Below are 56181 nucleotides of genomic sequence, written 5' to 3'. Positions count from 1 at the left end.
GAGCAGATCGACAGCCAGATCGAGATCCTCAATGAGGACTTTCGCAAGGCCAATGCCGACGTCTCGACGGTACCTGCGCCCTTCGCGCCGGTGGCCGCCGATGCCAGGCTATTGTTTGCGCTGGCCACCAGCGATCCCGACGGCAACCCCACCGATGGCATCACCCGCACCCGCACCGACGTCAGCGGTTTTGTCGATGACGACAAGGTCAAGGCCGACGCCAGCGGCGGCAAGGATGCCTGGCCCGCAGACGAATACCTCAATATCTGGGTCTGCCCGCTTTCCGGTGGCCTGCTCGGCTACGCCCAGTTCCCCGGCGGACCCGCCGCCACCGACGGCGTGGTGGTGACCTACACCGGCTTCGGCAACATGGGCACCGCCCGGGCGCCGTTCGACCTGGGGCGCACCACTACCCACGAGATAGGCCACTGGCTCAATCTCTTTCATATCTGGGGAGACGACGGCACCGGCTGCTCTGGCTCGGACTTCGTCGACGACACCCCCAACCAGGGCGGCGCCAACCTGGGCAAGCCGACTTTTCCCAAGGTGTCCTGCGACAACGGCCCCGATGGCGACATGTTCATGAACTACATGGACTACGTCGACGACGACACCATGGTGATGTTCACCGAGGGCCAGGTGGCACGAATGCAGGCCTGCCTGGATGGCCCCCGCAGCGCCATCGGCGAGATGGTGTCGTGCACGCCGTTGCACCCCAAGGCGCTGCCGAAGGACACCCCCAAGGAGTTCACCAAGGAACCGATCAAGGAACCGCCAAAAGAGCGGCCCAAGGATAACCCCAAGGAGTTCGTCAAGGAGCCGGTCAAGGAGAGCGTCAAGGAGGGACCGAAGGACCTGATCAAGGATGGCGGCAAAGACGGGATCAAGGATGGCATCAAGGACGGCATCAAGGATGGCATCAAGGACGGCGGCAAGGAGTTGCCCAAGGACAACCCCAAGGACTTTGGCAAGGATCCAGGCCTGGAGCCGGGCAAATGGAAGCCGCTTGACCCGCCTCCCAAGCAGATCTTCGAAGTGCCGACCAAGCAACTGGTGGAAGGCCCCGTGGGCGGCAAGCAGGCCTTCGAGAATCCGCTACCGGGGGGCTGGGGCAACCAGCCCGTCCAGCCGATGCAACCAATGCAACCAGCCCAGCCGCTGCAGCCCTTTGTGCTGGCCACCGGTCAGGCGCCGTCGGGCGCCTCGCTCAAGCCGCCGGTGGCGGACGGCGGAGGCGAGCAGGATCAGAGCCAGGCGTTGCTTGGCGAGTACGCTCAACTGCTGGCGCAGTACGCCCAGCTCTACCAGCAGGGCATGCTCGATCAGCAGGGGATGCTGGCCTGGCAGCAGGCCTGGGCGGCCTACGTGCAGCTTGGTGGACGGTGAGCGATGACAGGACCCGCGGGCACCCTGTCGGTGCCCGCCTTTTTCGAGGGAGCCGAGCATGATCCTGATCCTGTCGTTTGCCGACAATGCCCATGTCGAGCGGGTACTGCCCCATCTTCACTCGCCGGTGGAGGTGATCGACGTCGCCGACTTCCCCCGGCGCCTGGGAATCCTGGCCTACGCAGGTGCCAGCGGTGACAGCCTGTGGCTGGAACTTGGCGACGGGCGCCGGCTGGCGCTGGACGAGGTGCGCTCGGTATGGAACCGGCGCATCCGTTCCTTTGACCTGGACCCCGCCCTGGGCGACGGCACCGAACGGCTGTTTGCCTGGTCCGAGACCCAGGAGGCGGTGCTTGGTCTGTGGTATGCCCTGGATAGCTTCTGGATGAACCATCCGCTGGCCGACGAACGCGCCCAGCGCAAGCTGACCCAGCATCGTCTGGCCCACCGGCTGGGGCTCGAGATTCCCGATACCCTGATCACCAATCGCCCGGACGCCGCTGCCGAGTTTATCGCCCGCCACGGCGACGGTGGAGTGGTACGCAAGGCCTTTCGCAATATCGTCGAGGCGCCGCGAGAGACCCTCAAGGTCGGCCAGGACGAGATGGCCAGGCTCGAGGCGGTTCGTCTGGCGCCGGTGATCTTTCAGGAATACATCCCGCTGGCGCTGGACCTGCGCGTCACCGCGGTGGCCGGCGAGATGTTCACGACCGCCTTCAGGAGCGAGCCGCAGTACGAGGTCGACTACCGCAGTGGCGTGGGTAGCGCCGAGGTTTTCCCCTATACCCTGCCGGATGAGGTGGAGGCGGGACTGCGCGCGCTGATGAGAGAGCTTGGACTGGCCTACGGCGCCATCGATCTAAGGGTCACACCCGAGGGGCGCCATGTGTTCTTCGAGGTCAATCCGGCCGGCGAGTACCAGTTCGCCAGCGAACGCAGCGGCCAGCCGATTCCCCAGGCCATCGCCGCCGCCCTGGAGCGCGGCGGCGGCGAGTGGTGACGTCCCCGGCCGGTGGCAGCAGGGCCCCCGGTCGGTGGGATCAGGGCCCCCGGCCGGTATCAGGTCAGTAGGGTCCCTGGGACCCGTCGCCAGGGCTGGTGGATGAGTCTTCCTGCGAATCGGCCGCCTGCGGGCCAAGCGCAAACTCCGATGCACGCTGGCGCACCGCCTGCATCATCAGGCTGACGTCGAGCCCCACCGCCACGAAGCTGGCACCAAGGGAGAGATAGTGTCTGGCAAGCTCCGGGTCACCGGTGAGCACGCCGGCGGCCTTGCCGCTGGCAACGATGCGGGCGATGGCCTCGTCGATGGCGGCCTGGACCTCGGGATGGCCCGCGTCACCGAGATGGCCCATGGAAGCGGCCAGGTCGGCGGGCCCGACAAAGACCCCGTCGACGCCGTCCACCGCGCAGATCGCCTCGAGGTTATCCAGCGCGGTCACGCTCTCCGCCTGGAGCAGCAGGCAGATCTCGTCGTTGGCTCGATGCACATAGTCAGGCCGTGCATTCCAGCGTGACGCCCGGACGATAGCGGAGGCTTCACCTCGCACCCCGTCCGGTGGGTAGCGGGTGGCGGCGACCATGGCGCGGGCCTGCTCCGGGGTGTCGATCATCGGCACCAGCAGGGTCTGGGCGCCGATGTCCAGCAGTTGCTTGATCCGCGCCGTCTCGCCGTTCACCACCCGAACCACCGGGTGGCTGTCGTAGGCGGCGACCGCCTGCAGCTGGGCGAGCATGGAGCGCACATCATTGGGGCCGTGTTCGCCGTCGATCAGCAGCCAGTCGAAGCCGGCGCTGGCGCACATCTCTGCGCAGTAGGGGTCGCCCAGCGACAGCCACAGGCCGATTCTGGCCTGGCCACTGGCCATGGCGGTCTTGAAGGGATTGCCGGCGGGGACACCCGCGCAGTGGGAAGGGGTCATGGGCAGCGTCCTTGATGAGTGTCAATCGTCCAGCATCGCCTTGAGCCGACGGAACACCCCGGGGTCCTGGCGCAGCCCGTCGTGCTCGTACTCGTTGGTGATCCAGTAGCGTAGCCGCGGGATCGCCTCGGCGGTGGCCAGCGACAGCTCGGCGTCCACGTACATGTCGTCGAAGTAGATCAGCGCCGCCACCGGCACCCGGTTGGCGGCGAGCTGTCTGGCGTCGTAGAAGGGGCTGGCCAGAGGTCGCCGGGCCAGCTGGTGTACCGCCCCACGGAAGGGCTTGAGGGCACGAATCTCGTCGAACATCCAGGGGTAGATCATCTCGCCGGTCAGCCTGAGCGGGCGATGACGCTCGTCGAACTGTGGCCCCTGCTGGCGCTCGGCGGCCCAGTCGCACAGGCGCTCAGGATTGGCGTAGATGTTCTCGTGGATGGCGCCGAACAGCGGATTCTCGTCGAAGCCGGTCAGCGTCATCACCTCCACCAGGAAGTGATGGTTGAGCGCGCTTCGCGTGTCGTCGCTGAAGGCCTCCTCGAGCAGCCAGTGGAGCTGCTCGGCGCCGTCACCCATGCCCAGCATCAGTCCCAGGCTCTGGAAGCGGCGCACGCTCAGTCGGTCGCCGTCGGGCAGGCGGACATCGTGGTCCAGCAGATGGTCGGCGATGGCGTCGATCCGCTCGCGATCATCGGGAAAGCGCGCCAGATACGCCTCAAGCTTGCGCTCCACCCGACGGTGGGTGCGGCGGTAGACCTCGTCGGGGTCGGCGTCGAGCGCCGGCAAGCCGCCGGTGATATAGCAGCGGCTCAGTCCCTGGGGCGCGTAGGACAGGTAGGTCAGGGTCAGAAATCCGCCGTAGCTCTGGCCCAGCGTGGTCCAGGTGGCGCCCTGGTAGCGGGTCTTGCGCAGGTGCTCGAAGTCCGCGACCACCGCATGGGCGTCGAAGCAGGCCAGGTAGTCACCGCCTGCCTCGTCACTGTCGAAGGCGGCCATGGTGGCCTCGGTGATGCGCGAACTGCGTCCGGTGCCACGCTGGTCGGGCAGGATCACCCGATAGTGCTTGAGCGCCTCGTGCAGCCATCCCGGTCCATTGGCGGTGGGGCGTGGCGACTTGCCGCCGGGGCCACCCTGCAGGAACAGCAACAGCGGTAGCTCCTCGTCGACAAGGTCTGACGCACAGACCTCGCGGTAGAACAGGCTCAGGGTCTCGCCGCTGTCCGGGTGGGACCAGTCCAGCGGCACCTCGAGGCGATGGTCGCTGATGGAAAGGCCCGGGATGGCGTGGTCGGAAGGCATGCCTGCATCCTGTGTCGAGAGAGTGTCGAAAGAGTGCCGAAAGAGACAAGGTCGGCCAGCTTCTTGTTGCCAGCGCTGGCCGACCCTGGCGGTAGCTCAGTCCGCGCCGCGCATGGCCCGGCGAATGAACGGCAGGCAGGCCGCCAGTAGCAGGGCGCTGACGCCACCAATGGCTGCCATGGCAATAAAGTAGCCGACTTCGGTGTCCTCGGTATAGAAGGCGCCGAGCTTGCCGCCGGCGGCGAAGCCGAGCGCCAGCGAGAGAAAGAACAGCGCCATCATCTGGGTCTGGAAGGCCCGCGGCGCGAGCTTGGTGGTCACCGACAGCCCGATCGGCGACAGGCACAGCTCCGAGGCGGTGAAGCCCAGCAGCAACAGCACCAGCATGGCCAGCGGCATGTTCGACCCTTCGCTGCCGAGAAACGGCAGGTAGCCGAGGAAGGTGGCGCCGATGATCGCCATGGCGATCACGAACTTGCCGGCCGACGACGGCTGGCGCTTGCCCAGCGTCGTCCACAACCAGGCGAACACCCCCGAGAACAGGATGATGGTCAGCGCCTGCACCGATACCAGCCAACCCACCGGAATCTCCCAGCCGAACAGGCTGCGATCCACGCGCTGATCGAAGAAGGCGGTGATCACGGTGTAGGACTGGCTGTACAGCGCCCAGTAGGCGGCGCTGGTCAGAAACAGCGGAATGAACGCCAGCACCCGGCTGCGTTCCTCGGGGCTTACGTGGGTGGAGCGCAGGATCACCGCAAAGTAGCAGAGCGCCGCTACAGCGATGATGCCAAGCATCACCCCGGACAGATTGTCGGCACGAATCCAGCCCGCCAGGGCCGCGCCGACCACGAGGGCGAGCACCACCAGGGCGATACCCAGGTAGCGCTTGAGGGTCGCTGGCGCGATGGGGTCCGGCGCGGCCTTCTGATCATCGGGCAGCCCCTTGCGTCCCGCCGTGTACTGGGCCAGACCGATCGCCATGCCCACGGCGGCGATGCCGAAGCCATAGTGGAAGCCGGCGTTCTGCTGCAGCAGACCTGTCAGCAGCGGGCCGACGAAGCCGCCGATATTGATACCCAGATAGAAGATCGAGAAGCCGGCGTCGCGCCGGGGGCTGCCGGGCTCGTACAGGGACCCCACTAGCGCCGAGCAGGTGGCCTTGACCCCGCCGCTGCCCAGCGCCACCAGAATCAGGCCGGCGGTGACGCCGTAGACACCGGGCAGGATGGCCAGGGCGATATGCCCGAGCATGACCACAATGCCCGAATAGAACAGGGTGCGTTCGGCGCCGAACACCCGGTCGGCGAACCAGCCGCCGAGGATGGTGGCCAGATAGACCGAACTGCCGTAGGCACCGACGATACCGATGGCCACCGACTGGTCGATCGCCAGGCCCCCACGGCTGGCCTCGTAGTACAGGTAGATCAACAGGATCGCCTGCATGCCATAGAACGAAAAGCGCTCCCACACCTCCATGCCGAACAGGGTGGCGAGAGGCCAGGGATGGCCGAAGAAGCGGCGTTTGCCGCTGTCGCCGTGCTGGCGGGCGGCGGCCTTGGTGGTTTTCATCGGGAGCTCCTGCTTTGACGAGAAAATCGGAACGAAAAATACATTTTCCGCCCATGAAAACCCTAAAGCGTTGCGAATTACAGGGCAAAACCCATGTCCGCGATCGGAAAGGCCACGACGAAAAACGACAAGCGGGAGCGAGGACGTTGGCTCACAGCAAAACGAGCGGAACTGCTGCTGCACAGTGATGCTCTGGAGACAGCCCGTCGTGGGGGAGAAGGCCTGCCTGGCTGGGCGGCACGGGCCCCGCCCCTTTCGACGCATAGCCCGCCCCTTTCGGCGCATAGGTAGTACACGTTTAGCGTGCTACTATCCGCGCAAATGTGCAGGGATAACGTCAGAAGGCGACATGATAAGAACGTTTTTCAAGAAAAAGGTGGCCGAAACGCCACTGGGGAGCATCACCGTCCAGGACCGGACCATCACCGATCTGACGCCTCTGGGCAGCAAGCATTCTCCCGGCATGACCAAGGCCGGCCGGCTGTCGTTTGCCGGCTGGATGAACGGTCGCAAGGTCAAGGTCTATAGCGCCTTCTCGCCGCGTCAGATCGCGTTGAGTCACGCCATTCGCGAACTGCCGGCGTCGGGGCTCAGCTTCCCGGCGATACTCGCCCACGACGACGAGCTGGTCGTCGAAGAGTGGATCCAGGGGCCGTCTCTCAAGCAGATCGAACGCTCCCGGGCAGACAAGGCGCCTATCGCTGCGGCGGCGGAGGCGGTGAATCGCTTTCTCGAGATGACGCAGTCGGACGAGCGTTTTCGCGCCCTGGCCGACGAGCACGCCGGGGCCTTCTGCTACATCGACGACTACCTGCTCAGACGGGTGGACGGCTGGAAGCACCTGGATGCGATCGGTAGCTTTCTGGCCCGCTGGCAGCGTGAGGACGACCGCCACCGCGCAGCGGTGGGCGCCAGGCTCAGCCATCCTGACCTGTCGCTGGCCAATATCGTGATGGAAGAAGGCAGCGGCCGCTTTGTGGTGATCGACAACGAACTGGTCGGAGTCGGCCCGGGCTGGGTCATCGACTGGCACAATTCCTTCCTCAAGCGGCGCAGCATGGCCGACGCCCCCGTCGTGCCCGAGGCCATCCGCCCCTTCATCGACCTGACCTGGCGCCTGCGTCTGCTTGGATCCGCGCTGTCCACCGGCAAGCTCCATCGCGCCATCGAGCAACTGGACGCCGAGACCGCGCCGAGCTGGTAATGCCCACAACAAGGCGCTGCAGGCCTCCGCCGGCAGTGCCTTCCCGCCTCTCGATTGCTTTCCTTCCCGTCGAGTCCCAGGCCGGGGTTCGACTACCTGCTCCGCAGGCCCCATACCCCACCATTGGCTAGTTGCCATTTGCGCTGCGAGTAAGGTTGTGCTTTATTGTTCACATCGCACGCAGAATTGCGTGCAATCCTGATAAGGCCGCCAGACGGTCGATAACAACACCAACAATCAGGGTCGTCACTTGCTTGGCGACCTCAGGAGAAACGGGATGCTCCCGCAGCGTGATCTGGTCGGCTACGCCGATACTCCCCCCACCGGGGCCTGGCCCAATGGCGCCCGCCTGGCGGTCAATATCGTGGTCAACTACGAGGAGGGCTCTGAAAGGTCCTTCGCCATGGGCGACGACGACCAGGAGTCGATGACCGAGTGGGGGAGTTACGTAACTCCCGCCGGCACCCGTAATCTGGCGATGGAGTCGATGTACGAGTACGGCTCGCGGGTCGGCATCTGGCGCATCCTCGACATCCTGCGCGAGGCCGACGTGCGTTCGACCTTCTTTGCCTGCGCGGTGGCGCTGGAGCAGAACCCCCGCGTTGCCCGTGTCGCCAGCGCCGATGGCCACGAATTCTGCAGCCACGGCTATCGCTGGGAGGAGGTCTTTCGCCTCAGCGAAGACGAGGAACGCGAGCATATCCGCCTGGCCATCGAGTCGATCACCGCCACCACAGGCAAGCGCCCGGTGGGCTGGTACTGCCGCTACGGACCCAGCGTGCGCACCCGGCGCCTTTTGGTAGAAGAGGGTGGCTTCCTCTACGACTCCGACGCCTACAACGACGACGTACCCTACTTCACCGAGGTGGCGGGCAGTCGTCAGCTGGTGGTGCCCTACACCACCGACATGAATGACTTCCGCTTCTGGCTTTCTCCTGGGCTTACCTCGGGGCGCGAGTTTCTCGACAACCTCAAGGAAGGCTTCGACGTGCTGTTCGAGGAGTCGGCCCGCGGCCCCAGGATGATGTCCGTCGGCCTGCATCCGCGCATGGTCGGGCGCCCCGGCAAGATTCGTGCGCTCAAGGACTTTATTGCCTATGCACAGGCCCACGAGGGCGTATGGTTCGCCACCCGTGAAGAGATCGCCCGGGCCTGGCTTGCCCGGGAAGGTGAAGCGACCGGCGCCGTCTGACGTCGCCGATGAACCCCGTGTTTTCTGCTGTACCCGCAACAACGACAATAACCAGAGGAAATATCCCATGAGCCTTTTCTACAAGACCTTCTCCAAGACCTTCTCCAAGCGTTCCCTGGTGCTGGCCACCGCCCTTTCCGCCGGTCTGGCAGCAGGCGGCGTGATGGCCGAAACCCTCAAGGTCGGTGCCAACATCGGCAACCTGCCCTGGGAGTTCCAGGACGACAGCGGTGACTACGTCGGCTTCGAGATCGACCTGGTCAACGAGGTCGGCAGCCGCCTGGGCTACGACGAGGTGGAGATCAGCAACATTCCGTTCAATGGCCTGTTCTCGGCGGTACAGTCCGGGCGTATCGACGTGGCGGTGTCCTCCATCACCATCACCGACGAGCGTTTGGAGTCGGTGTCCTTCGCCCAGCCCTACTACGACAGCGACCAGTCCCTGGCGACCCACACCAGCAAGGGCATCAGCGGGCTCGAGGACCTGGACGGCAAGGTGGTCGGCGTCGATACCGGCTCCACCGGCGACATCTGGACCAGCGAGAACCAGGAGCAGTACGGCATCAAGGAAATCCGTCGTTATGAAGGCCTGCAGCCGGCCATGCTGGACCTGTCCAGCGGCCGCCTGGATGCCTACATCTCCGACATTCCGGCGGTGCAGTACTACGTGCGTGACAAGCCCAGCCTCGAGGTGGTCAGCCGCATCCCCAGCGGTGAGCAGTACTCGATGATGTTCGCCAAGGACGCCGAGCTTGCCGCCAAGGCCAGCGAAGTGATCAGCGAACTCAAGCAGGAAGGCTTTGTCGCCGAGCTGCACGAGACTTGGTTCGGCGCCGCTCCGGATGCCGGCACCAGCACCGTCGAAGTGCGCGATATGCCTTCCGCCCAGTAAACCTGGCCCAGCAAGTCCCGTGGCCGCGGCGGTGACCGCCGCGGCCAGCGTATTACCCTCGATCGTGGAGACGATCCATGGACCTGGTCCAGACATTCTTCAACTGGGAGGTGCTGGTGCGCACCTTCCCGATGCTCCTGCAGGGGCTCGGCATGACCCTGATGCTGGGCTTTCTGAGCATCCTGCTGGGGCTGATCGGCGGGCTGGGGCTGGCGCTGTTGCGCCTCTACGGCCCCAAGCCGCTGCGTTTTCTCACCATCGCCTACATCGACGTCTTTCGCTCACTGCCGGTGCTGGTGTGGCTGGTTATCGTCTACTACGCGCTGCCGTTCGTCGGCATCACCCTGTCACCGTTCGCCGCGGCCTGTACCGCCCTGACCATGATCTCCAGCGCCTACGCCGCCGAGATCTACCGCGCCGGTATCGAGGCGGTGCCACGGGGCCAGTTCGAGGCCGCCCAGTCGATCGGCCTTAGCCAGTATCGGGTGATGTGCGACGTGGTCCTGCCCCAGGCGATCCGGCTGATCATTCCGCCGCTGACCAGCAACTGCATCAACGTGATGAAGGACACCGCCCTGGCCTCGGTGGTGGCCATGCCCGACCTGCTCAAGCAGGCCACCCAGGCCCAGGCGCTGGCGGCCAACCCGACACCGCTGATCGGCGCGGCGCTACTCTACCTGGCGGTGCTGCTGCCACTGGTGCGCCTGGTCGGTCTGCTCGAGAAACGCTTCGCCCAGGGCCGGGCCTGACAGGAGAACTGCCATGATCAATGAAACCCGGACAACCCAGGGCACTACCCAGGGCACTACCCTTCCCCCGCTCGAGGCTGGTCTGCCCGAGGCGCCCAGAGCGATCATCTCGCTCGAAGGGGTCAATAAGTACTACGGCGACTTCCACGCCCTCAAGAACATCGACCTCAAGGTACGCGAAGGCGAGGTGGTGGCGATCCTCGGCCCGTCGGGCTCCGGCAAGTCGACGCTGATCCGCTGCATCAATCATCTGGAGGCCTACAGCGCCGGCGACATCTACGTCGACAGCGTGCGGGTCCAGCCCGGCCCCGAGCTGATCGAGGTGCGCAAGGACGTCGGCATGGTGTTCCAGAGCTTCAACCTGTTTCCCAACATGACGGTGCTGGAGAACGTGACCCTGGGACCGATCCGGGTGCGTGGCATGAGCCCGGGGGATGCCCAGGCGCGGGCCAAGGAGTTGCTGGAAAAGGTCGGCATCGCCGAGCAGATGTACAAGTATCCAAGCGCCCTGTCCGGCGGTCAGCAGCAGCGGGTCGGCATCGCCCGGGCGCTGGCCAATGAACCGCGCGTGTTGCTGTTCGATGAGCCCACCTCGGCGCTGGACCCGGAGATGGTCGGCGAGGTGCTCGACGTCATCAAGACCCTGGCCGGCACCGGCGTGACCATGCTGCTGGTGACCCACGAGATGGGCTTCGCCCGCCATGTCGCCGACCGGGTGATCTTTATGGAGGCTGGCCAGATCGTCGAGGAAGGCGCTCCCGAACAGATCTTCTCGGCGCCGCAGGAAGACCGAACCCGCGCCTTTTTCCAGTCGGTGCTGGCTCACTGAGTCGTGGCGCCTGTTCGACGGCTGGCTCGGCTCTTGTTTCGCCCCAGCCTTGTCTCTCGACGTCCATGTATCGCCTCTCGATCCCTATTCAAGGACTTCCCATGTCACTCGATTCATCCTCAGACGCTCGCCTTGATCTGACACACGTCAGAGCCCAGTTTCCCTCGCTTGAAAGCGACTGGGTGTTCATGGACAACGCCGGCGGCGCCCAGGTGCCGAAGATGGTGGTGGAACGCATCAGCGACTATCTGCTGGGCGACAACGTGCAGCTCGGCGCGAGCTACGCCCCCAGCCAGAATTCCAAGGCCAAGGTCGACGCCGGTCGCCAGGCGGTGGCGACGCTGGTCAATGCTCGCCACGTGGAAGAGCTGGTGTTCGGTCCCAGTTCGACCATCCAGTTCCGCCTGCTGGCCGACGCCATGGCCAGCCAGTTCGCCCCGGGCGACGAGATCATCGTCACCAACACCGACCACGAGAGCCACGTCGGCCCCTGGATGCGCCTCGAGCAGCGCGGCGTCAAGCTGCGCTTCTGGAACTGCAATCCCGAGACCCTGGAGCTGGAGCTGGATACCCTGGCGGAACTGCTCAACGAGCGCACTCGTCTGGTCTGCGTGACCCACGTCTCCAACCTGCTCGGCACCATCAATCCGATCAAGCGGATCGCTGCCATGGCCCACGACGCCGGTGCTCGCATCTGTGTCGATGGGGTGGCCTTCGCCCCCCACCGAGCCATCGACGTCCAGGACTGGGATGTCGACTACTACGGTTTCAGTCTGTACAAGGTATTCGGTCCCCACCACGCGGTGCTCTATGTGAAAAAGGAGTGCCTGCTGGAGCTGGATAATATCTACCATCACTTCTTCACGCGTGAGCAGATTCCAGGAAAGATGGAGCCGGGAAATCCCAACTACGAGCTGACCTACGCCGCGACCGGTATCCTGGATTATCTGACCTCGCTGACGGGCGATAATGGTGAAGGTGACAAGCGGAAAAAGCTGGAAATATCCTTCGATGCCATCGCCAATCATGAAGCGATATTGAGCAAGAAACTGCTCGATTATCTCTCTGGAAAAGAAGGCGTTCGCATCATCGGAAGGCGGGATGCCGATATCGAACATCGCGTCGCGACCATCAGCTTTACTGTGGAAGGGCATCAGTCTGACGAGATCGTGCGCAAGATCGACGAGGCCAAGGTAGGAATCCGCTACGGCGACTTCTACGCCCGCCGCCTGACCGAGGACCTCGGTCTGATGGACATCCAGGGCGTGGTGCGGGTGTCCATGGTGCATTACAACACCGAGGCCGAGGTGGATCGACTGATCGAGGCGCTGGACGCAGCGCTCTGAGGGTGTGGGCCAGAAGCTGACAATGACGTCGTGGAAATGCACAAAAGGGGCTTCTGGCCCCTTTTCTGCTACGCATGTCCCATGCTCAGGGCCGGCCTTGTCTCCTGCTTACGCGGGTTTTTCGGTATGGCCGGCCCTTTAGCCCAGCGGATCGTCGATGTCGATATCGTAGATGTTGGCCTCGGCGCGGCGGCGCTCGGACAGGTCCAGGCTGTAGAAGATGTGGCGACAGTGCTCCATCATCGACGCGGCGGCGCCCTCGGCGTCGCGCTTCTCGATCAGGTCGACCAGGGACTGGTGCTCGTGGGTCAGGCACAGCACACCGGTTGAGCGTTCGTAGAGCGACTGGATGATACAGAAGCGTCGAATGATCGGACGCACGATGGCGATCAGCTCGTCGTTGCCGGTCAGCTCTGCCAGCATCAGGTGAAAGTCGCCGGAGATGCGATTGACGCTGGGTTGGTGCTCCTCGAACACCCGATGCTCCAGCGCCAGGTGGTGGCGCAGGGTGGCGATGCCTTCGGCGTCGATGCGCTCGCAGGCGATCCGCGCTACCGCAGCCTCGATATGCAGCCGTGTCTCGAAGATATCGTAGGCTTCCTTCACCGACGGCAGCGAGACGAAGGCGCCCCGGTGCATCTCGAAGCGAACCAGGCGTTCCGCCGTCAGCCGGTTCAGCGCGCGACGTACCCGGCTACGTGGCGTCTTGAAGGCGCTGGCGAGCTTGGCCTCGTTCAAACGCTCGCCAGGACGCAGACGCTTGTCGATCAGGGCGTCGACGATGCGATCATAGACGAGCTCCTCGGCCAGGGCTTCCGGCTTGGATGGTGCAGCGGAGGTGGCGTCACTCGTCATGGCATTGTCTCGCCAGAAGGCTCGCCCATCATCAGGGAAAAATCACCGGGATGGTTGAGCATTGTGAAAGGTGAAATAGCGTCAATTTACGGCCGTCGTGCAAGGGACAGATTATCACGATGTCGCTCGAACGGTAACGTTGGATCGACCAAAGTTCAGGCGCCCAGTGTGCTGCATTTTTGCCATCCGGTCAGCCAGGGCGTACTACTATGAGCAAGCTTCTCGATAACTCCGGACGAACCAGGAAGGATCGGGTAGCGTCCCTTGCCTCGTTCTGGCGCCCGGCTGGGGGTGAGGTTCGCTGTTCCGCTGCCACCAAGGACCGATCAGATGCACACATTGAAGCCTTCCAGCAAGGCCAGCGTGGCGGTATTTGACGACGCCCTGATGAGTCAGGTGCGCGCTCGCTTTCACCACGTCGACCGCTGCCCCTACACCGGCCCCCGGATATTCTTCGAAAACGCCGGCGGTTCCCTGACGCTAAAGGCCGTGGTGGCGCGCATGGCCGAGGTTGCAGCACTACCGGACAACGAGCATCGCGACAACGACGCTTCCCGGGCCATTTCGTGCATGATCGATGACGGTCGCGATGCCATGGCCAGCCTGCTGGGGGTGGAGGACGGCACCGTGTTTGGCGGCGAGACCGGGACCGAGTGCCTGTTCCGGGTGATTCGCGCCGCCGCCAATGCCGCGCCAGCGGGGGGCAACATCGTTGCTTGTGAGCTCGAGCATCCCGCCACCTTTGATGCCACCGCGCAGTGGGCGAGGCGCACCGGCAGGCAGCGGCTGACGGTGCCCTTCGATCCGCATCAGGGGCGCGCCACCGCCGAGGACTATGCCCGCGTCGTGACGCCAGAGACCCGCGTGGCCACCATTTTGCACACCAGCCCGGTGACCGGCATGACCCAGGACGTGGCCGCCATCACCGAGGCGATTCGCGCCATCGCACCGGACTGCTACACCATCGTCGATGGCATCCAGCATGCCCCCCATGGTGCCCTGGCGGTATCGCACTACGGCGTCGATGCCTACGCGGTGTCGCTGTACAAGGTGTTCTGCCCGTTCAACGACGGCTACGCTTGGGTCTCGCCGCGACTGGGTTGCGCCGATCACGACCGCCTGGCGGGCAAGCCGGAAGACGCCTGGGAGCTCGGTAGCCGCGATCCTGCCGCCTGGGCCGGCGCCCACGAGATGGTCCGCTATCTCGAGTGGCTGGGAGGACACTTCACCGAGGAAACTGGCCGCCGGCAGCGGCTGCTGGCCGCCGGCCAGGCCATGCATGATCAGGAGGCGGCGCTGATGGGTCGGCTGATTGATGGCGCCGATGGTGTCACCGGACTCAGGGACCTGCCCGGCGTGACTCTGATCGGCGAGGCGGATTCGCCCTGGCGGGAGGGGGCGGTCTCGTTTTGCGTGAAGGACCGAGACGCACTGGAGATCGTCGCCGAGCTTGGCGAGCGTGGTATCCGCGTCCACGCCCGCAAGGACGACGCCTACTCCGGCAATATTCTGCGCCCCCTGGGCTTGCCCTCGGTCACCCGGGTGTCATTGGCCCACTACAACACCCCACTCGAAGTGGACGCCTGTCTGGCGGCGCTGAAGGACGTCCTCGGAGCCTGAATCTGGCGGCCCCGCCGAATTGCCCATTCCGGGCGCCGCTGATCAGACCTGGCTTGCCAGGACACCGTGTTCAGGAGATGGCTTCGACGCGCACTCGCCGAAGACACGCTTGGCGCAGCCCTGGCAGACGTCTGGGTTCAGAACCGGCGTAATCGAGGCAATGGCCGCCTCGGGATTTTCGAAAAAGCGAGCTTCGCCGATTCTCTTCAGATCCCCGCGACGGCGCAGCTCATCCATCACCGTGCCCTTGAGCGAGCTGATCATCAGCTCGCCCCCCTGGTCCGTCAGGCGCCGGACCTCCTGCAGCAGCATCTCCACGCCCGCCGTATCGATGAAGTTGATGCCCTTGCCGATGATCAGCGCACGGGAGCCCGGCTCTGCGGTGAAGGCGCGAAGACGACGTTGCACGTGGTCGGTGGCGCCGAAGAACAGCGAGCCGTCGATGCGCAGAATCTTGAGCTGTGGGCACTGCTCGAGCTGGTAGCGCCTGACGTTGCGGATGATCCGCCGGGGATGATCCTGGCGCGGCGCCACTTCCAGCACGGTGGGACGAGAGGTGCGCTTTAGATAGAGCACCAGTGACAGCAGCACGCCGATATAGATGGCGAACTCCAGTGCCACCAGCAGGGTAGCGGAGACGGTAGCGACCAGCACCATCGCCTCGTGGCGACTGACGCGTACCAGATGGACGATGTGCTGGACGTCGATCAGGTTCCAGGCGATCAACAGGATGCCTCCAGCCATGGCGGGTAGCGGCAGGTAGGCGGTGATGCCCGGGGCGAAGATCAGGATCAGCGATAGCAGCAGGGCGGCGAACACCGAGGCCAGCGGAGTGCGGGCGCCTGCGTCGTAGTTGGCACCGGAGCGGGTGAAGGAGCCCGAACTGGCGTAGCAGGAGAAGAACCCCCCCACGATATTGGACAGGCCCTGGCCGATGAATTCCTGATTGCCGTCGATCACCTGACGCGAGCGCAGGGCAATGGCGCGGGCGATGGATACCGCTTCGATCAGCCCCAGCAGGGCAATGGCGAAGGCGCCGGAGGTCAGCACGCGCAGGCTGTCCGGCGTCAGTTCGGGCAGCGTAACGGGTGGCAGGGTCCCGGGCAGGGCGCCGACCAGCGCCACACCGTGGGCGGCGCCATCCATCAACCAGCAGGCCAGGCTGCCGGCGGCCAGGCCCAGCAGCAGGTGAGGACTACGACGATGGAGGCGTCGTGCTACCAGCGAGGTGATCAGCGAGATCAGCCCGATGGCCAATGCGTAGAGGTTGATATCCGGCAGCGCCCGGAACAGCGCTGACAGCTCGGCCAGGAATCCCTGAGCGTCGATGGACACGCCAAGCAGGTGCTCCATCTGACTGGTGGCGATCAGGATGGCCGCACCAGAAGTGAAGCCGATGACCACCGTGTGGGAGATGAAACTCACCAGATTGCCGAGGCGCAAGAGCCCCATGGCCAGCTGGATCAGTCCGACCAGGAGCGTGATGGTCAGCGCCGCTCCAAGGTATTGGTCGGGTGTCAGCGTGCCGAGGCCACCGATCACGCTGGCCAGCACGATGGAGAGCGCCGCAGTGGGGCCGGAAATCATATGCCAGGAACTGCCGAACAGCGCGGCCACCGTGGCCGCGACGATCGCCGTGTAGAGCCCGACCTCCGGTGGCAGTCCGGCGATGAAGGCATAGGCCACACCCTGTGGCAGTACCAGGATGGCACCGGTAAGGCCCGCCATCATGTCCGCCGACAGGGTGCGGCGGTCGAGGCCACGTCCCCAGCGCAGGAAGGGCAGATAACGCTTGGGGGACGACGCCATGGCGGAACCTCAGGTGGGCAGAAGTAGGGGGTCGGGCAAGCCTAGAGAAATGCGGGTATCCTGAAAAACAAAATTTTTTGCGCTTCACGAACAAAAAAACCGCATAGGTGAGCCGTGGATACCCAACTGCTGAAGACCTTTCTCGAGGTCAGCCGGCTGCGCAATTTCGGCAAGGCCGCAGAGAGCCTCTGTGTCTCGCCCTCGACAGTCAGCGCACGCATTCGTCAACTCGAGACGCAGCTGGGGTTGTCGCTGTTCAGCCGCGGCCATCACCACATCGGTTTGACCCCGGCCGGCGAGCGCATGGAGCGCCACGCCCGCTTTCTGCTCGACGCCTGGGAGCGAGCCTACGAGGACACCGCCCTGAGCGAGCGGCACCAGCGGCGGCTGGTGGTGGCGGGGGGCGCCAGCCTCTGGGATATCTTCCTGCAGGACTGGCTCGCCACCATCTACCGCGCCTACCCGACCCTGGGTGTTCGCGCCGAAGAGAGCACCCCGCTGCGCGTGGTCGAGAAGCTGGAGCGCAACATGGTCGACGTCGGCTTCCTCTACGACACCCCGCGCATCAGTGGCGTCGGGGTCGAGGAGGTGGCGACCATCCCGCTGGTGATGGTCTCAAGCCAGCCGGATAGAAGCGCCGAGCAGGCGGTGGGCGAAGGCTACATCCGGGTCGAGTGGGGCACGGCGTTTGCCAGCATCCACGAGAGCAGCTTTCCGCAGCGCCAACTGGCGCGAGGCAGGGTCAACAGCGGCCGCATCGCCCTCGGCCTGCTGCTTGAGTGTGGCGGCGCCGCCTACCTGCCGCAGGACATCGTCGCCCCCTGGTGTGACCGGCAGCGGCTGTTCGTGGTCAAGGACGCGCCCGTCATCGAGCTAAAGGCCTATGTGGCCTACCACTGGCACGGCGAGCACCGCGAATTGATCGGCGAGTTGATCGAGCATCTGGGGTGATCTGCTATGGAGTCTGTGTTGCTTGCGCAGGTCGCTGCGTCATCGTGCCTGGTGTCTTGGCATCATCACCCTGTCGGATCATCGAACCATGACCATCCGGTTCTCCAAAAACCGCTGGAACACGGTTGAGCCAAGTCGCCCCTACCCACACTGATCGACTTGGAAAAACGGTGGATACAAAAAGCGAAAAGTCCCAGTGAAACCACCGAGGCTGTAGCGCCGACCGGGAACTCCCAATCCACTTGATTCACAGTCAAGTGGATGCGCTAACCAGGGTCAAGGCGTCTTCTGTGCTGAATGCTCGGCTGGCCTTGGCGGATACAGCGGCCCTCACTCAATATTCTGAATCTGAAGATGTAATTTGATGTATTTTTTATTTATAAAACAGTTGGTTAGTTTTATTTTATGCATAGTTTTTTATTTGTTCCTACCCATCTTACTCCCCATCTGGTAGGAGAGAGACAGTCCTAGCTGAGAGCAAATGCAAACCTACCACAATCAGCTCAAGGTGACGCTCTCGCAGGGGGCTTCGTGCGTGCGATGAAATGTCCACCACCTCTGGGCTGGTATTGAGAGTAATGTCAGCAGCGTAGTGGTGAAAATGCCGCTACTGACCTTGGGGGCGTGCATGATGTCCTGTTCAAGGCTTCCCAGACACCGTTCGCTGCGGGGAACCTTCTTCTTGTTCTGTTGCTGAGCCTGAGCGACAGAAATCTGCTTCATCGGTTGGCTTTGGTCAGACAGTGGCAAGAAAGCCAGGTTTTACCCTGCGGTTGACTCTCCGTCAGCTGCGGAGGTGTTTACGCAGCGCTTCCCTAGCCCCACAGCTACTCACTCTGCGACGGAAATGGGGCTCCCTCGCTTTCTTCCGCCTGATGACGTCGTTGCTCCGGCGTCCATAACGTCTTGAGATAGTTCACCACGGAGCGGATCTCGGCGGGGGTCAGGACATTCTCGAAGGCCGGCATCGTCAGTCGCTCGGTCTTGTTCCAGGGGTCGCGCCATCCCTCGGCGATGATCCGGTAGAGCATCGCATCGGAGTGTTTCCAGGTATGCCCCTCCGGCCCGTGAGGGGGAGCGGGCAATTCGCCCTGGGCATTCTGGTGCTCCCAGTTCGGCTGGCCCTCGCCCTCGCTGCCGTGGCAGCTGGCACAGTACTGCTGGTAGATCCTTTCTCCCTCTTCCAGCCGAGAGGTATCGCGCGAAGAGGGGCCACCCCCCGCCATGGCCTGCCCGGCGGCACTCATCAGCAGCCACGTTGTGACGAGGATCCAGAGCTTACGCATCGGGGGGTGTCCAGGTTTGGCCCTGATCTTCGCTGCGCATGAGCTCCCCCTCGCGATCCAGGGCATAGAGCGTTCCCTGCGGCGCAAGCGTAAGCGTGACGAACGTCGGGCCATCACCCTTTACTTGCTGCCACTCCTGGCCGCCATTGTCGCTGCGCCACAGGCCTTGCTCCGTGGCCACATAGACGTGTTCGGGATCGTCGAGCTTGTAGGCCAGATCATAGACTCTGCCGGCATCGAGCTCCCCGGTCGGTCGCCAGCCGCAGAAGCAATCCATCGACAGGCGAACCGCATCGTCGGACACCGCATAGAGCCAGCCAGTCTGCATGCTCCCCTCCATATCGGAGTGGATGAGCCGGCGAACGGGTTGGGCAGGACCGCTATCCATCTTCTTCCAGGTCGTGCCGGCATCCTCACTCTGGTAGAGGCCGTCGTCGGCAATCACCACATAGAGTGTCTCGGGCTGATGGCGGTGCACGTCCAAGGCGGTAACGTCCTGGTTAGGCAAGCCATCGTTGAGTTCCTGCCAGGTTTCTCCATGATCGGTGCTGCGCTGCACCCCGATCGAGGGGCCGGCGATATAGAGGGCCTGTTCGGCTGTTGCCGGTTCCGATACCGTTACCAACCGTCCCTCCGCTACTTCGTCGGGCAAGGGAATCATCGTCCAGGCCGCCCCGCCATCCGTGCTTTCGAAAAGCTGGTTGGCCTGTACTTTGAGCAGCCGTTCGCCTGTTTGGTCATAACTCAGCGACGGCAATGCCTCCTCGGCGGCCCCGGCCATACTGACGAAGCTCAGACTGGCCATGACCCAGCTCGTCAGTGACAGGGCACGCCAGAAGCGACCCGTGATTTTGTTCATTGCAATATTTCCTCGAATAATGGCTAGCCGATGCTGCCTAGCGCCGGAAAGGTGCGCAATAACCAATAGGACAGCTCGGTCAGTTTGCCGGTGATCATCAAGATGCCCATCAGGATCATGATCAGCCCGGCCGCCAGATGCATGACTCGGCCCCAGCGGCGCAGGAATGGCTGGTGGTGCAGGAAGCGATCGAGCGACACCGCCGTCAACAGAAAGGGCACCCCCAGGCCCAGCGAATAGATGCCGAGCAACGCCATTCCGCTCGAGGCATTGGCCGTCGAGGCGCTGACGGTCAGAATGGCGCCCAGGATCGGGCCGATGCAGGGGGTCCAGCCGAAGGCGAACGCCACACCTAGGAGGTAGGCCGCACCAGGCCCCCCGCCCGCTTCCTTGAGGCGGCCGATCAACCGCCATTCCCGCTGTAACCAGTGCAGCGGAATGAGCCCGGTCATGAAGGCACCGAACAGGATGACGATGAGACTGCCGACCAGGTTCGCCTCCTGGCGATAGATCAGCAGCAGACGCCCGATGGCCGTGGCACTGGCGCCCAGCATCAGGAATATCGTGGTGAACCCGAGCACGAACCAGATCGACTGGGTTAACACCCGGAGTCGCTCCCGTCGATCCGCTTCCCGTATCTGCCCCAGCGAGCGCCCGGCGACGAAGGAGAGATAGCCAGGCACGAGCGGTAAGACACAGGGCGAAGCGAACGAGATCAGGCCCGCCAGAAAGGCCGTCGCCAGGCCGATATTGGCAAGCTCCAGCATCCTCCCCTATCCCGCGGCTAGGCTTGGAGCTTGGATATGGGCCGCTCGGACGGCACCTGGTGATTCGCCGCTTGGCGATTGGCGGATGTCGTCTCCGTGGGTACCGCGGTAGAGGCTTCCACCCCGGCTTGTGTATCAGTGACTTCGTCCTGGTCGGTCGACTTGTTTGTCTTGTCCTTGCATTTCATCATGCACAGTCCTAATCCGCACATGACAAGGCAAGGCAAGAGGCTCACCAAGAGAGGCGCGAGCCCAAGCAGGACCAACTGATCCCAGCCCATGGCAAGACCACCAGCCACCGCCACAGCGCCCAGCAGCATCCAGCGGCGTGGGCCTGTTACCAGGCCTTTCAGTCCGGCTTTCTCTTGGCCCTTTTGGGGCTTGTCGTCACAGCAACTCATGGCGCGTCCTCCTGGGTGGTTTCTATGGTTTCGGCAAGAAAGTCGATCATTTCAGGGGTATCCCACTCGGCCTCCCCGACCAGGCGTCCGATCTCCCTGCCCTGGCGGTCGAGCAGAAGCGTCGTGGGAATACCCACGGCACTGAGGTTCGCGCTGGCCATGCCGGTTGGATCGACGTAGGGAGCGAGATGCTCGATCCCCACCTCCTGATAGAATTCGTTGACGACCTCGATGCCTTTGCGATCGATCGAGAGTGCGACGACCTCGAAATCTGTCCCACCCAATTCAGCCTGGAGGGCATCCAGGGTGGGCATTTCCTCGCGGCAAGGGCCACACCATGTCGCCCAGATGTTGAGCAGGATCAGCTTTCCTCCGAAGGTGGTCAGCGTCAGCGGAGTACCGTCGCCAGCCTCGAAGCTGATTTCCGACACCTCGCGTGGGCTTTCCCAGAGAAGAAACCCATTCGGCCCCACACGTTTGGGTGGTTCGGCGACGGCCAAAGAAGTGATCATTCCCCACAATGCCACCGCTACCCAACTGGTCCCGATCAGTTGTCTCATCACCAAGGCTCACCTTCAGTGGGTGGCGTAAACTTCAGGGGTATCGGTCGGCTGAAAGGCCAGGGTGTAAACCTCCAGTGGGCCCTGTTTCTCGCCCGACATCCCCGGTGAGCCAAGTGGCATTCCGGGTACGCTCAGGCCTTTGATGAAAGGTTTCTCTTCGAGTACCTGGGTGACGCTTTCCACGGGTACGTGGCCCTCGAAGACATAGTTGTCGATGAGCGTGGTATGGCAACCCTGCAGTTTCTCGGAAACATCGTGTTCGGCTTTCATCTTCGCGAGATCGTGAGTATCGATTGTCTCCACTTCGAACCCGTTTCGTTCGAGATACTTGGCATATTCGGCGCAACAGCCACAGTTGGGGTTCTTGTAGAGGGTTGCCGACGTCTCGGCTGCCAACCCTGTCAGGGGGAAGGTCAATAGAGAAGCGATGGTCAGCGCTTTCCAGTGTTTCATACGCTAAGGCTCCATAGAGTTCACGAGAACGTTCGGCAGCGAGGCCGGCTATACTCTCGCGGCATTAATCGAAGGTGTTGACGACAGTATGGCGAATGCGATCCCACACACCGGTGGATAATGTCTCTGGTCCTTCTGCCAACACCTTTACATAGGAAACTAGGTGCTCCGGATCGAATTTGAGCCCATGAAAGCGGGCCCGTATCCGTCCTGATTGGTCGATGACATGAGTCACAACGCCATGCGCCTGGACGCCCTCGGCCACATCGTCGAATTTCAGACCGTAGGCTTCCGCGACCTGGCGTGTGGTGTCGACAAACTCATTTTCGCTTCGATAAAGAAACCGCCAGTTGGCGGGGTCCAGATCGAAATTTTCACCGTAGGCCCGCATGTTGTTGTGCGTGCCGGCAAAGTCCTCGCTGTCGGTAGCGATGGTGATAAATTCAACATCATCTCGTAGGCCGGTATCGTTGACTCGCTCTTGCACCTCGGCAATCAGGTTCATGTGCACCGGGCAGGCTTCCTGGCAGCGGGTGTAGATAAAATTGAGCACCACGACGCGACCTTCCAGGTCGGAAGATGCCACGATGTTGCCCTCAACACCGGCCAGGGAAAAAGTCGGGGCCGGCTGGTCGACAAACTGGGCGTAGCGTTCCCGCTCTTGCAACTCTGCCTCGGCATCTTCAAGGGAATGAGCAAAGGACGAAGCACTTGCCACCAGCCAGAGAATGGCTAATGGAGCATAGATGCATTTACGCAAATGCTGTTCTCCCCTCGCTCCACTAAAATGTAAATGGCTGCTCCTCTGCGGAGCAGCCCCTGGCGATCTCACGTCAGGCGTTACTGTCGGTTTCATGACCCTGTTGCATTTTATCCATCATGGCATTGCATTTTTCCATCATGGTATTCATGTCACTCATCATCCCCATCATGCCACCTTCTTGCATCATGTCCCCATGCATGCCCTTGCCCTCCATTGGCTCCTGCTGCGGATCTTCCTGTGCAAGGAGCGAGCCGGTCCCGAAGGCACTGGTGGCGATGATAGCGACAGTCAGGACTGCAGTGTGACGTTTCCGCATGACACTCTCCTCGATCTTCTTGGGACTCACCTTTCCACCAGCAAGGCTGATGGCACGGCTTGGCTTTGATTTCCACCCTGCAGCAGCGCTGCTTCTTGGAAAGGTATCCTTGAAGCCTACTTCAAGGTCAAGCCCTTATTTTTTGGCGTTTCCGCGTCATGCGGGCGGCCACCCATTGAGCGCTATAACCAGGCCTTGACCTTTGGGCGGCCTCACGGTTGTAGGCTGACTGAAACTGAGTAGGTAAGGAAAAGGCAATGCGAGTCACTGAACTGGCTCGGGCTGGTGGGGTCACTGCGGAAACGGTACGTCACTACACACGTGAGGGGTTGTTACGACCGCAACGGGACCCGCGCAACGGCTATCAACTCTATGACGAGGAGGCACTGGGTCGCCTGCGCCTCATTGATTGCCTTCGCTCGTTGGGAGTCGGCCTCCCAGAAATCAAGCAGATATTGACCTGGGCGGACCAAGACAGCCCTCCGGTTGTTGATAGGCACACGCCGCTGGCTGAACAAGGGCGCCACATTTGCATGAGGATTCAAGAACTTCAGGCGATAGCGCGATGGCTGGATAGCATCGGCCACGATGATGGTCCCGAGGCCCCTAGCCTGAAGCAACTGATCGAATCGCTGGGATCGGAGCAACCGGCCATCGTCACGGATGGTCCGCGCATTGGCCATCAGTGATGCGACGGCGCCATGCTGGCCATATCGTCCATGCCGGTCATGGAGTGCAGATGCCAGAGTTGCCAGACGGCAAACGCTATGATCAGCAACGCCGCCAGCGTGCGGGTCGCTGGATGGCGAATCCATAGCGAGACGCGGCGGGCTGCCATACCGGTCGCCAGGACGACGGGCAGGGTGCCGAGCCCGAAGGCCCCCATCATCGTCGCGGCGCGTAGCGGCTCGGCCACGGCCAGACTCCAGGCCAGCATTGAATAGATCAGCCCGCAGGGCATCCAGCCCCAGATCGAGCCCAGCGCGAAGGCCTGGGGCACCTTCACGACGGGCATCAAGCCTCGACCAAGCGGTTCGATACGCCGCCACAGCGAGCGACCCAGGGCTTCGACACGTAGCAACCCCTTCCACCAGTTGGCGATATACAGCGCCATCAGAATCAGCATGACCGCCGCCAGGATACGCAGCACCATGGCGATGCCGTCCAGGGCATGGTTGAGCACGGAACCGAGCAGCGCCACCAGGGCACCGGCGAGCATGTAGCTGGTGATGCGGCCCAGGTTGTAGCCGAGCAGGAGGCCCGCCAGGCGGCTCGGCTGCCGCATGCTGGGGGGCACGGCAAAGGTCAGGGCACTCATGATCCCGCCACACATGCCGATGCAGTGCGCCCCTCCGAGCAGGCCGAAGACGAAAGCCGCCGCCAATGGCGGTAGGCTCAGGCCGGTGGGATCCATTCAAGGCGCTCTATTTTCGCTATCCCCAGTACCACGAGGAGGAGAATCGAAGGCTGCCGGAGGCGACCCGTGAAGCGCGTCGAGCTCGACCTGCTCGGGTGGATAGCAAAGTCCCCGATCGGAGCAGCCCTGAAAGGTCACCGTGATGGCCAGCGGCCCGGTAGCGGCATCGCTCGCCTCGATGGGCGCACTAAATACCACCTGGTCATAGAACACCTCGATCTCCCCCAGAGACGCGTGCACCATGGGTTCGCCGGGGGGAATTGCCAGCTCACCGAAGCTGACGTCCGCGTCGCGGCTGTCCAGGGCGAATTGGTGGCGATGGAGGTAATAGTCCTCGGCATTGAGGAAGCCGACATAGAGCCGTTCATCGTCTCGCCAGGCGCTAGCCCGGAAGGCTTCATCGGCCGGCAGGAATTCCCGTTGAGCCGAGTTACTGAAGGTGGAGCCTTTGCCACCGCCCACGGGAAACTCTCCACGGGCCGCTACGGGTGTAGCGACGAACAGCAGCACCAGTAGAAAAGCGAAGGCCGTGTTCATGAGGTCGCCGCCGCCTTCGCCCTATCCACTGGCTGACGCCTCGACCAGATGACCAGGGCCAGCCCCGCAATGAGCATCGGTAAGGTCAACAGTTGCCCCATGGTCAGCCAGCCGAAGGCGATGAACCCCAGTTGGGGGTCGGGCAGGCGCACGAACTCCACGCCGAAGCGGAAGGTGCCATAAAGCACCAGGAACAACCCCGAGATGAGCCCTCGCTGGCGCGGTCGGCGCGACAACCACCACAGCACGGCAAACAGTACTACCCCTTCCAGGGCGAACTCGTAGAGCGCTGAAGGGTGGCGCGGCTCCGGCCCCAGCCCCATCATGGGAGGGAAGACCATCGCCCAAGGGATATCGCTGACCCTTCCCGGCAACTCGTGATTGATGAAGTTGCCGAGGCGCCCGGCACCCAGGCCGATCGGCACTAGCGGGGCGATGAAATCGGTCAACTGAAAGAAGGCCAGGCGGTGCTTGCGGGCAAACAGCCATGCCGCGAGCAACACACCGGCCAGGCCGCCATGAAAGCTCATGCCGCCGTCCCAGATTCTGAAGAGCCACAGTGGGTTGGCCAGCAGTTGCTCGAGCCCGTAGAACAGCGCATAGCCCAGACGACCACCGAGGATGATCCCCATGGCACCGTAAAAGATCAGATCGCCGATATCATCGTGATTCAGGTCCAGGCGGTGGGCACGACGACGCCCCAGCCACCAGGCGGCGACCAGCCCGACTACGTACATCAGGCCGTACCAGTGAATCTGTACTGGCCCCAGAGAAATGGCCACGGGATCAATCTGAGGATATTGCAGCATAAGCCTTCCTTATCTGACCGTTACCGGCCGCGTTATCAATAAAAGTAACTTTCAGCACGCTCGATGACTCATTGCTGCCATTTTTCTATCTCCTGAATAACTTTCTCAACATCCTCGGGAGTGATATAGCCCGTATGCTTATAGCGGATAATGCCCTCGGTATCGACGAGGAAAGTCTCTGGCACACCATAGACACCTAGCTCGAACCCAAGATCGCCATCCGGATCAAAAATATTGACTTCGAAAGGTCGTCCAAAATGGTCAAGAAACTCCAGCCCCTTGGCACGGGTGTCCTTGTAGTTGATGCCAATCAAGCGCACACCACGTTCGGCCAGTGTCAGCAACTGGGGCATCTCTTCCTTACAGGTTGGACACCACTCCGCCCAGACATTGACCAGCGTGACCTCACCCTTGAGGAGGGACTCGTCAACACGGCGTGAGGGGGCTTCCAGAGTTGTCAGGGTAAAGGGTGGGAAATGCTTGGCCAGTAGAGCCGAATCGCGAGCGAAAGGATTCATTTCCAAACCACGATAGAGGAAGAACCCCAGTCCCAGGAAAACCAACAGAGGAATAAGCAGTAACAGTCGCCGTTTCACGTATGCGTCTCACAGGATGTCAGCTGTCATGGTTCATGTATTCCGAGCCCAGACGAGTTTTGCCAGGATCGGCAGGAGCGTGATGCCACTGATCAGAATCAACGCGACCGCGAGGCCGTGGGAGTCGGTAGCTATGAGTATCTCCCCGAACATGACGATCAACTACGCCGTCGGAAGTACGCCAGCCAGCGTGGCAATCAAGAAACGCCACCGACCACGCAACAGAAACCTTTTGTACAATGGAGGGTTCTTCATGGAAAAAGACCCCGTTTGTGGCATGAGCGTCGATCCCGCCTCGACGGAGAGCGTCGAGCATCGCGGTGAGCGTTACTATTTCTGTAGCAAGCAGTGCGACGAGCACTTTCGCGAGGATCCAGGCGCCGTGCTTGCCGCCACCTCGGCGGCTGCGTCGAAGCCCAGTGGCAAGGCCAATTATTTCTGCCCCATGTGTTCTGGCGTAGAGAGCGAGGAGCCGGGGGAGTGTCCCAAGTGCGGCATGGCGCTGGAACCCGTCAAGCCGCAACCGTCGTCGAGGGTCCAGTATACCTGCCCCATGCATCCGGAGGTGCGGCAGGATGAGCCCGGCGACTGCCCCAAGTGTGGCATGGCACTCGAGCTCACCCGCGTTTCCGGAGAGGAACGCAGCTTCGAGTTTCTCGAGATGTTCCGACGCTTCTGGGTGGGCGGCCTGCTGACGCTGCCGGTGTTGTTCGTCGCCATGGGCAGCGTGCTGCCCGGTATCGGCCCTTGGGTGGATGAGGTGCTGCCCGCCGGCAGTGGTCACTGGATCGAACTGATCTTTGCCACGCCCGTGGTGCTATGGGCCGGATGGCCATTCTTCCTGCGTGGTTGGAAGTCCCTCGTCACACGCAACCTCAGCATGTTCACGCTGATCGCCCTCGGTGTGGGGGCGGCCTATGGCTACAGTGTCGTCGCCACGCTCGCCCCTGGGATATTCCCGGCCACTTTCCGTGACGCCGATGGCTCGGTCGGCGTGTATTTCGAGGCGGCGGCGGTGATCGTCGTGCTGATCCTGCTCGGTCAAGTGATCGAGGCCCGCGCCCGCGAGAAGACCGGCAGTGCGCTGCGCGCGATCCTCGATCTCGCGCCGCCGACCGCACGACGCATCGATGCCGAGGGCAATGACGAGGAGGTCTCGCTCGACGAGCTGTGTACCGGTGACCGTCTACGGGTACGCCCCGGTGACAAGGTGCCGGTCGATGGCGAGGTGCTCGAAGGCCACAGCACGCTGGACGAATCGATGGTGACCGGGGAGTCCCTTCCCGTCGAGAAGCGCGAGGGCGACACGGTCATCGGCGGCACCGTGAGTGGTCAGGGCAGCTTCGTCATGCGCGCCGACAAGGTCGGCGAGGACACGGTGCTTTCGCAGATCGCGGAAATGGTGGCCGAAGCGCAGCGTTCGCAGCCGCCCGTTCAGCGGCTTGCCGATGTGGTCGCCGGCTATTTCGTCCCCGCGGTGGTTATCGTGGCGATCCTGGCATTTATTGCCTGAGGGATCTGGGGGCCACCGCCGGCGATGGCCTACGCGGTGATCGCCGCGGTATCGGTGCTGATCATCGCGTGTCCCTGTGCGCTCGGCTTGGCGACGCCGATGTCGATCCAGGTTGGGGTCGGTCGCGGGGCCCGGGCGGGCGTGTTGATCAAGAATGCCGAGGCACTGGAACGTTTCGAGAAAGTCGACACCCTGGTCGTCGACAAGACCGGCACCCTCACAGAGGGTAAACCCCGGGTCGTATCCCTCAAGCCCGTTTCCGGCAGTGATGAAGCGCAGTTGCTGCAACTTGCCGGCAGCCTCGAGCGAGGCAGCGAACATCCGTTGGCCGAGGCCATTGTCAGTGCTGCGCAAGAGCATCATGTCGAGCTGAGCGATGCCAGCGATTTCGAGGCGGTGACCGGCATGGGGGTCACCGGTCGGGTCGAAGGACGCGAGCTTGCGCTTGGCAATGCCCGGCTGCTCGAAACACGTGGTGTGGAGGCGCGGGAATGGACGCAGCGTGCCGAGACGCTGCAAGCCGAAGGGCAAACCGTGATGTTCCTGGTGGCCGATGATCAGGTCATGGGACTCATCGGTGTCGCGGACCCGATCAAGGAAACCACCGCACAGGCGATCCGGACGCTCAAAGAGGATGGCCTGCGCCTGGTTATGCTCACCGGCGACAACCGTACCACCGCCGAAGCCGTGGCGCGCCAACTTGGTATCGACTAAATTGAAGCGGACGTACTGCCGGAAGATAAAGGGCGTATCGTGCGCGAGCATCGCGAGGCCGGGCGCGTGGTCGCCATGGCCGGCGACGGCGTCAATGACGCCCCCGCCCTGGCCGAGGCTGACCTCGGTATCGCCATGGGCACGGGGACCGATGTCGCCATCCAGAGCGCGGGGGTGACTCTGGTGAGAGGGGATCTCTCCGGCATTGTTCGCTCCCGCCATCTCAGTCGCTGGGTGATGCGCAATATCCGCCAGAACCTGTTTTTCGCCTTCGTCTACAACAGCCTGGGGGTGCCTCTGGCCGCCGGGGCGCTGTTTCCGTTCACCGGCTGGCTGCTCAGTCCCATCTACGCCGCCGCCGCGATGAGCCTGAGCTCGGTCTCGGTCATCGCCAACGCACTGCGGCTACGCGCCGCCAAGCTATGAGCCGGGGCCGCCGACAACCATAGAGGAGGGGGAGCATCATGGCTTATGTCGACCTGCAGCGACGTAGCGTATTGCGCCGCATCGGCGGTGTGGCGGCGTTGTCGACCCTGGTGGGGGCCGGGGTATGGACCGGGAGATATCGCCCCGCTCTGCGGGCGGCGTCCGCGTCAACGGCCATGGAGGGGCCCTTCGACGTCGACCTGCGTGTGCGAGCCCGTCCCGACAAGGTGGCTATCCTGCCCGGTGCGCCGAGCGACGTCTGGCGCTACACGGCCGAGCGAATCGTCGGGCCTGAAGATACCCTGACGCCCGTGGGTGAGAGTTATACGGGGCCATTGATTCGCCTGCGTCGTGGTCAGCGCTTGCGGGTACGCATCGACAACGATCTCCCCGAAGACACCACCGTGCATTGGCATGGTCTGCACGTACCACCGGACGTGGATGGTCAACCGCGCCTGCCGATCGCGCCAGCGACGAGCATGGCGGTCGCCTTCGATGTCGTGGATCGTGCCGGTCTGTACTGGTACCACCCCCATCCTCACGGCCCCGATGGTGGCCGGGTTGGCTTTCAGAGTTACGCCGGCCTTGCCGGTCCACTGATCATCAACGACGACGCCGAGCGTGCCTTGGAGCTCCCCGACGGAGAGCGGGAACTGGTCCTCATCCTGCAGGATCGCACCTTTAGCAATGGCAATGAGCTTCAGTACATCGACGATGGTGGCATGGGGGCGATGATGACCCGCATGCAGGGCTTTCGCGGGGAGCGGGTACTGGTGAACGGCCACCCGGACGCGCGACGCGAGGTGTCCACGCAGCCATATCGATTGCGCCTGCTCAACGGCTCCAACTCGCGCATCTACAAGCTGGCCTGGAGCGATGGCCGGGCGGTGACCGTCATCGGCACCGACGGTGGCCTGCTCGCCAAGCCCGAGCGGCGCCGCTCGGTCACACTGGCGCCGGCCCAACGGATCGATCTGTGGGTCGATTTTGGCGACACCGAGCCGGGAGAGTCCGTACAGCTGGTGAGCGAGGAGTACCAACTCGGCATGATGGGCGAGCGAATGGGCGACATGATGGACCGGGGCATGATGGGCGATCGAATGGGCGGCATGATGGATCGAGGGATGATGGGTGATCGAATGGGCGAGATGATGGATCGAGGCATGATGCGCGACATGATGGGAAGCGAGCGGCTCTCGCTAGTTACCTTCGCCGTCGTCGCACGGGCGAACGATGCGGAAACCCTGCCGGAACGCTTGGCTCAAGACCTGCCGGCCTCCCCGGTTCAGGCCGATACGCCAGTACGCCGCTTCGAGCTGGGCATGCGCATGATGCAGGGGTTCACGATCAACGGCCGGCAGATGGAGGGCGCGACGGTGGCAGATGACGAGATCGTCCGGCTGGCGCAGACGGAGATCTGGGAGTTCGTCAACAACACCATGATGCCGCACCCCATGCACGTTCATGGACTGCAATTCCTGGTTCAGGAGCGGATATCGGCGGGCGGCAAGACGGACCTGCACGATGGGATCATCGACGCGGGATTGCATGACACGGTGCTGGTGTTCCCGGAGGAACGGGTGCGCATCGCTCTGACCTTCAAGGACTTCGAGGGGTTCTACATGTACCACTGCCACACCATGGAGCATGAGGATGCCGGTATGATGCGCTACTTCAAGGTGGTGGCATAACGAACCGGTCTGGTTTCGATCACACCGTATTTCGATCACCTGGCAACCACACGGGATGACGATACAGATGTCCTTCTACGAGAATCGTGTTCTGCCGCATTTCCTCCACCTGGCGTGTGGCAACACGGTGGTCGATCGTCAGCGGGCGGCCGTGGTGCCGCAAGCCCGGGGCCGTGTTCTGGAGGTGGGTATGGGGTCCGGGCTCAATATTCCCCACTACGATCCGGACCGGGTCGAGCTGGTCTGGGGGCTCGAGCCTTCCGAAGGCATGCGACGCAAGGCCCGCCACAACGTCGCCAGCGCACAGTTCGAGGTGCGCTGGCTGGACCTGCCGGGCGAGGAGGTCCCTCTCGACGACAACAGTGTCGATACCGTGGTGCTCACCTACACCCTGTGCACGATTCCGGACTGGCACCGGGCGTTGGAGCAGATGCGTCGCGTGCTCAAGCCGGGTGGCCAACTGCTGTTCTGCGAACACGGCACGGCGCCCGACGAAGCCGTACGCCAGTGGCAGCGCCGTATCAATCCCCTGTGGCGCAGAGTGGCGGGGGGCTGCCATCTCAACCGCGACATACCCGAGCTTATCGGGCACGCAGGCTTCGGTATCCAGCGGATGGAGACGGGCTATCTTTCGAAGGTCCCGAGGTTCGCTGGCTTCAATTTCTGGGGGGGTGCTGTTCCCCGCTGATCAAGCTCGCGTGTAATGAGGCGATTCCCCGAACAACTGGCCATCCACTTCGATGGCGGTGCCATCCACGAACACTGGCACATAGCTCAGGGTCTTGACCTGATAGTCCAGGATCGGCGGCGCCAAGTGCCTTGCCCAGTAGCGAGCGATGCTCTGGAGCGCGTCGAGGTGGACCGTCCCCATGCGTACCAGGTATTTGCCGAGGCGGCCTCTCGCCGGCACGGTCTCGATGCCCAGCAGCTTCGCCGTGACCGGATCCTGACGAAAGGCGTCCAGATCGGACGCGCGCCATTGCCCGTGGCGAGGGAGGCCACCAGGCTCCAGAGTGTCTTCGCAACACTGGCGTCGTGCTTGAGGTGACTTTGCTAGGTGAACTGGCTCAGCAGGCCACTGAATAGCTATTAATAGACATTATTTAACCCTTGAGCGCCAGAATGCGCCTGGCACCGTTGAGCACAATGACCCCCGCGATGGTGCCGATAATCAGATCCGGATAATTGGTTCCGGTCCACGCGACCAAGGCGCCGGCGGTGATGACCCCCAGGTTGATCACCACGTCATTGGCCGAGAATATCCAGCTTGCCTTCATGTGCGCCCCGCCCTCTCGATGTTTGGATATCAGCAGCAGACAACTGGTATTGGCAATCAATGCGACGAATGCAATCGCCATCATCATCAGCGATTCAGGCTCGCTACCGAATACAAAGCGCCTGACCACCTCTGCGAGTACGCCAACCGCCAGAATCAGTTGGAGCACACCTGCAAGATGCGCGGCACGCACCTGCATTTTTACGCTATGCCCAACCGCATACAGGGCGAGCCCGTACACGGCCGCATCGGCAAAATTGTCCAGGGATTCTCCAATCAGGCCGGTGGAGTGCGCGATCAGGCCGGCCGTCATTTCCACCACGAACAGGACCGCATTGATACCGAGCAACCAACGCAGGGTGCCGGACTCCTGCGCGGCAGAGGCCGACGTGTCACCGACCGCCTTGATCGACTCAGGATCGGCAGCGGCCGTTTCCTGAAGCGAGGCTCCTAGCCCCAAGGTTGTCAGTTTTGCGGTGATGGGCTCGACCTCGCCGTCATGCACGACCTCTAATCGGCGGTTCGACAAGTCGAAGGACAGCACCCGAATCTCCTCAAAGCCGTTCAGGGCAAGGCGAATCATTCGCTCTTCCGATGGACAGTCCATCTTCGGCACGGCATAAACGCTGACCCATTTCCCCGATGCTTCGGAGGAGCGACGCATATCGGTATCCGCTATGGGCGTCGCATCGCCGCCACAGGGGGCTCCACAGGTTTTGCTCATGATACGACTCCACTTGAATATTATCGGGCTATCATTTAAAACCATATAGTCACTATAAGGTCAACAGAGCGGAGAGAATCCGTTGAGGAGGAGCTTGGTGCGTATTGGTCAGTTGGCAGAGTTGGTAGGGGTCGATACACAGACGATCCGCTTCTATGAACGACAGGGCCTGTTACCGTCGCCTGATCGGCAGGAGAACGGTTACCGTGTCTATACCGAGGAACATGGTGAGCGGCTGGCTTTCATTTGTCGCTGCAGAATCCTGGACCTGTCGCTAGCAGAGATTCACGAGCTACAGAGGTATCAGGACGACCCTCACCAACCTTGTGCCGCCGTGAACGCTTTGCTCGATGATCACATCTCTCACGTGCGCTCGCAGATAACCGCTCTACAGGCGCTTGAGAAACAACTCGTTTCACTGAGAGCGAGTTGCAACGATGGCCGGGAAGTTGAGGCGTGTGGGGTTCTTGCTGGAATTAGCGAGGGAAGCATGCACCAACAGTAGGTTGAGTTATCGTCAAATCTGGTGGATGGCGGTCAGGCCGCATTCCTGTCTGATTGATCGGCTACCTGCTCCCCGTCCTGGAACTTGACGTTGCTGACGACCAGCTCCAACTTCTGGAAGTGCTTAATCCGCCTCCAGCGTTTCTGGGCGGTCTGGAGCAGTTTGAAGACCATCGCCAGGGTCGTATCCCGGGAGCCGCAGTTCCGGCTGCGCTTCGTCCTTAGACGGACCGTGGCGAAGGTCGACTCGATCGGGTTGGTAGTGCGGATGTGCACCCAGTGCTCTGCCGGGAAGTCGTAGAACGCCAGCAGTTCATCCCGATCCTTGGCCAGGCATTCCATCGCCTGGGGGTACTTGGCGCCAAAGCGCTTCAGCGTGCGGTCGAAGGCCTGATGGGCTGCCTCGCGCGTCTCAGCCATCCAGATCTCGTGAAGGTCGGCCTTGACCTTGGGCTGCACCGACTTGGGCAGCTTGTTCAGCACATTGGCAGTCTTGTGAACCCAGCAACGCTGGTGCGCCGTGGCTGGATATATCTTGCTCAGTGCCTTCCAGAAGCCCAGCGCACCGTCGCCGATCGCCAGCTTGGGGGATTCCGTCAGGCCACGCTCTTGCAGGCCCGTGAGCAGCTCTTTCCAGCTGGCTTCCGACTCGCGATGGCCATCCTCGACGGCAACCAGTTCCTTGCGGCCATGTGCCGTGACGCCAACGATCACCAGCAAACACAGGCGGTCATCCAGACGCACGTTGCTGTAGACGCCATCGGCCCACCAGTAGACGTAGCGGCGGTCCGCCAGGTCCCGCTGACACCAGGCCTTGTGTTCGTCGAGCCACTGGGCCTTCAATCGCGAGACCGTATTGGCCGACAGGCCCTTCGCCTGGTCACCCAGCAGAGCCGACAGAGCCTCCTGATAATCGCCGGTGGAGATGCCCTTGAGATAGAGCCAGGGAATCAGCTCCTCGACGCTGCGGGCCCGCTTCAGGTAGGGCGGCAACAGGGTGCTGTTGAAGCAGGCCTTGCCGCCACTCCGGTCCCGCACCTTGGGCACCTTGACGGTGACGTCACCGATGCCGGTCTGCACGGTGCGCTCCGGCAAATAGCCATTGCGCACCACAGCTTGCCGACCGTCCTCCAGGGTCGTGTTGGCATACTGGGCCAGGAAGGTAGCCAGCTCGGCCTCTACGGCTTTGGCGATCAGGTCTCGGGCCCCTTGGCGCAGCAACTCGTGCAACGGGTCGGCGACCTCGGGTTCTGGCTGCGATAGGGCTCGGAGGGTAGAATCGGTCATGGCGTATCCACTCGTGTTGATTGAGATCTTGGTCGTGATCAATCAACAGGATACGCCACCCTTCCGACCTCCTCCCGTACACCAGAAATCACCATAGCTCCAGTAGGTTGACGCATCAACCATTAAATCCGGATACCCTCCCCAGCCGTGCATTAGAATGTACGAGAGTCTGAAGAAACGCCCCAGCGATCCTGTTCGCCAGGGCGCCGCTGTGCTGATGTATTGAACGCTACTCAGTCGCGGTTAGTCACCATTGCCCACTCGCAGGGCCACGAAGTAGGTGCGGCCTTCGCGGTTGAGCAGAACAGGCACCGCTTGATCATCTGGCAGGCGGGTCAGCATCTCCTTCAGCTGTTCCGGACTCTCTACCGGCTGCTGGCCCAGTCTGACCAGCACATCGCCGGGGCGAATGCCGACGGCAGCGGCATGTCCGGCGGGGGCCACCTTGACGATGCGCACCCCGTGATCGATGCCAAGCCGACGCTTCTCCATGTCGTTCAACGGCTGAACCGCGATGCCCAGTCGAACCGGGTCGCCATCGGATTGACCGGGGCCGGCATCCGGCCACTCGCCAACTTCCACCGTGATGGTCTCCTGCTGACCATCGCGCAACACGGAGAGATCAACGTCTTCGCCGGGGGCCGTCTCACCGATCAGGCGCGGCAGCGTGGTGGAGTGGTCCACTTCCTGGCCGTTCACCTCAAGGATGACATCACCGGCCTTGAGGCCGCCTTCTGTCCCAGGGCTGCCGGGCTCGACCTGGGCAATCAAGGCACCCTCGGCCTGCTCCATGCCGAAGGACTCCGCCAGGTCCTTGGATACCGGCTGGATGCTGACGCCCAGCCAGCCGCGGCTCACGTACCCCTCTTCACGGAGCTGGTTGGCCACATCCAGTGCCACATCAATGGGAATGGCGAAGGAGAGGCCCATGTAGCCTCCACTACGGGTCAGGATCTGGGAATTAATGCCCACGACCTCACCGTCGAGGTTAAACAGTGGTCCGCCCGAGTTGCCCGGGTTGATCGCCACATCGGTCTGGATGAAGGGAACGTAGACGTCTTGGGGCAGGGTGCGGTTGATGGCACTGATGATCCCGGACGTCACCGAGTGGTCGAAGCCGAAGGGTGAGCCTATGGCGGCGACCCACTGGCCGACCTGGAGGTTGTCGGAGTTGCCCAGTTGCAGGGTGGGTAGGTTATCCGCCTCGACCTTGAGGACCGCCACATCGGTCTTCTCGTCGGCCCCCACCAGCTCGGCCGAGAGTTCGCGACGGTCGTTGAGGCGCACCAGAATCTTGTCGGCCTCCTTGACCACGTGCGCGTTGGTCATGATGTAGCCGTCTTGATCGAAGATGAAGCCCGACCCCAGTGACCGACGCGGCTCTTCATTGCGATTGGGCGCACCGCCAGGTGGCATCGGGAAGCGGTCGTCGAAGAAGTCACGGAGGATCTCCGGCACCTCCTGCCCCCCAAATTGCCGTGAGGACGTCATGGACCTCTCGACCTTGCGGGAGGTGGAGATGTTGACCACGGCCGGCGCGGCCTCGTCGACCAGTTCCGTGAAGTCCGGCAGCTGTGGCTCGGCGAGGGCTGGCGTTGCCACCATCAGCAGTAAAGCTAAGCTCATCAGCCAGGCGTGCGAGTAAGGCTTGGGTATCACAATGGGCTCCTTCCGGGGGCATGGAACATGGTAGCCAACTTGGTACAGTGCCCACTATGCAAAGTTCCGTACTCCTAACCCCGGCTCGGCCTTCAACAGAGTTCGGGCTTGAAGCTTGAGTTGCTATAGGTTTTATACTGCTGGGTCATCAGGTGACACCACAAGGATGACGCATGGGACATCATCACGATCATCCCCATCTTGCCCCCACCTCTGGTGACCGTCGGGTGAGTATCGCCATCTGGGCCAACGGGATATTGACCCTTGCCCAGATCGTTGGGGGCATTCTGGCGGGAAGCCTCTCGCTGATCGCGGATGCGCTGCACAATTTTTCCGACATGGCTGCGCTTGTCATTGCGTTTGCTGCCCGCAAGATCGCGAGACGACCGCCCGACTCACAGATGACGTTTGGCTATGGCCGAATCGAGGTTGTCGCAGCGCTGATCAACTACACCACCCTCATTATCGTTGGCATTTATCTAATTTACGAAGGCTTCATGCGCATGATCAACCCGCCAGAGATTCAGGGCTGGATAGTCGTTATCATTGGCATTGTCGCTCTTCTTGTCGATGCGCTAACGGCCTTGCTCACCTGGTCGATGCAAAAACATAGCGTCAATATCCGCGCCCTCTTCCTGCACAACCTGTCTGATGCCTTTGCGTCCATCGCCGTGATCATCGGGGGCTCACTGATTCTGCTGTATGACATGCGTTGGGTAGACCCCGCGATTACGATCGGTATTGCACTCTATATTCTCTATCTTGCCTTTACGGAGATAGGTACCCCTATCCGGACACTGATGCTGGGCTCGCCACCCGATGTCGATGGTCAATCCGTCATTGATCTCCTGCGCAGCGTCGAAGGGGTTGAGGATGTGCATCATGTTCACCTATGGCAAATGCAGGAGAATACCGCCGCGCTTGACTGCCACGTGGTGACGACGGAAGCCGGCTGGCAGCAGCTCGAGGCGATCAAGGCGGATATCAAAGCTCAGCTGAAAGCGCGCTTTGGCATTGGCCACTCCAGCTTGGAATTCGAGCATATTGATTATGCACATCAGGATGCCAACCTTTATGGGCATGGATAACACGCCACTATTCGCCGACTTAGGCACCCAACAGCGGCTGAGCTCCACTCAGCAGTATCCTGAGCTTTTTTAAACCTAACTCTTTGAAATTGAGAGAAAAATGTACAAAAAGGCGACGTTTATCCTGGCCGGAGCGTTGATGCTGACGGCCATCATCGTGATCGTGTCGAGGCCCTCGTTGTTGGGCATGGGCGCCGAGACGGCGAGCCGAGAGGGTGCACAGGCCGAGAATTCGCTGGTGCGCGCGCACTCGCCGGTCCTAGGATCGGAAGAGGCACCGGTGACGGTCGTGGAGTTCTTCGACCCGGCCTGTGAGGCCTGCCGTGCCTTCTATCCGCTGACCAAACGCATCCTGGAAGCCTACCCCGAGAAGGTGCGGCTGGTGGTGCGCTACACCCCCTTCCACGGAGACGTATCCGAAACCGCCATTCGCGTGCTCGAAGTGGCCAGGCGCCAGGATGCCTTCCAACCGGTGCTGGAGGCGCTGCTGGCTCGGCAGAGCCAGTGGGCGGCTCATGGCAGTGTCGATGAGGAAGCGATCATGGAGATCGCCAGCGAGGCCGGACTGAACAGAGCCACAGCCGAAGAGCAGCTCAATTCACCAGAGGTACAGGCGGTCTTCGACCAGGACAAGGCTGACGTCGAGGCCAACCAGATCAGCAAGACGCCGACCTTCTTCGTCAATGGCGAGCTGTTGGACCCCTTCGGCATGCAGGAGCTGGTCGACGCCGTTAACCGTGAGGTAGCCGAGGTCTCCGGCGAAGGGGATGCATCATGACACGACGCTGGTTGCTAGCGGGACTGATGGTCCTGAGCCCCGTGTTGGCTGAAGCCCGTTGGCAAGAGCGTGCCGGATTATCACCGGCCAAGCCGGTATCGGCCAGGGCACAAGGTCGCGTCGCCCAAGAGCTCACTGTGGCACCAGGGGATACCCTGGACGCACTGCTGCAGCAGCTTGGCGTGGATGCCGAGATGCGCACCCAAGCGGCGACCTCGCTGGCGAACAGGTTCGACCCGAGACGATTGCTGCCCGGAGATCGTATCACTTTCACCTCTATGGCGACGGGACAGCCGGTGTCGGTGGCCATCGAGCGTGACTCGGGTATTCAGTACGTCGTCACCCTGGGTGAGCGTCCGTCGACGCGCATTGTCCAGCCTCGCCTCGACACCCTGACCTTGGGTCGTGAAGTAGATGTCAAGACGTCACTCTATGCCGCCTTGGAGGCTGAGGAGATACCCAGGCGTTTCGCAGCAGAGCTTGACATGCTGCTGGGCGGACTCATGGACACACGCCGTGATATCGCGGGGGGCGAGCGCCTGCAATTACTGTGGGAAGAAGATCGCCGTGAGGATGGCACTCGAGTCGGGCCTCCCCGTCTGACCTATATGAGGTTGGTTGACCAGGGGGAGCGGCTGGAGGTGCTGTGGCCGGCGGACCAGAGAACCACCGTGATGCTATTTAAAAATGGTAGCCTCTTGGACTCCTTGCAGATTCCGGTTCTCGGCGCACGCCTGACATCTCCCTTCGGCAACCGGCGCCATCCCGTATCCGGAGAGGTCCGACGTCATGACGGTATCGATCTTGCCGCGCCTCGCGGCACCCCGGTCATGGCCACCGCACGGGGGCGCATTTCCTTCATCGGTCGCCGGGGAGGTTATGGTCGTGTCGTCGAGATAGAGCACGAGACGGGCACCATCAGTCGCTATACGCACCTCAGCCGGTTCGTCGCCAGGCTGGCGGTCGGGGACTCCATCAAGGCCGGCGAAAAACTGGGTGAGGTAGGGGCCTCCGGACTCGCCACGGGGCCCAACCTGCACTACGAGGTGAGAGTGGATGACCGCCCCGTGGATCCTCTCGAGGAAGGGCAACTCATCCTTCTGAGTGAGTCACCCACACGCCAGGAGTATCGCAGCGCACTTTTCGAGGCTCGGACACGTCTGCAAAAAAACATTGGAACGTCCGCTGCTCCCGATCTGGCCGCATTGGACAATCGATAAGCCACCAGGCGGGCTTGCGATGCAACCCGCCTCGGTGGGCACGATCTGCCTATCGTCATGAGACCCTACCGCCTCAGCGGCAATCGCTTCACCCGGGAAGGGGTTATGGAAGGTATCTCGACAGTCACGCTGGGTTTTTAGGCAGCCTCACCGCCGGCGTGATGGTGTATGTCATTGGCCATGAGATCACTCCCGAGACCATCGCAGCGGTCACCAGAACAAGGCGACCCTGGGAGTCTCAATGGAGCATGGTGATCATGCTGCTCCTGAATGTCTCAACTAGGGCACGCTGGGACGCGCAGGAGGTTACCCAAAGTCGTGAGCGCCTTTGTGGGCTGTCTCACTGATACACAGCTGGTGATCACTCAGCACCTCGATGATCCGGCAGCTTTCGACTTTCCCCCCATCACACTGGCTCACCATCCGCCTGAGCTCGTCACGCAGTGCCGAGAGCCGCTGCAGACGTGACTCCACTTCCTCCAGGTGATGCTTGGCAACGGCATCGACCTCCTGACAGGACATGTCGGGCTGGTCGGACATCGCCAGTAGCTCACGTACCGCATCCACCGAGAAGCCGAAGTCCCGGGCATGGCGAATGAAGGTCAGCCGTCTGACGGCGCGCTCGTCGTAGCGACGCTGACCCCCTTCAGTCCGTAAGGTGTTTTCCAGCAGCTCGATGCGCTCATAGTAACGCACCGTTTCAGGCTGGCAGCCGGTACGGCGAGCCAACTCCCCGATACCGATGGCATGGCTAATCTCCGGCATCCTGATGCTCCTCTTGCATGACTTGAACCTGTAGTTGCTACAGGGATTATGCTTCCGGACAAGATTAAGACATTCGGAGAGGCAGCGCCATGACCGAACCAACGCAAGGCACCATCCCGTCGACGCTGACACTGCAGGTGGAAGGCATGGACTGCGGCGGCTGCGAGCGCAAGGTAGAAGCCGCTCTGGGCCGCCTGGAGGGCATCGGGGAGGTGTCGGCCAGTTCGGTCACCGGATCGGTGAGGATTCACCCTCAACAGGATACGACGCCTTCTCATGAGGCGATCGAGCGGATCCTTAACGAGCTCGGCTACCAGCTTGCCACCGATGATGAGGGAGATGAGGCGGATGCCGCTCCGGCCTCTTGGTGGCAGACCGCCAAGGGACGCTTGGTGCTCGTCACGGGGGGGCTGCTGGCTCTGGCCTTCGTTCTCCGCCTGGTCTGGCCTAGCCTAGGCAACTGGCCCTTCGTCGCGGCCACCCTGGTGGGGTTGGTGCCCATTGCACAAGGCGCCTGGGGTGCGCTGAAGATGCGCAACCCCTTCACCATCGAGATGCTGATGAGCATCGCCGCCTTGGGGGCCCTGGCCATCAATGCCGCCGCCGAAGCGGCGGTGGTGGTCTTCCTGTTCGCCGTAGGCGAGTTGCTGGAGGGGGTGGCCGCGTCGAGGGCGCGACGCAGCATCTCGGCCCTGGCGGACCTGACGCCGTCCACGGCGAGGCTGATGGAGGATGGGGATACCCGTGAGGTCTCGGCCGCCTCGCTCACGCCTGGGCAGCGAGTCCTGGTGCGACCGGGCGACCGCGTGCCCTGCGATGGACGTATTCTGACCGGCGAATCCGACCTGGATGAGTCACCGATCAACGGGGAGTCGGTGCCCCGCACGCGGGCGCCGGGGGACGACGTCTTTGCCGGCACGGTCAACCTCGATGCCGCCCTGGAGGTGGAGGTAACCCGCGGCGCCGAGGACAACACCATCGCACGGGTCATCCGCCTGGTGGAGGAGGCCCAGGCCGCCAAGGCGCCGGTGGCACGTTTCATCGACCGCTTCGCTCGCTACTACATGCCGGCGGTGGTGGGGCTCGCCCTGCTGATGGCGGTGGTGCCGCCGCTGGTCTCGACCATGGCCTGGTCGGAATCGATCTATCGCGCCCTGGCCCTGCTGTTGATCGCCTGTCCCTGTGCTCTGGTGATCTCAACCCCCGCGGCGATCGCTGCCGGCCTCTCGGCGGGCGCCCGGCGGGGCCTGCTGATCAAGGGCGGCGCGGTGCTCGAACAGCTGGGTAAGCTGCGGACGGTGGCGCTGGACAAGACCGGCACCCTCACCGCCGGCACCCCCAAGGTCACCGACGTGGAGGACTGGGCCACTGGCCAGGGCACGCAAGAGATCCTGAGGCTGGCGGCTGGGATGGAACGTGACTCCAGCCACCCCATCGCCACGGCCATCCTCGCCCACGCTGAGCAGTTGGGCCTTTCCCTTCCACTGGCGAGTGAGAGCCGCGCCCTGTCGGGCCGAGGGGTCTCCGGTCGGGTCGAGGGGCGTGAGTTGAGCCTGATCACCCCCCGCCACCTGGCAGAGCAGGCCGCCCTCGATCACGATCTGACCGCTCGGATCGCCGAGCTGGAACACGCCGGCAAGACTCTCGCCGTGCTGGTCGAAGGCGAGCGCCCGCTGGGCCTGATCGCCGTGCGCGATGAACCTCGCGACGATGCCCGGGAGGGGCTGACGGCGCTGTCGCGCCTGGGCGTGCAGGCGGTGATGCTCAGCGGTGACAATGCGCGTACCGTCGCGGCCATCGGTGACAGCCTGGGCATCGAGGCACATGGCGAGCTGATGCCCGAGGAAAAGGCCCAGCGCGTTCGTGACTGGCAGGCCGCCGGCCGAGGCCCAGTCGGCAAGGTGGGCGACGGTATCAACGATGCGCCGGCGCTGGCCGCGGCAGAGGTGGGCATCGCCATGGGCGGCGGCACGGATGTGGCACTGGAAACCGCGGATGCGGCGCTGCTCAAGAACCGCGTCGGCGGCATCGCCGAGCTGATCGCCCTGTCCCGGGCCACGCTGCGCAACGTCAAGACCAACGTCGCCCTGGCGCTGGGCCTGAAGGCCATCTTCCTGGTGACCACGGCGCTGGGCATCACCGGCATGTGGATCGCGGTGATGGCGGATACCGGCGCCACCGTGCTGGTGACCCTGAACGCCATGCGGCTGCTGGGCTATCGCTTCTCGCCAGGCAATAATGCCACGACTGGCTCGGCAAGCCCGCGCTACCAGGAAGCCACGTCATGAGGACAGAGCGGATACCGACAGTGCCGCGCCGCTGGTACTGGTTGGCATTGGCCGTTATGGTCGGCCTGGCCGACCAGGCCATCAAGGGGCTGGTGCAGGCGCTGATGCCGTATGGCCAGACCATCCCGCTAGCCCCGTTCTTCAATTGGGGCCACTGGTGGAACACGGGAGCGGCCTTCAGCTTCCTCGCCGATGCAGGCGGCTGGCAGCGCTATCTCTTCTTGGGCCTGACAGGGATGGTGACTATTGTCCTGACGATCCTGCTGTGCAGGCCCAGGCCCCGTCTGGAGGCGCTGGGGTACAGCTTGATGCTGGGTGGCGCGCTGGGCAATGGCATCGACCGCCTGGTACGAGGGTATGTCGTAGACTACCTGGACGTCTACTGGCATGAGTGGCACTGGCCCGCCTTCAACCTGGCGGATATCGCCCTGTTCCTGGGTGTCATCGCCTTTGCGATTGCGGCCTTACGTGAGCGTCCCTCCCCCAGAGCGTCTGAGTAACGGCATGGATGCAGAGAACCTGCCAGTCCGGTACATGACGCTTGCCGGCCGGATCTCTCCGGCCCTCGGCTGTTTCCTGGCCCTGACCGCCGGGGGACTGACCACTCTCAGCGCCGCGCCCTTTGCGCTGTGGTGGCTGGGCCCGGTGGCGGTGGCACTGGTCTATTCCGGCATCCATGTCCTGACACCCGCTCAGGCCGGCCTCCGCGGCTGGTGCTATGGGGTGGGCCTGTTCGGCTCCGGTGCCTCCTGGGTCTTCGTCGCGATCCACGACTACGGCTATACGGGGGCGCCCCTGGCGCTCTTCCTCACCGGCCTGTTCGTGGCCAGCCTGGCGCTGTTCTTCGCCGTCCCCTTCTGGCTCTATCGCCGCGTCACGGGCCCACGCCTGGCCTTCCTCAGCTTCGCCGGCATCTGGGTACTCAGCGAGTGGCTGCGCACCTGGCTGTTTACCGGGTTTCCCTGGCTGCTGCTGGGCACGTCCCAGGTAGACTCGCCGCTGGCGGCCTGGGCCCCGGTGGGCGGGGTCTATCTGCTGTCGCTGATCACCGCCCTGACCGGCACCCTGGGCGTGGAACTGCTGAGACGACGCTGGTGGGCCGCGGCGCCCATCGCTGTTCTCTGGCTAGCCCCGATGGCCTTGCCGACCCAGTGGACCTTCCCGGCCGGCGAGCCGCTGCGGGTCGCCCTGCTGCAGGGCAACCTGGATCAGGCGATCAAGTGGACTCCCGAGGGGCAGCGCGAGGCGGCCAGTATCTATACGGCGTTGACCCTTGCACAGTCCAACGACTTCGACCTGGTTGTCTGGCCCGAGGCGGCCCTGCCGATGCTCGAGGAGGAGGCCCGGCCAATACTGGAGCGGGTGCAGTCCAACCTCGCCCCCGACACCGCCTTGCTCACCGGCATCCTGCAGCGCGACGGCGGCGACTACTACAACGGCGTGATCGGCCTGGGTAACGCCGAGGGAAAGTACCGTAAGGCGCGCCTGGTGCCCTTCGGCGAGTACCTGCCGTTGGAGAGCCTGCTCGCCGGCACCATCGCCTTCTTCGACCTGCCCATGCCCACCATGACGCCTGGCACCGACGATCAGGAACCGCTGCGCGCCGCCGGAACCACCATCGGTAACGCCATCTGCTACGAGATCATCTATGCCGACCGGGTGGCCGAGCAGGCGCGCGACGCCGAGCTGCTGCTGACGGTCTCCAACGACACCTGGTTCGGACGCTCCATCGGCCCCCTGCAGCATCTGCAGATGGCCCGCCTGCGCGCCCTGGAGAACGGCCGCTATCTGATCCGCGCCACCAGCAACGGGGTGACCGCCATCGTCGATACTCAGGGCCGTGTCACGGCCCGCGCACCACAGTTCCTGGCGACGAGCCTCCGCGGCGAGGCGCTGCCCATGGTGGGGAACACACCGTTCACACGTACCGGTAGCTGGCCGACCTGGGTGTTGGCCGCCTTACTGGTGCTGCTTGGATGGAAACTCAACACACGTCGGTCTGGATGATAATAGTCCAGTCGAAAAGGGAGAGAATAATGGCTTTATCGGAACGTCACTCTAGTACAGCGAGGAAAGGTCCATGGTGGCAGCTCCGAGCACGCTCAGTGGTGGGGGTGCTGGTCGGTTGGCTGGCACTCATTAGCGTTGCTCAGGCCGAAGAGGAGAACGAGTGGCCCCGCGGCCACTATCCGCTGCCTGAGGAAGGCAATGTGATCGGCGACACCTACCGCATAACGGTGGATGATCGAGGAGATACCCTGCTCGATATCGCCAGGCGACACAACCTGGGGTACAGGGAGATCGTGCGAGCCAATCCGGATGTGAGTCTCTGGATTCCCGGCGAGGGTACCGAGGTGACCATACCCGGGCGCTTCATCCTGCCCGATGCTGAGCGCACCGGGATCGTCATCAACATCGCCGAGCTGCGCCTCTACTACTATCCGGAGGTTGACGATGGTGAAACGCCACGCGTTGAGACCTATCCCATCGGCATCGGTCGTGAAGGCTTCGGTACCCCCCTCGGTGTCACCGAAACCACCATGAATATCGAGAACCCTGCCTGGTACCCACCCGAGTCGGTCCAGCGTGAAGCCAGGGCACGCGGTGAGAAGGCGCCCAGCGTGGTGCCTCCGGGTCCGGATAATCCACTGGGGGATCATGCCATTATCCTGGGTTTCGACGGTTACTTGATTCATGGCACCAACCAGCCGGATGGTATCGGCATGCGTGCCAGCCGTGGCTGTATTCGCATGTTCCCTGAGGACATCGAGTCGATTTTCGACCGCGTGCCACCGAACACCCAGGTCCAAATCGTCAACCAACCCATCAAGATCGGCTGGGAGGAAGAGCAGCCGCTGGTTCAGGCATTCCCGCCGCTGGAAGAAGAAGGGCACAGCATGTCCGCGTTGGAAGACACCGTCACACGCCTCAACCAACGCGGTGTCGAGGGCTTGAGCTTCGATGATGGACAGCTTCGCGGCCTATTGGATGACCCCAGCGGTCGCATGGTGTCCCTGAACCCCAAGCCGGCGCCGGAACCGGATAGAAAGCACGACACTGGCTACAAGGGTATCTACGCAGAAATCGCGCTGCGTAGGCCATGACGACGACATGGCGAGTCTTGTCAGTCTCGTGAGCTGACTCGGTCGTGGCTTATCCAAGGTCTATCGCCCTCTGCATGGCCACTGGCGGTGCGTTGGGGCTCGGCCTTCCTCGCCTACCAGGCACCGAGCTGCGGGCTCTGGCTTTGCCTGCGTTTATAGGCCCACCTTGCCGCATGGTGCGGCGGGCTCCTAAGCTCACCATTGGCGTGCCGATTCTGGGGAGGGAAGGGCTATCGAGCTCGACGTCGCTCTGGGCTACCTGCTGCCGTGGGAGTTCTCACTGACCTGGTCGGCGAGCTGCCTGCTGGCCATCGTGCTCTACCTGCGAGGCCTGCGGCAGCGCAGACGGCGCGGCGAGGCCACCGGCGCGGGCCGAATCCTGGCCTACCTGCTGGGTGTCGCCACCATCTATGGCGTCACCCAGACTCATTACGACTACCTCGCCCAGTACATGTTCTTTACCCATCGGGCCCAGCACCTGGTGCTGCATCACGCCGGCCCCCTCCTGATCGCCCTGGCCGCCCCCTTGCCGGTACTGGCAGACGGCTTGCCGACTCGAATCAGACCCTTCCCCGGGTGGAGCCTGGCCGCGCGCCTGCTGCGTCCTGTTTATCGGACTCTGCAGCATCCACTGATCGCCCCCCTACTGTTCGTCGGGCTGATCTATTTCTGGCTGATTCCCGAGATCCACTTCGACGCCATGCTCAGCGCTGATCTCTATCAGGTGATGAACTGGAGCATGGCGCTGGATGGGTTGCTGTTCTGGTGGCTGATCCTGGATCGCCGCTCGCCGCAACAAGGCGGTCTCGGCTATGGCAAGCGTGTCGCCATCCTGTTGGCGGTGATCCCCCCGCAAATTCTCCTGGGCGCCTATATCACCTTCAGTCGCGACGTGATCTTCGATGTCTACGAGGTTTGCGGTCGCGCCTGGCCGCTGGATCCTCTGACTGACCAACTCCTCGGCGGCCTGCTGACCTGGATTCCCGCCTCGATGATGAGTGCCATTGGGGTTCTGATCATTCTCAGCTTTCTGTTCCGTGACGCCCGCAAGGAGGATGCCGCTGATGTCTCTCACGCCACACGCTAGTCTGCCGCGCCTGGCGAAACGCTGGTGCTGGGCCTTCCTGCTGCTGATCGCGACGCCCGGCACGGTGGCTGCTGCCGAACTGCAGGTCAGCGAGGCGCGTCTTCGGCTTCTGCCCGGGGACCTGCCCGCGGCAGGCTATTTCACCCTCACGAATACCAGTGAGAAGGGCGTCACCCTGACAGGAGCGGATAGCCCCGCTTTCGGCAATGTCACCATGCATCGCACTGTCAATCAGGATGGCATCACCAGTATGCAACCCGTCGCCCAATTAGAACTGGCAGCGGGGGAGCAGATCGAGTTCGCACCGGGGGGCTATCATCTCATGCTCATGAAACGGACTCGCCCCCTCGTTGTTAGTGACGACATCGAGGTGAACCTTCATTTCGCCGGCGAGCAGCGACAGCGTGTCACCTTCCGCGCCGTGGCGCCGACAGCACAGTAGGGGGAGCAGGATGCACCGATGGATCATGGCACTATTCGTGACCCTATGGCTTGCGGGCTGCAGCGAGCCGCCTTGGCAGACCAAGGATATCTCGGGGCTCATGCCTCCCCTGGCGTTCGAGCTTGTCGACGAGAACGGCAAAGACGTCAACGCCGATCAGTTCCTCGGCAAGAGCACACTGCTGTTCTTCGGCTTCACTCACTGCCCCGATGTCTGTCCCACCACCCTCGCGCGCCTCGACGCCGCCACCCAACGCATGGGTGAGGCGGCGCGCGACGACATTCAGGTGCTCTTCGTCTCGGTCGACCCTCGTCGCGATGACGCCGAGACGTTGCGAGAGTACACGGATGCCTTCGGCCCCCAGTTCATCGGCCTCACGGGGGATAAAGCGGCCCTCGATGAACTGACACGCCGCTATCGGGTGACCTACGGGTATGGCGAAGAGGACAGCGAAGGCAACTATGATGTGTCGCACTCCAGCGCTGTTTTCGCCTTCAATGATCAGGGAGAGGCGCGCCTGCTGATCCGCGACAGCGATCCTATGGAGGCCGTGGTTGCCGACCTCGAAAGGCTTGCCAGCGGTGCCTGAGTAGTCACTGTCCATCGCCCCTATCTTCCGTAGAGGATCGGTACGGTTCAGGGGGCTGCCGAGGGGGGCTTGGCTAGGAGTACGGTGCAAGGTTCGTCGTTGCGCCTTGAGGCAGCCGAACACGACGTTCGATCACATTTTACTCCTGGAAATTGGATGGGGAGCTGCAAGGGCTATGTGTGAGAGGGCTCCGGGATCAACTTGCCTGGCACCCATCTCAGGTACACCACCATGCCGAACAGCTCGACCAGCGACTGGAAGACGATGACCACCACGGCGGCTTGCCAGGCATCGGGCAGCGTCAGGGCGATGGGTAGCACCACGAAGGAGTTGCGTGTGCCGAAGCTGAAGGTCAGAGTCCTGGCTGATGGCGCGGAGAGCCGGAAGAGCCTGCCGAGGGTCTTGCCCAGGATGGCGGCAAAGGCCAGGTAGGCGACGAAGATCGGCAGCACTTGCAGCAAGACCCCGCCGAGGCCGGCCACGGTCGTCACCTGGGAGGCCGCGATGACAAAGACCACCAGTGCCAGCAGGGGTACGGGCAGTAGGCCCAGGCCATGAACCCACCGTCTGGCATTGAGGTGACGCTCGGCCAGCCGCTCGGTCACCCAGGCCAGGGCCAAGGGGGTGAGAATCAATCCCGCGAAGGCGCTGAGGAGGTGGGTGCTGATCGCTGCCTGGAACCACTCCGCGCCCAGAAAGAGCCAGAGATAGACCGGTAAAGCCAGCAACTGCACGAGCAACAGCGCCGACGTGGCGCGCATGAAATTCGTGAAAGCGGTGCAGCGGCTGGGATTCAGCCTGGACGAGATCGGGCAGCTACTGGCTCTGGAGGATGGTGCTCATTGCAGCGAGGCGGCGGAACTAGCGTCACAGCGACTTGACGACGTGCGCGCCAGGCTGGCTGATCTGACCCGCATCGAGGCGGCCTTATCCCGGCTGGTCGATGAATGCCATGTGCATCAAAGAAAGGTGTCGTGCCCGTTGATCGCTGCCCTGCATGACTGGTAGGTCATGACGGGGCTCGTCAATGTGGTGCTGCCAGCTTCTGGCATTCCATGCAGCCATCTGTTGAAACTGACAGTCTCGAAGAACTCCGACATGCGGTGCAGCGAAGACCTTGACAGCTGTTGGCGGCCAGCCGGTCGTCCATGATGGAGTTGATACGGCTGTTGGGTGGAAATTTCATGCGTGGCCGCCGTGGTCAGTGGGCTGTGGGTAGAGACGGCGACGTTATCGCGCCATGCCGCTCTGTGCGGCGTTTATGCCGCTACCTGATGATTTCGTATCTCACGGTATAAAAGCGGCCCGGGGCCGCTGTGCGCCATTTGTAAGGCAGGGGGTGGTGATCGAGACGACAAGTCGCCTCTACTGTCTCGGCCATGTAGCCGCCTGGCTTAAGAAGCCTGAGGTATCACAGCTAACGAGGGGGATCGGGAAGAGCGGATGTCAGAGGTCCGTGTGATAGGCTTTGCGAGATATTCGATGGCGAAAAGGCACGAGGTAGGGAATGACGGATCATGGTCAGGATAACCACGAGTCTCATCCAGTGGGACACGAGGTAGCCAATACCAAGCACCGGCGGCAGAGGTTTGGCCTGAGTGAGCATTGGCGTGAGCAAGCTCGGAAGGTGGCTTCTGGTGAGCTTGATGATGCCGCAGAGACTTCGCCTACGCCCGATACAGGACCCTCTTCCTCATTTCCCAATGCATCACACGATGATGAGCCACCGGCCACTTTAAAGTCCCTCTTTAGTGACCCCGATCTCCAAGCTGCGCTCAATGCTCCTTGGCCTTCCTGGCCGGCAGCGCCTGATTTGAGCAGTGAATCTGGTGCTGGGGGCATGGGGTTATTTGGAGCGCGCCAAGCGCCAAAGCAATCTCGTCACGATAGACAAGTAGCCGATGTCATGTCCATGCTTCAAGGACAGTTTTATCTCACTACTAATGAGTCGAGAAGCCCACTGCTGACTGATAAGTTTACGGGCGAGACTTTGCCACATTTCGACCCAAAGATCCTTGAGAGGCTGAAGGGAGAGTATTGGAGAACCTCCATAGGAAGGCAGCAGGATGTCTCCTATGGTGTCATCAGGTCTGCCATCAGCAATTTTGTTTATGGTGCTATCCCCGAGGCTGTTCTACCGGTTTACGGTCGTGCAGGCGTTGACTTGAACAGTGGTCGACGTGCGCTGATCTTGGGGAATCAATGCTTGATTTTTTCACCGGGCTTATCGAGCTATGAGATACGGACTGGGATTCCCCATGTCATGCCTCGAGAAAGCTTGCCGGTGTGTGTTCCTGATAACGTTGGGAATGTGCTTCCTCAATCGATATCTACTTTATTCGATGTCACTTCGCTGCCGAAAGATAGTGACCTGTTGGTGATTGCCTGGATGGTCATGGCCTGGCGCTCAGATAGTGCGCCCGTGTTGCTTGAGTTGTTAGGTGAGCCTACTCCTGAGCTGATCGATTCACAGAAGATGCTGAAGACGGTCATAGACCCGGCGAGTAGTCTGTTTGAGATCGAGGTTCCCAAGTCGATAAAGCAAGTGGATATTCGGGCGCAGTGCCATTACCTGATGAGTTTCCATCGAGTGGATTCGCTGTCCAAAACACAGCAGAAAGGCTTGCTTTCGATCATGCAGGGAAAGGCAATGGAGTGGCGCACGAAAACGAAGCGTTCTGGGGTAGATCTTTCCGTCCGTTGTGCGGTCATGCTGAATAGCAGCGAGAGTGTAGTGACCTATGCACCGCTATCCGACGCTACCTTGAGCATAGAGCTGGATGATGCAGGAGGGGGCAAATCTCAAAATGCTGTGGAGGATCGCAGCATGGCGGAGAGAACCATCATTCATGGCCTTCTCCAAATATTTGGCTATGTTAACCAGTTCTGGAGCCATGTTGAAAATGATCGACAATGCGACCGCTATGGTGGTTTGCGAGACCTATGCCGGATAGGTGTACTGGTGGCTGATGCTTTGGGTCGAGATACTGCCGAATTCTGGCAACAACTTGATGCCAACCAGCAAAGTCGTCGCGATTATGAGCTGGAGGAAAATCCTGTCGCGATGGCCGTGAAGCGTCTCATCGATGCGTCGGAAGATGGACGGATAGAGGCCACGGTCAAGGATTGGCTTGTGCTGCTCGATGGGTATCGCCCTGAGCCTGATCCTTCAGGTTCCTGGCCTGTCACGTCCCGAGGGTTGGCGGCCAAGTTCAAGCAGAGCAGGGCCTTGCTTGCGACGTTCGGGGTTCAGCTTGTCCCTCTCGAGAAACGTGGCCCCTATGGGCGCTGGCGTGCCTCATGCGATGCCTCTCGCCAGAAGTAGCGATGGGCTGCCTAGAGCGTGCAAACTGGTATTGGGTTAGACATTGTGACTTATAAATCTAAAAAAACATGAAAATCGACATCCTGCGGCGCTCATGTTGTACGATAATCCATCGCAATGTCTCAATCTCCATCGCTTTGGTGGGTCTCTACCCACTGTCTGAGCAGGGCATGGCCAACCCCCGAGGGCAGTCGTCGCCCCTGCTCCCACTCCTGCAAGGTTCGCACGCTGACTCCCAGATCGGCCGCCAGCGCTGTCTGGCTCATGCCACGAATCCGGCGTAGGGCCATGACGTCACGTAGCAGTCGACGGGTCGGTTCCTTGCGTTCCATCCTGGCGAGGCGACGATCTCCCCAGGGATCGTGGGATGACGATTCTTCTTGGCTGCCACGGGTGTTGTGAGGGAACGAGAGGGAGGGAAACATCGAAGTCGGAAACATTGCAGGCACCATGTTGAGAGAGGTAGGACGGGTCCGCCTAGGACGGACCCATACCATGTCACTCAATCACCAAAGACGACTGCCATCGAAGACATGCGCCCTCTGGCCGAACGGTTTACTGAAGGCCTTGCACAGATAGCTGGCCATGAATACCGCCTCATTCATGGCTATCCAGTCATCCCGATGCAGGGCGCAGGACCAGGGCTCTTTTGTGACCGGGTCTTTGCAGACATGGATCAGCTGATGGAAGCGTGGATCGTCATGATCGAACCCCATTGCCTTCAACCAGGAACGCATCATGCGGTGGTAGAGGTTGTTGAATGAGTAGACCCCGAACCAATCTGGACCGAACGCCCCCAGGCTGTCGTAGGCGTTCCTGTTGAGCATGATCATCAGGTGGTAGTGCGGCTTGTCGCTGTTGACCTGCTCGCGTGCCCACAGGCAGTGCAGCTGGGTCGGGTACTTGGTTTGCCTCCGCTTGAGCTCGTAGCGGAAGAAGTAGAAGAACCGTGCCAGCACGGCGTTGGTCTCATGCATCGGCAGACGCGGCATCTCATCCGGGAAGTGGAGATCCACGCGAAAGATGAAGGTGGAATGGTTGATCCGTGTCACGGCGTCAAGGGTCTGCAAGGACCGTTCCAGGTAGTTCACGACCAGTGGGCCATCTGTCCAATGCTGGACGTCAAAGCCTCGATAGATGTCTTCGTAGTGAAGGCGCAGCTTGTCGTTAAGCGGATGGCAGAGGGGGTGATGTTGAAACATGAGGAGATACCTCGCTGTGGGAATGGTGAAAGATTCCGCAGCGATGGTCTTGTCGATCGATAGGAGGATAATAGGAAGCGGTATGTACTGACCTTGATGTGATGCTGTCGCTCACTTGAACTTCATCATCAGGCGTTTTCCAGTCGCCTGTGAGGTCAATCCCTAGAAGGTCATGTTGGGTGATGGTTTCATTGGGAGTGGTCTGTATGGGACCACTCCTCGGATGATCCTTCATGATCCTGGATGGGCTTTCACAAGTGAGCCCATCATGACCTAGTGACCTATCCCTGTAGACCCTGTTAGGAGTCTAGTGAATCTCCCTATAATACTTACCCGTCAGTGACGCATGTCGGAACCCCAGGGAAACGCTATCCCTGGACATGCCAATCGCCCCAGTTTTCTGGCGAATGAGGTGTCACTAACTTTCTCGGGAAATTCCGTTATCGATCCGTACAAGACACCGCGACGCGATGACGTCACGGTTTCGCTGCATCCCATCTCACAGCGCTGTAAAATATTACGTCGTCCTGGCTTGTCATCCTGGGAAACATCGGACGGATGTTCTGAAACATGCTCAGGAAGCCGACGGAGGCCGGAAAACCCGGCTTTTTCCCGTAGCTGACGTATACCTCGATGATGTTGCGGGTGTGTCGCCCAGGATCTTGCCCGTTGTCGATTCAATCGAATTTCAAACCTGTACTACCTCCTTGAAGCCCCAGACGGGTGGCTTCGTTCTCATGTCTTTTTCGATGGAAGAGGTAATGTCATGTCCATGTCTTGTCCCAGCTGTGGCGCGTTGCGGGTCGTGTCGCGCCATCGCGGGCGGAAGGTAGGAGGCTCCACGGGGGCGGTGGCCGGTACCGCCAGTGGGGCGGCCGGCGCCTGGAGTGGCGCCGAGGCCGGAGCCCTGGTGGGCGCAGTAGGCGGTCCGGTCGGGATCGCTGTCGGCAGTATCGCCGGAGCCGTCTTTGGTGGATTGGTCGGTGGCACGGCAGGCGGTGTCGCTGGGGCACGGCTGGGTAGTCAGCTGGATGATCAGGTGCTCGACAATCTCGAGTGCCGTGCCTGCGGCCACACCTTTCGTCCCCATATCGATTGACCCCTAAAGATCCGTCTCACGAGTCCATCGCTGCTCAGCGATGATCCCGCGACTCCCTTTATCAACATGCTCACGGTCGGCCTGCTTCCTTGGGGAGCGGGCTGTTATGCAGTGCTCGACTCTCAAGGAGCTTTCCCCATGGCACACCTGATCGAACAAATGGCCTACGTTGGCGATACCCCCTGGCATGGCCTGGGCCAGCAGCTGTCTCGTCATCAGCCGCTGGAAGTCTGGCGACAGCAGGCCGGCATGGACTGGCACATCGAGGAATCCCTGGTGCGCTTCATTGCCGACGGCGCTGGCCACCTGGGCAGCATCCATTCCTTCCCCGAGCAGAAAGTGCTCTACCGCTCCGATACCAAGGATCCACTGTCGGTGGTCTCCCAGCGTTACAAGGTGGTGCAACCGGAGGAGGTGTTGGAGTTCTACCGTGATCTCACGGAATACGCGGGATACGAATTGGAGACGGCCGGGGTGCTCAAGGGTGGCCGCAAGTTCTGGGCCCTGGCGCGCAGCGGCCTGGGCGGGGCATTGAAGGGCCAGGATCAGGTCAACGACTACCTGCTGCTGGCCACTTCCTGCGACGGCTCGTTGGCCACCGTCGCCACCCCGACGTCCGTGCGGGTGGTCTGCAACAACACCCTGACCATCGCGGTGGATGGCACCTCCCAGGGCGTGAAAGTGCCACATAGCACCGAGTTTCGCCCTCAGCTGGTCAAGCAGCAGCTGGGGATCTCCGTGTCCCAGTGGGACGACTTCATGTACCGCTTGAAGACCCTGGCTGAGCGCAAGGTCAGCCAGGAGGAAGCGAGAACCTACTTCCAGTCGGTGGTCTGCAACGCCGAGGCGCCGATGGACGATCCGTCCAAGCTGCCCAACGTTCGCGCCCTCAATCGCGTCCAGAAGCTCTATCAGGGTGAGGGGCGCGGCTCTCAGCTGTGCACGGCGCAAGGCACCGCCTGGGGCTTACTCAATGCGGTCACCGAGTACGTGGATCACGAGAAGCGCGCCCGCAGCAACGACTACCGCATGGACTCCGCCTGGTTCGGCCAGGGCGCCGGCCTCAAGGACAAGGCGCTGGAGTCTGCCCTTGCGCTGGTGGGCTGATCATCACTCAGCAAAACATCCACCCAGCCTTTCCCTCATCGCGGCAGAGCGCCCGGCCCCTTCAAAGGCCGGGCGCTACTGTTTCAGGAGATACCAATGCAATCGCCCATGACGTTCGAGATATGCCGGGCCCTGACCCAGCTGACCCGTCAGCTGCTGGAGGCCGGCGAACAGGCAACCGAAACCCACGTTCTGGCCAAGGGGCAGGTCTATCGCGTGGCCGTGTCCCTGGAGCCGGTCCCGATCGAGCAGCTCCCTGACGTCATCCAACGCTATCGATAACGGAGGCCATCATGGCAACCCCTATTCATCCCAAGACCGCCAACCAGGCACCGGTCGCACAGGCCACCCAGGACAGCACCGCGATCATCCAGGTGATCGAGCGGGCCGCACTCAATCCCGAGGTCGACATCGACAAGATGGAGCGTCTGCTCCAGATGCAGGAGCGTGTGCTCGACCGCCAGGCGCTGATGGCCTACAGCGCCGCGATGGCGGCCATGCAGACCGAACTGCCGAGCATCGCCGAGCGTGGCAAGACCAACAACGGTCACTACGCCACCTTGGAGGACATCGTCGATACCGTGCGCCCGATCATGAAAAAGTACGGCTTCGCGGTGAGCTTCCGCATTCAGACCCAGGAACGCGGCATCCAGGTCACCGGCGTGCTGATGCACCAGGACGGCCATCGGGAAGAGACCAGCATGCTGTTGCCGGCCGATACCAGCGGCAGCAAGAACGCCGTTCAGGCCTTCGGCTCCTCTACCAGCTACGGCAAGCGCTACGTGCTCTGCGCACTGCTCAACATCACCACCCGCGGCCAGGACGACAACGGTCAGGCCGCCGCCCCGGTCAAACTCGTCACCCCTTTCCAGGCCGGGCAGATCCGGCAGCTGATCGCCGCCTGTCCTCCTGCGACCCAGGAGTGGTTCGTCGGCAAGTACGGCGACGCTGAGCAGGTGCCGCGCGGCGACTTCGACAGATTGCGTGCCTCCCTGCAGAAGCGGGCGCAGCCCAACCATCAACATCACTGATCGGGCGGCGAAGGGACCTCCCCTCGCGGCCTATGCCGTGTCATCGAGAAGGAGAACGTCATGCAGATACTGGCGCTGGACCAGGGCACGCCCGAGTGGCATGCCGCCCGTCTGGGTATCGTCACCATGTCCGAGCTGAAGACTCTGCTGGTCAAGGGCAAGGGACCGGGCGGCTTCGGTGCCGGGGCCCTCAGCTACATGCATCAACTGATCGGAGAGCGCATCACCGGCGAGCCGTCCGATGCCTTTCAGGGCAATGCCCACACCCAGCGCGGCCATGAGCTGGAGCCCGTGGCCCGGGAGCTCTATCACGAGGCCACCGGTCTGCCCCGCCTGGCGCAGGTCGGCATCATCCTCAACCACGGTGTGGGCTATTCGCCGGACTGCCTGGTGGATACCAATGGCTTGGTGGAGATCAAGACCAAGCTGCCCAAGTACCAGATCGAGCTGCTGCTGGCCGACGAGCTACCTCAAGAGCACGTCGCTCAGTGCCAGGGCGGCCTGTGGGTCAGCGAGCGGGAATGGATCGACTTCGTTAGCTACTGGCCGGGGATGCCGCTGTTCGTGAAGCGGGCCTACCGGGACGAGGTGATGATTCGCACCATCGCCGAGCGGGTCGAGGCTTCTACGAGGAGCTTGATCGTCGCATGGCCATGGTCATGGCGGCCTGATGCCTGATGAAAACCTGGTGGATTTACACGCCTAGTGGTTGGCAGTGAGGAGGTGGTGTCCTTCGCTGAGAGGGGATGGGCGGTCTCAATGAGCAAGTGCAACACCTGATCGATCAGGTACGCTATCGCTATGACTCATTGCTACCACCACCTTACTGCTGAAGAACGTGCCACCATCATGCTGATGCGTGAAGGTCACTC

The 56181-nt window shown here is 62.2% G+C and carries 55 protein-coding genes and 2 pseudogenes (1 of these 57 only partly in view); 32 read left to right on the top strand and 25 right to left on the bottom strand.

Features of this window, described 5'->3' with window-relative positions:
- On the top strand, positions 1-1386 hold the 3' portion of the coding sequence (locus KUW00_RS00285) for a zinc metalloprotease (protein WP_222567975.1). Its footprint begins 225 nt before the window's first position; 1386 of the gene's 1611 nt are visible here — the last part of the coding sequence; its start codon lies beyond the left edge, outside the window; its stop codon occupies positions 1384-1386.
- Positions 1387-1444: 58 nt separating this feature from the next.
- On the top strand, positions 1445-2386 hold the full coding sequence (locus KUW00_RS00280; protein WP_222567974.1) for a RimK family alpha-L-glutamate ligase: 942 nt from the start codon (positions 1445-1447) through the stop codon (positions 2384-2386).
- 64 nt (positions 2387-2450) lie between these two features.
- On the opposite strand, the gene hpaI is transcribed toward KUW00_RS00280, so the two are convergent.
- From hpaI to KUW00_RS00265, 3 genes are all read right to left on the bottom strand, one after another.
- On the bottom strand, positions 2451-3308 hold the full coding sequence (gene hpaI / locus KUW00_RS00275) for a 4-hydroxy-2-oxoheptanedioate aldolase (protein ID WP_222567973.1): 858 nt from the start codon (positions 3306-3308) through the stop codon (positions 2451-2453).
- A 21-nt stretch (positions 3309-3329) separates the two neighbouring features.
- Complete coding sequence (locus tag KUW00_RS00270; protein ID WP_222567972.1) at positions 3330-4604, bottom strand: alpha/beta fold hydrolase; 1275 nt, start codon at positions 4602-4604, stop codon at positions 3330-3332.
- Positions 4605-4700: 96 nt separating this feature from the next.
- Entirely contained in the window at positions 4701-6176 is a 1476-nt protein-coding gene (locus tag KUW00_RS00265) for a peptide MFS transporter (protein WP_222567971.1), read from the bottom strand.
- Positions 6177-6525: 349 nt separating this feature from the next.
- Between KUW00_RS00265 and KUW00_RS00260 the strand changes: the two genes are divergently transcribed.
- From KUW00_RS00260 to KUW00_RS00235, 6 genes are all read left to right on the top strand, one after another.
- Positions 6526-7380 carry a hypothetical protein gene (locus KUW00_RS00260; RefSeq protein WP_222567970.1) on the top strand — a complete coding sequence of 285 codons (855 nt, stop codon included), beginning with the start codon at positions 6526-6528 and terminating at the stop codon, positions 7378-7380.
- Positions 7381-7657: 277 nt separating this feature from the next.
- Positions 7658-8572, top strand: coding sequence for an allantoinase PuuE (locus KUW00_RS00255; protein WP_222516283.1), 915 nt, complete (start codon positions 7658-7660; stop codon positions 8570-8572).
- A 67-nt stretch (positions 8573-8639) separates the two neighbouring features.
- Positions 8640-9464, top strand: a complete 825-nt coding sequence (locus KUW00_RS00250; protein ID WP_222567969.1) for a transporter substrate-binding domain-containing protein — start codon at positions 8640-8642, stop codon at positions 9462-9464.
- 77 nt (positions 9465-9541) lie between these two features.
- Positions 9542-10213, top strand: a complete 672-nt coding sequence (locus tag KUW00_RS00245; protein ID WP_108131989.1) for an amino acid ABC transporter permease — start codon at positions 9542-9544, stop codon at positions 10211-10213.
- An 82-nt stretch (positions 10214-10295) separates the two neighbouring features.
- A complete protein-coding gene (locus tag KUW00_RS00240) occupies positions 10296-11042 on the top strand; it encodes an amino acid ABC transporter ATP-binding protein (RefSeq protein ID WP_045991702.1) in 747 nt (248 codons plus the stop codon).
- A gap of 101 nt (positions 11043-11143) precedes the next feature.
- Positions 11144-12388: a cysteine desulfurase-like protein gene (locus tag KUW00_RS00235; RefSeq protein ID WP_222567968.1), complete on the top strand. Its 1245-nt coding sequence runs from the start codon at positions 11144-11146 to the stop codon at positions 12386-12388.
- A gap of 138 nt (positions 12389-12526) precedes the next feature.
- Here the strand turns inward: KUW00_RS00235 and KUW00_RS00230 are convergent, their stop codons facing one another.
- Positions 12527-13243, bottom strand: coding sequence for a GntR family transcriptional regulator (locus KUW00_RS00230; protein WP_222567967.1), 717 nt, complete (start codon positions 13241-13243; stop codon positions 12527-12529).
- A gap of 330 nt (positions 13244-13573) precedes the next feature.
- Between KUW00_RS00230 and KUW00_RS00225 the strand changes: the two genes are divergently transcribed.
- The gene (locus tag KUW00_RS00225; RefSeq protein WP_222567966.1) at positions 13574-14863 is read left to right on the top strand and encodes an aminotransferase class V-fold PLP-dependent enzyme; all 1290 of its coding nucleotides are present in this window, start codon (positions 13574-13576) and stop codon (positions 14861-14863) included.
- A 42-nt stretch (positions 14864-14905) separates the two neighbouring features.
- On the opposite strand, the gene KUW00_RS00220 is transcribed toward KUW00_RS00225, so the two are convergent.
- The gene (locus KUW00_RS00220; protein WP_222567965.1) at positions 14906-16672 is read right to left on the bottom strand and encodes a SulP family inorganic anion transporter; all 1767 of its coding nucleotides are present in this window, start codon (positions 16670-16672) and stop codon (positions 14906-14908) included.
- A gap of 114 nt (positions 16673-16786) precedes the next feature.
- On the opposite strand from KUW00_RS00220, the gene KUW00_RS00215 reads away from it, so the two are divergent.
- Entirely contained in the window at positions 16787-17623 is an 837-nt protein-coding gene (locus tag KUW00_RS00215) for a LysR family transcriptional regulator (RefSeq protein ID WP_222567964.1), read from the top strand.
- A gap of 827 nt (positions 17624-18450) precedes the next feature.
- Here the strand turns inward: KUW00_RS00215 and KUW00_RS00210 are convergent.
- From KUW00_RS00210 to KUW00_RS00175, 8 genes are all read right to left on the bottom strand, one after another.
- Positions 18451-18870: a c-type cytochrome gene (locus KUW00_RS00210; protein WP_231498565.1), complete on the bottom strand. Its 420-nt coding sequence runs from the start codon at positions 18868-18870 to the stop codon at positions 18451-18453.
- A gap of 31 nt (positions 18871-18901) precedes the next feature.
- Positions 18902-19768 (bottom strand): WD40/YVTN/BNR-like repeat-containing protein, encoded by an 867-nt coding sequence (locus KUW00_RS00205; protein WP_035470136.1) that lies wholly within the window; start codon positions 19766-19768, stop codon positions 18902-18904.
- Positions 19769-19791: 23 nt separating this feature from the next.
- Positions 19792-20535: a cytochrome c biogenesis CcdA family protein gene (locus KUW00_RS00200; protein WP_181248616.1), complete on the bottom strand. Its 744-nt coding sequence runs from the start codon at positions 20533-20535 to the stop codon at positions 19792-19794.
- Positions 20536-20552: 17 nt separating this feature from the next.
- Entirely contained in the window at positions 20553-20936 is a 384-nt protein-coding gene (locus KUW00_RS00195; RefSeq protein ID WP_035414162.1) for a hypothetical protein, read from the bottom strand.
- Positions 20933-21496, bottom strand: coding sequence for a TlpA family protein disulfide reductase (locus KUW00_RS00190; protein WP_071211088.1), 564 nt, complete (start codon positions 21494-21496; stop codon positions 20933-20935). The genes KUW00_RS00195 and KUW00_RS00190 overlap by 4 nt, the downstream gene beginning before the upstream one ends.
- Positions 21497-21511: 15 nt before the next feature.
- The gene (locus tag KUW00_RS00185) at positions 21512-21952 is read right to left on the bottom strand and encodes a DUF411 domain-containing protein (protein ID WP_035414165.1); all 441 of its coding nucleotides are present in this window, start codon (positions 21950-21952) and stop codon (positions 21512-21514) included.
- 64 nt (positions 21953-22016) lie between these two features.
- On the bottom strand, positions 22017-22712 hold the full coding sequence (locus tag KUW00_RS00180) for an SCO family protein (protein WP_231498566.1): 696 nt from the start codon (positions 22710-22712) through the stop codon (positions 22017-22019).
- A gap of 73 nt (positions 22713-22785) precedes the next feature.
- Positions 22786-23031: a hypothetical protein gene (locus KUW00_RS00175; protein WP_035414167.1), complete on the bottom strand. Its 246-nt coding sequence runs from the start codon at positions 23029-23031 to the stop codon at positions 22786-22788.
- A 257-nt stretch (positions 23032-23288) separates the two neighbouring features.
- On the opposite strand from KUW00_RS00175, the gene KUW00_RS00170 reads away from it, so the two are divergent.
- Positions 23289-23720, top strand: coding sequence for a MerR family transcriptional regulator (locus KUW00_RS00170; RefSeq protein WP_081919054.1), 432 nt, complete (start codon positions 23289-23291; stop codon positions 23718-23720).
- Here KUW00_RS00170 and KUW00_RS00165 read toward each other — a convergent pair.
- The 4 genes from KUW00_RS00165 to KUW00_RS00150 all read right to left on the bottom strand — a co-directional run bounded on the left by KUW00_RS00165 (position 23714) and on the right by KUW00_RS00150 (position 26390).
- On the bottom strand, positions 23714-24445 hold the full coding sequence (locus tag KUW00_RS00165; protein WP_035470139.1) for a sulfite exporter TauE/SafE family protein: 732 nt from the start codon (positions 24443-24445) through the stop codon (positions 23714-23716). The two genes, KUW00_RS00170 and KUW00_RS00165, sit on opposite strands and share 7 nt — an antisense overlap.
- Positions 24446-24985, bottom strand: a complete 540-nt coding sequence (locus KUW00_RS00160) for a protein-disulfide reductase DsbD domain-containing protein (RefSeq protein WP_035470142.1) — start codon at positions 24983-24985, stop codon at positions 24446-24448. It lies immediately after the preceding gene.
- Positions 24982-25794: a prolipoprotein diacylglyceryl transferase gene (gene lgt, locus KUW00_RS00155; protein WP_035414172.1), complete on the bottom strand. Its 813-nt coding sequence runs from the start codon at positions 25792-25794 to the stop codon at positions 24982-24984. The genes KUW00_RS00160 and lgt overlap by 4 nt, the downstream gene beginning before the upstream one ends.
- Positions 25795-25862: 68 nt before the next feature.
- A complete protein-coding gene (locus KUW00_RS00150) occupies positions 25863-26390 on the bottom strand; it encodes a DsbE family thiol:disulfide interchange protein (protein WP_035414173.1) in 528 nt (175 codons plus the stop codon).
- A 253-nt stretch (positions 26391-26643) separates the two neighbouring features.
- Between KUW00_RS00150 and KUW00_RS00145 the strand changes: the two are divergent.
- The 3 genes and pseudogenes from KUW00_RS00145 to KUW00_RS00135 all read left to right on the top strand — a co-directional run bounded on the left by KUW00_RS00145 (position 26644) and on the right by KUW00_RS00135 (position 31422).
- Positions 26644-29043, top strand: a pseudogene (locus KUW00_RS00145) (heavy metal translocating P-type ATPase).
- Between the two features lie 38 nt (positions 29044-29081).
- The gene (locus tag KUW00_RS00140; protein ID WP_035470148.1) at positions 29082-30734 is read left to right on the top strand and encodes a multicopper oxidase family protein; all 1653 of its coding nucleotides are present in this window, start codon (positions 29082-29084) and stop codon (positions 30732-30734) included.
- 55 nt (positions 30735-30789) lie between these two features.
- Positions 30790-31422, top strand: coding sequence for a class I SAM-dependent methyltransferase (locus KUW00_RS00135; RefSeq protein ID WP_261391910.1), 633 nt, complete (start codon positions 30790-30792; stop codon positions 31420-31422).
- Here KUW00_RS00135 and KUW00_RS00130 read toward each other — a convergent pair whose 3' ends face one another.
- A complete protein-coding gene (locus KUW00_RS00130) occupies positions 31423-31644 on the bottom strand; it encodes a hypothetical protein (protein WP_108131996.1) in 222 nt (73 codons plus the stop codon). It lies immediately after the preceding gene.
- A gap of 193 nt (positions 31645-31837) precedes the next feature.
- Positions 31838-32734 (bottom strand): cation transporter, encoded by an 897-nt coding sequence (locus KUW00_RS00125; RefSeq protein ID WP_035414185.1) that lies wholly within the window; start codon positions 32732-32734, stop codon positions 31838-31840.
- Positions 32735-32831: 97 nt separating this feature from the next.
- Here KUW00_RS00125 and cadR point away from each other — a divergent pair, with 97 nt between their 5' ends.
- Positions 32832-33239 carry a Cd(II)/Pb(II)-responsive transcriptional regulator gene (cadR, locus tag KUW00_RS00120; protein ID WP_035414187.1) on the top strand — a complete coding sequence of 136 codons (408 nt, stop codon included), beginning with the start codon at positions 32832-32834 and terminating at the stop codon, positions 33237-33239.
- 32 nt (positions 33240-33271) lie between these two features.
- Here cadR and KUW00_RS00115 read toward each other — a convergent pair whose 3' ends face one another.
- Both KUW00_RS00115 and KUW00_RS00110 read right to left on the bottom strand, forming a co-directional pair.
- The gene (locus KUW00_RS00115) at positions 33272-34525 is read right to left on the bottom strand and encodes an IS256 family transposase (RefSeq protein ID WP_222567963.1); all 1254 of its coding nucleotides are present in this window, start codon (positions 34523-34525) and stop codon (positions 33272-33274) included.
- A 243-nt stretch (positions 34526-34768) separates the two neighbouring features.
- Positions 34769-36151 (bottom strand): DegQ family serine endoprotease, encoded by a 1383-nt coding sequence (locus tag KUW00_RS00110; protein WP_051895595.1) that lies wholly within the window; start codon positions 36149-36151, stop codon positions 34769-34771.
- A 206-nt stretch (positions 36152-36357) separates the two neighbouring features.
- Between KUW00_RS00110 and KUW00_RS00105 the strand changes: the two genes are divergently transcribed.
- From KUW00_RS00105 to KUW00_RS00095, 3 genes are all read left to right on the top strand, one after another.
- Positions 36358-37272 carry a cation diffusion facilitator family transporter gene (locus tag KUW00_RS00105; RefSeq protein WP_035470160.1) on the top strand — a complete coding sequence of 305 codons (915 nt, stop codon included), beginning with the start codon at positions 36358-36360 and terminating at the stop codon, positions 37270-37272.
- 139 nt (positions 37273-37411) lie between these two features.
- Positions 37412-38050, top strand: coding sequence for a DsbA family protein (locus tag KUW00_RS00100; RefSeq protein ID WP_231498567.1), 639 nt, complete (start codon positions 37412-37414; stop codon positions 38048-38050).
- On the top strand, positions 38047-39270 hold the full coding sequence (locus KUW00_RS00095) for a M23 family metallopeptidase (protein ID WP_197037084.1): 1224 nt from the start codon (positions 38047-38049) through the stop codon (positions 39268-39270). The genes KUW00_RS00100 and KUW00_RS00095 overlap by 4 nt, the downstream gene beginning before the upstream one ends.
- Before the next feature lie 306 nt (positions 39271-39576).
- Here the strand turns inward: KUW00_RS00095 and KUW00_RS00090 are convergent, their stop codons facing one another.
- Positions 39577-40035, bottom strand: a complete 459-nt coding sequence (locus KUW00_RS00090; protein WP_035470166.1) for a MerR family transcriptional regulator — start codon at positions 40033-40035, stop codon at positions 39577-39579.
- A gap of 89 nt (positions 40036-40124) precedes the next feature.
- On the opposite strand from KUW00_RS00090, the gene KUW00_RS00085 reads away from it, so the two are divergent.
- The 7 genes from KUW00_RS00085 (at position 40125) to KUW00_RS00055 (ending at position 47545) form a co-directional block, all read left to right on the top strand.
- The gene (locus KUW00_RS00085) at positions 40125-42323 is read left to right on the top strand and encodes a heavy metal translocating P-type ATPase (RefSeq protein WP_035470168.1); all 2199 of its coding nucleotides are present in this window, start codon (positions 40125-40127) and stop codon (positions 42321-42323) included.
- Complete coding sequence (gene lspA, locus KUW00_RS00080; RefSeq protein ID WP_035470171.1) at positions 42320-42823, top strand: signal peptidase II; 504 nt, start codon at positions 42320-42322, stop codon at positions 42821-42823. The genes KUW00_RS00085 and lspA overlap by 4 nt, the downstream gene beginning before the upstream one ends.
- A 4-nt stretch (positions 42824-42827) precedes the next feature.
- Complete coding sequence (lnt, locus tag KUW00_RS00075; RefSeq protein ID WP_035470174.1) at positions 42828-44330, top strand: apolipoprotein N-acyltransferase; 1503 nt, start codon at positions 42828-42830, stop codon at positions 44328-44330.
- A gap of 107 nt (positions 44331-44437) precedes the next feature.
- Entirely contained in the window at positions 44438-45427 is a 990-nt protein-coding gene (locus KUW00_RS00070; RefSeq protein WP_231498568.1) for a L,D-transpeptidase family protein, read from the top strand.
- Positions 45428-45740: 313 nt separating this feature from the next.
- Positions 45741-46514, top strand: a complete 774-nt coding sequence (locus KUW00_RS00065; RefSeq protein WP_071211138.1) for a cytochrome c oxidase assembly protein — start codon at positions 45741-45743, stop codon at positions 46512-46514.
- Positions 46492-46956, top strand: a complete 465-nt coding sequence (locus KUW00_RS00060) for a copper chaperone PCu(A)C (protein WP_035470183.1) — start codon at positions 46492-46494, stop codon at positions 46954-46956. The genes KUW00_RS00065 and KUW00_RS00060 overlap by 23 nt, the downstream gene beginning before the upstream one ends.
- Positions 46957-46966: 10 nt before the next feature.
- The gene (locus KUW00_RS00055; RefSeq protein ID WP_035470186.1) at positions 46967-47545 is read left to right on the top strand and encodes an SCO family protein; all 579 of its coding nucleotides are present in this window, start codon (positions 46967-46969) and stop codon (positions 47543-47545) included.
- Between the two features lie 173 nt (positions 47546-47718).
- On the opposite strand, the gene KUW00_RS00050 is transcribed toward KUW00_RS00055, so the two are convergent.
- Positions 47719-48306 carry a hypothetical protein gene (locus KUW00_RS00050; protein ID WP_231498570.1) on the bottom strand — a complete coding sequence of 196 codons (588 nt, stop codon included), beginning with the start codon at positions 48304-48306 and terminating at the stop codon, positions 47719-47721.
- Between KUW00_RS00050 and KUW00_RS00045 the strand changes: the two are divergent.
- Both KUW00_RS00045 and KUW00_RS00040 read left to right on the top strand, forming a co-directional pair.
- Positions 48293-48553: pseudogene (locus KUW00_RS00045) on the top strand (MerR family DNA-binding protein); the annotation flags it as partial. The gene KUW00_RS00050 and the pseudogene KUW00_RS00045 overlap by 14 nt on opposite strands.
- A gap of 499 nt (positions 48554-49052) precedes the next feature.
- On the top strand, positions 49053-50870 hold the full coding sequence (locus KUW00_RS00040; RefSeq protein WP_146164642.1) for a hypothetical protein: 1818 nt from the start codon (positions 49053-49055) through the stop codon (positions 50868-50870).
- Positions 50871-50992: 122 nt separating this feature from the next.
- On the opposite strand, the gene KUW00_RS00035 is transcribed toward KUW00_RS00040, so the two are convergent.
- On the bottom strand, positions 50993-51310 hold the full coding sequence (locus KUW00_RS00035; RefSeq protein ID WP_231498571.1) for a helix-turn-helix domain-containing protein: 318 nt from the start codon (positions 51308-51310) through the stop codon (positions 50993-50995).
- 66 nt (positions 51311-51376) lie between these two features.
- Positions 51377-52072, bottom strand: a complete 696-nt coding sequence (locus tag KUW00_RS00030) for an inovirus-type Gp2 protein (RefSeq protein WP_222567962.1) — start codon at positions 52070-52072, stop codon at positions 51377-51379.
- Positions 52073-52838: 766 nt separating this feature from the next.
- Here KUW00_RS00030 and KUW00_RS00025 point away from each other — a divergent pair.
- The 5 genes from KUW00_RS00025 to KUW00_RS00005 all read left to right on the top strand — a co-directional run bounded on the left by KUW00_RS00025 (position 52839) and on the right by KUW00_RS00005 (position 55987).
- Entirely contained in the window at positions 52839-53171 is a 333-nt protein-coding gene (locus KUW00_RS00025; protein WP_035470198.1) for a hypothetical protein, read from the top strand.
- A gap of 138 nt (positions 53172-53309) precedes the next feature.
- Positions 53310-54278, top strand: coding sequence for a DUF932 domain-containing protein (locus KUW00_RS00020; protein WP_035470200.1), 969 nt, complete (start codon positions 53310-53312; stop codon positions 54276-54278).
- A 96-nt stretch (positions 54279-54374) separates the two neighbouring features.
- A complete protein-coding gene (locus tag KUW00_RS00015) occupies positions 54375-54560 on the top strand; it encodes a hypothetical protein (protein WP_035470203.1) in 186 nt (61 codons plus the stop codon).
- An 11-nt stretch (positions 54561-54571) separates the two neighbouring features.
- Entirely contained in the window at positions 54572-55309 is a 738-nt protein-coding gene (locus KUW00_RS00010; protein WP_035470206.1) for an ERF family protein, read from the top strand.
- A gap of 60 nt (positions 55310-55369) precedes the next feature.
- Entirely contained in the window at positions 55370-55987 is a 618-nt protein-coding gene (locus KUW00_RS00005) for a lambda exonuclease family protein (protein WP_261391907.1), read from the top strand.
- Positions 55988-56181: the final 194 nt, after the last annotated feature.

Source organism: Halomonas sp. DP5N14-9 (assembly GCF_019802175.1).
Taxonomy (GTDB): domain Bacteria; phylum Pseudomonadota; class Gammaproteobacteria; order Pseudomonadales; family Halomonadaceae; genus Halomonas; species Halomonas litopenaei.
This window is presented reverse-complemented; position numbering and strand designations above follow the sequence as displayed.

Excerpts from the sequence above, each read along its gene's own strand:
- KUW00_RS00280 (WP_222567974.1), top strand. The coding sequence starts at position 1,445 with ATGATCCTGATCCTGTCGTTTGCCGACAATGCCCATGTCGAGCGGGTA.
- hpaI (WP_222567973.1), bottom strand. The coding sequence starts at position 3,308 with ATGACCCCTTCCCACTGCGCGGGTGTCCCCGCCGGCAATCCCTTCAAG.
- KUW00_RS00270 (WP_222567972.1), bottom strand. The coding sequence starts at position 4,604 with ATGCCTTCCGACCACGCCATCCCGGGCCTTTCCATCAGCGACCATCGC.
- KUW00_RS00265 (WP_222567971.1), bottom strand. The coding sequence starts at position 6,176 with ATGAAAACCACCAAGGCCGCCGCCCGCCAGCACGGCGACAGCGGCAAA.
- KUW00_RS00260 (WP_222567970.1), top strand. The coding sequence starts at position 6,526 with ATGATAAGAACGTTTTTCAAGAAAAAGGTGGCCGAAACGCCACTGGGG.
- KUW00_RS00255 (WP_222516283.1), top strand. The coding sequence starts at position 7,658 with ATGCTCCCGCAGCGTGATCTGGTCGGCTACGCCGATACTCCCCCCACC.
- KUW00_RS00250 (WP_222567969.1), top strand. The coding sequence starts at position 8,640 with ATGAGCCTTTTCTACAAGACCTTCTCCAAGACCTTCTCCAAGCGTTCC.
- KUW00_RS00245 (WP_108131989.1), top strand. The coding sequence starts at position 9,542 with ATGGACCTGGTCCAGACATTCTTCAACTGGGAGGTGCTGGTGCGCACC.
- KUW00_RS00235 (WP_222567968.1), top strand. The coding sequence starts at position 11,144 with ATGTCACTCGATTCATCCTCAGACGCTCGCCTTGATCTGACACACGTC.
- KUW00_RS00230 (WP_222567967.1), bottom strand. The coding sequence starts at position 13,243 with ATGACGAGTGACGCCACCTCCGCTGCACCATCCAAGCCGGAAGCCCTG.
- KUW00_RS00225 (WP_222567966.1), top strand. The coding sequence starts at position 13,574 with ATGCACACATTGAAGCCTTCCAGCAAGGCCAGCGTGGCGGTATTTGAC.
- KUW00_RS00220 (WP_222567965.1), bottom strand. The coding sequence starts at position 16,672 with ATGGCGTCGTCCCCCAAGCGTTATCTGCCCTTCCTGCGCTGGGGACGT.
- KUW00_RS00210 (WP_231498565.1), bottom strand. The coding sequence starts at position 18,870 with ATGAGTGCCGCCGGGCAGGCCATGGCGGGGGGTGGCCCCTCTTCGCGC.
- KUW00_RS00205 (WP_035470136.1), bottom strand. The coding sequence starts at position 19,768 with ATGAACAAAATCACGGGTCGCTTCTGGCGTGCCCTGTCACTGACGAGC.
- KUW00_RS00200 (WP_181248616.1), bottom strand. The coding sequence starts at position 20,535 with ATGCTGGAGCTTGCCAATATCGGCCTGGCGACGGCCTTTCTGGCGGGC.
- KUW00_RS00195 (WP_035414162.1), bottom strand. The coding sequence starts at position 20,936 with ATGAGTTGCTGTGACGACAAGCCCCAAAAGGGCCAAGAGAAAGCCGGA.
- KUW00_RS00190 (WP_071211088.1), bottom strand. The coding sequence starts at position 21,496 with ATGAGACAACTGATCGGGACCAGTTGGGTAGCGGTGGCATTGTGGGGA.
- KUW00_RS00185 (WP_035414165.1), bottom strand. The coding sequence starts at position 21,952 with ATGAAACACTGGAAAGCGCTGACCATCGCTTCTCTATTGACCTTCCCC.
- KUW00_RS00175 (WP_035414167.1), bottom strand. The coding sequence starts at position 23,031 with ATGCGGAAACGTCACACTGCAGTCCTGACTGTCGCTATCATCGCCACC.
- KUW00_RS00170 (WP_081919054.1), top strand. The coding sequence starts at position 23,289 with ATGCGAGTCACTGAACTGGCTCGGGCTGGTGGGGTCACTGCGGAAACG.
- KUW00_RS00165 (WP_035470139.1), bottom strand. The coding sequence starts at position 24,445 with ATGGATCCCACCGGCCTGAGCCTACCGCCATTGGCGGCGGCTTTCGTC.
- KUW00_RS00160 (WP_035470142.1), bottom strand. The coding sequence starts at position 24,985 with ATGAACACGGCCTTCGCTTTTCTACTGGTGCTGCTGTTCGTCGCTACA.
- lgt (WP_035414172.1), bottom strand. The coding sequence starts at position 25,794 with ATGCTGCAATATCCTCAGATTGATCCCGTGGCCATTTCTCTGGGGCCA.
- KUW00_RS00140 (WP_035470148.1), top strand. The coding sequence starts at position 29,082 with ATGGCTTATGTCGACCTGCAGCGACGTAGCGTATTGCGCCGCATCGGC.
- KUW00_RS00135 (WP_261391910.1), top strand. The coding sequence starts at position 30,790 with ATGACGATACAGATGTCCTTCTACGAGAATCGTGTTCTGCCGCATTTC.
- KUW00_RS00125 (WP_035414185.1), bottom strand. The coding sequence starts at position 32,734 with ATGAGCAAAACCTGTGGAGCCCCCTGTGGCGGCGATGCGACGCCCATA.
- KUW00_RS00115 (WP_222567963.1), bottom strand. The coding sequence starts at position 34,525 with ATGACCGATTCTACCCTCCGAGCCCTATCGCAGCCAGAACCCGAGGTC.
- KUW00_RS00110 (WP_051895595.1), bottom strand. The coding sequence starts at position 36,151 with ATGAGCTTAGCTTTACTGCTGATGGTGGCAACGCCAGCCCTCGCCGAG.
- KUW00_RS00105 (WP_035470160.1), top strand. The coding sequence starts at position 36,358 with ATGGGACATCATCACGATCATCCCCATCTTGCCCCCACCTCTGGTGAC.
- KUW00_RS00100 (WP_231498567.1), top strand. The coding sequence starts at position 37,412 with ATGCTGACGGCCATCATCGTGATCGTGTCGAGGCCCTCGTTGTTGGGC.
- KUW00_RS00095 (WP_197037084.1), top strand. The coding sequence starts at position 38,047 with ATGACACGACGCTGGTTGCTAGCGGGACTGATGGTCCTGAGCCCCGTG.
- KUW00_RS00090 (WP_035470166.1), bottom strand. The coding sequence starts at position 40,035 with ATGCCGGAGATTAGCCATGCCATCGGTATCGGGGAGTTGGCTCGCCGT.
- KUW00_RS00085 (WP_035470168.1), top strand. The coding sequence starts at position 40,125 with ATGACCGAACCAACGCAAGGCACCATCCCGTCGACGCTGACACTGCAG.
- lspA (WP_035470171.1), top strand. The coding sequence starts at position 42,320 with ATGAGGACAGAGCGGATACCGACAGTGCCGCGCCGCTGGTACTGGTTG.
- lnt (WP_035470174.1), top strand. The coding sequence starts at position 42,828 with ATGGATGCAGAGAACCTGCCAGTCCGGTACATGACGCTTGCCGGCCGG.
- KUW00_RS00060 (WP_035470183.1), top strand. The coding sequence starts at position 46,492 with ATGTCTCTCACGCCACACGCTAGTCTGCCGCGCCTGGCGAAACGCTGG.
- KUW00_RS00055 (WP_035470186.1), top strand. The coding sequence starts at position 46,967 with ATGCACCGATGGATCATGGCACTATTCGTGACCCTATGGCTTGCGGGC.
- KUW00_RS00050 (WP_231498570.1), bottom strand. The coding sequence starts at position 48,306 with ATGCGCGCCACGTCGGCGCTGTTGCTCGTGCAGTTGCTGGCTTTACCG.
- KUW00_RS00040 (WP_146164642.1), top strand. The coding sequence starts at position 49,053 with ATGACGGATCATGGTCAGGATAACCACGAGTCTCATCCAGTGGGACAC.
- KUW00_RS00035 (WP_231498571.1), bottom strand. The coding sequence starts at position 51,310 with ATGTTTCCGACTTCGATGTTTCCCTCCCTCTCGTTCCCTCACAACACC.
- KUW00_RS00030 (WP_222567962.1), bottom strand. The coding sequence starts at position 52,072 with ATGTTTCAACATCACCCCCTCTGCCATCCGCTTAACGACAAGCTGCGC.
- KUW00_RS00025 (WP_035470198.1), top strand. The coding sequence starts at position 52,839 with ATGTCCATGTCTTGTCCCAGCTGTGGCGCGTTGCGGGTCGTGTCGCGC.
- KUW00_RS00020 (WP_035470200.1), top strand. The coding sequence starts at position 53,310 with ATGGCACACCTGATCGAACAAATGGCCTACGTTGGCGATACCCCCTGG.
- KUW00_RS00015 (WP_035470203.1), top strand. The coding sequence starts at position 54,375 with ATGCAATCGCCCATGACGTTCGAGATATGCCGGGCCCTGACCCAGCTG.
- KUW00_RS00010 (WP_035470206.1), top strand. The coding sequence starts at position 54,572 with ATGGCAACCCCTATTCATCCCAAGACCGCCAACCAGGCACCGGTCGCA.
- KUW00_RS00005 (WP_261391907.1), top strand. The coding sequence starts at position 55,370 with ATGCAGATACTGGCGCTGGACCAGGGCACGCCCGAGTGGCATGCCGCC.